47 protein-coding genes and 1 riboswitch (1 of these 48 running past the window's edge) are annotated in these 57,671 nt (G+C 63.2%); of the genes, 16 read left to right on the forward strand and 31 right to left on the reverse strand.

From position 1 onward, the window contains the following. Positions 1-198: 198 nt before the first annotated feature. The 13 genes from ACODSD_RS18960 to flgB form a co-directional block, all read right to left on the reverse strand. Positions 199-1,104, reverse strand: a complete 906-nt coding sequence (locus tag ACODSD_RS18960) for an ion channel (protein ID WP_488878045.1) — start codon at positions 1,102-1,104, stop codon at positions 199-201. A gap of 122 nt (positions 1,105-1,226) precedes the next feature. Further along, positions 1,227-2,264: a hypothetical protein gene (locus ACODSD_RS18965; protein ID WP_227107817.1), complete on the reverse strand. Its 1,038-nt coding sequence runs from the start codon at positions 2,262-2,264 to the stop codon at positions 1,227-1,229. Between the two features lie 11 nt (positions 2,265-2,275). Further along, positions 2,276-3,184, reverse strand: a complete 909-nt coding sequence (gene flgL, locus ACODSD_RS18970; RefSeq protein WP_107732399.1) for a flagellar hook-associated protein FlgL — start codon at positions 3,182-3,184, stop codon at positions 2,276-2,278. 10 nt (positions 3,185-3,194) lie between these two features. Further along, positions 3,195-4,562: a flagellar hook-associated protein FlgK gene (flgK, locus tag ACODSD_RS18975; protein ID WP_107800162.1), complete on the reverse strand. Its 1,368-nt coding sequence runs from the start codon at positions 4,560-4,562 to the stop codon at positions 3,195-3,197. Positions 4,563-4,570: 8 nt separating this feature from the next. Further along, positions 4,571-5,017: a flagellar biosynthesis protein FlgJ gene (locus ACODSD_RS18980; RefSeq protein WP_107800161.1), complete on the reverse strand. Its 447-nt coding sequence runs from the start codon at positions 5,015-5,017 to the stop codon at positions 4,571-4,573. Then, positions 5,017-6,117 (reverse strand): flagellar basal body P-ring protein FlgI, encoded by a 1,101-nt coding sequence (locus ACODSD_RS18985; protein WP_019102956.1) that lies wholly within the window; start codon positions 6,115-6,117, stop codon positions 5,017-5,019. Before ACODSD_RS18985 ends, ACODSD_RS18980 begins: the two co-directional genes overlap by 1 nt. A gap of 119 nt (positions 6,118-6,236) precedes the next feature. Continuing rightward, entirely contained in the window at positions 6,237-6,887 is a 651-nt protein-coding gene (gene flgH / locus ACODSD_RS18990) for a flagellar basal body L-ring protein FlgH (protein ID WP_227107816.1), read from the reverse strand. Continuing rightward, positions 6,884-7,672: a flagellar basal-body rod protein FlgG gene (gene flgG, locus ACODSD_RS18995; protein ID WP_082159140.1), complete on the reverse strand. Its 789-nt coding sequence runs from the start codon at positions 7,670-7,672 to the stop codon at positions 6,884-6,886. The genes flgH and flgG overlap by 4 nt, the downstream gene beginning before the upstream one ends. A 64-nt stretch (positions 7,673-7,736) precedes the next feature. Next, on the reverse strand, positions 7,737-8,468 hold the full coding sequence (locus ACODSD_RS19000; protein ID WP_048415605.1) for a flagellar basal body rod protein FlgF: 732 nt from the start codon (positions 8,466-8,468) through the stop codon (positions 7,737-7,739). Positions 8,469-8,484: 16 nt separating this feature from the next. Continuing rightward, positions 8,485-9,663, reverse strand: a complete 1,179-nt coding sequence (locus ACODSD_RS19005) for a flagellar hook protein FlgE (protein WP_227107813.1) — start codon at positions 9,661-9,663, stop codon at positions 8,485-8,487. Between the two features lie 38 nt (positions 9,664-9,701). Continuing rightward, positions 9,702-10,385, reverse strand: a complete 684-nt coding sequence (locus ACODSD_RS19010; RefSeq protein WP_107800157.1) for a flagellar hook capping FlgD N-terminal domain-containing protein — start codon at positions 10,383-10,385, stop codon at positions 9,702-9,704. Continuing rightward, positions 10,382-10,807: a flagellar basal body rod protein FlgC gene (gene flgC, locus ACODSD_RS19015; RefSeq protein WP_107800156.1), complete on the reverse strand. Its 426-nt coding sequence runs from the start codon at positions 10,805-10,807 to the stop codon at positions 10,382-10,384. Before flgC ends, ACODSD_RS19010 begins: the two co-directional genes overlap by 4 nt. A gap of 3 nt (positions 10,808-10,810) precedes the next feature. Further along, positions 10,811-11,170, reverse strand: a complete 360-nt coding sequence (flgB, locus tag ACODSD_RS19020) for a flagellar basal body rod protein FlgB (RefSeq protein ID WP_039755772.1) — start codon at positions 11,168-11,170, stop codon at positions 10,811-10,813. A 177-nt stretch (positions 11,171-11,347) separates the two neighbouring features. Here flgB and flgA point away from each other — a divergent pair, with 177 nt between their 5' ends. Then, entirely contained in the window at positions 11,348-12,022 is a 675-nt protein-coding gene (flgA, locus tag ACODSD_RS19025) for a flagellar basal body P-ring formation chaperone FlgA (RefSeq protein ID WP_253314382.1), read from the forward strand. Between the two features lie 211 nt (positions 12,023-12,233). On the opposite strand, the gene ACODSD_RS19030 is transcribed toward flgA, so the two are convergent. Continuing rightward, positions 12,234-12,938: a glutathione S-transferase N-terminal domain-containing protein gene (locus ACODSD_RS19030; protein WP_488878046.1), complete on the reverse strand. Its 705-nt coding sequence runs from the start codon at positions 12,936-12,938 to the stop codon at positions 12,234-12,236. 273 nt (positions 12,939-13,211) lie between these two features. On the opposite strand from ACODSD_RS19030, the gene ACODSD_RS19035 reads away from it, so the two are divergent. Next, entirely contained in the window at positions 13,212-14,540 is a 1,329-nt protein-coding gene (locus ACODSD_RS19035; protein WP_486635401.1) for a methyl-accepting chemotaxis protein, read from the forward strand. A gap of 98 nt (positions 14,541-14,638) precedes the next feature. Then, a complete protein-coding gene (locus ACODSD_RS19040; protein ID WP_253314385.1) occupies positions 14,639-15,838 on the forward strand; it encodes an NnrS family protein in 1,200 nt (399 codons plus the stop codon). 41 nt (positions 15,839-15,879) lie between these two features. Here ACODSD_RS19040 and ACODSD_RS19045 read toward each other — a convergent pair whose 3' ends face one another. After that, entirely contained in the window at positions 15,880-17,085 is a 1,206-nt protein-coding gene (locus ACODSD_RS19045; RefSeq protein ID WP_107800152.1) for an EAL domain-containing response regulator, read from the reverse strand. A 310-nt stretch (positions 17,086-17,395) separates the two neighbouring features. On the opposite strand from ACODSD_RS19045, the gene ACODSD_RS19050 reads away from it, so the two are divergent. From ACODSD_RS19050 to ACODSD_RS19065, 4 genes are all read left to right on the forward strand, one after another. Then, entirely contained in the window at positions 17,396-18,982 is a 1,587-nt protein-coding gene (locus ACODSD_RS19050; protein ID WP_488878047.1) for a methyl-accepting chemotaxis protein, read from the forward strand. A 551-nt stretch (positions 18,983-19,533) separates the two neighbouring features. Next, positions 19,534-19,707: riboswitch (M-box (ykoK) riboswitch) on the forward strand. 82 nt (positions 19,708-19,789) lie between these two features. Then, a complete protein-coding gene (locus ACODSD_RS19055; protein WP_227107802.1) occupies positions 19,790-20,812 on the forward strand; it encodes a magnesium transporter in 1,023 nt (340 codons plus the stop codon). A gap of 161 nt (positions 20,813-20,973) precedes the next feature. After that, a complete protein-coding gene (locus tag ACODSD_RS19060) occupies positions 20,974-21,561 on the forward strand; it encodes a hypothetical protein (RefSeq protein ID WP_488878048.1) in 588 nt (195 codons plus the stop codon). Between the two features lie 345 nt (positions 21,562-21,906). Then, a complete protein-coding gene (locus tag ACODSD_RS19065; protein WP_488878049.1) occupies positions 21,907-22,767 on the forward strand; it encodes a hypothetical protein in 861 nt (286 codons plus the stop codon). 69 nt (positions 22,768-22,836) lie between these two features. On the opposite strand, the gene ACODSD_RS19070 is transcribed toward ACODSD_RS19065, so the two are convergent. After that, positions 22,837-25,695 carry an adenosylcobalamin-dependent ribonucleoside-diphosphate reductase gene (locus tag ACODSD_RS19070; RefSeq protein ID WP_107800147.1) on the reverse strand — a complete coding sequence of 953 codons (2,859 nt, stop codon included), beginning with the start codon at positions 25,693-25,695 and terminating at the stop codon, positions 22,837-22,839. A gap of 241 nt (positions 25,696-25,936) precedes the next feature. Then, positions 25,937-29,260 carry a DUF748 domain-containing protein gene (locus tag ACODSD_RS19075; protein WP_488878050.1) on the reverse strand — a complete coding sequence of 1,108 codons (3,324 nt, stop codon included), beginning with the start codon at positions 29,258-29,260 and terminating at the stop codon, positions 25,937-25,939. A gap of 404 nt (positions 29,261-29,664) precedes the next feature. On the opposite strand from ACODSD_RS19075, the gene ACODSD_RS19080 reads away from it, so the two are divergent. Both ACODSD_RS19080 and ACODSD_RS19085 read left to right on the forward strand, forming a co-directional pair. Next, complete coding sequence (locus ACODSD_RS19080) at positions 29,665-31,005, forward strand: glutamine synthetase family protein (RefSeq protein ID WP_107800145.1); 1,341 nt, start codon at positions 29,665-29,667, stop codon at positions 31,003-31,005. 288 nt (positions 31,006-31,293) lie between these two features. Then, positions 31,294-32,025: a transglutaminase-like domain-containing protein gene (locus ACODSD_RS19085; protein ID WP_488878051.1), complete on the forward strand. Its 732-nt coding sequence runs from the start codon at positions 31,294-31,296 to the stop codon at positions 32,023-32,025. Between the two features lie 21 nt (positions 32,026-32,046). Here ACODSD_RS19085 and ACODSD_RS19090 read toward each other — a convergent pair whose 3' ends face one another. Beyond that, the gene (locus ACODSD_RS19090; protein WP_488878052.1) at positions 32,047-32,862 is read right to left on the reverse strand and encodes a class I SAM-dependent methyltransferase; all 816 of its coding nucleotides are present in this window, start codon (positions 32,860-32,862) and stop codon (positions 32,047-32,049) included. Positions 32,863-33,187: 325 nt separating this feature from the next. Here ACODSD_RS19090 and sph point away from each other — a divergent pair, with 325 nt between their 5' ends. Then, positions 33,188-34,708, forward strand: coding sequence for a sphingomyelin phosphodiesterase (gene sph / locus ACODSD_RS19095; RefSeq protein WP_488878053.1), 1,521 nt, complete (start codon positions 33,188-33,190; stop codon positions 34,706-34,708). Positions 34,709-34,893: 185 nt separating this feature from the next. On the opposite strand, the gene ACODSD_RS19100 is transcribed toward sph, so the two are convergent. Beyond that, positions 34,894-35,298, reverse strand: coding sequence for a DUF3995 domain-containing protein (locus ACODSD_RS19100; RefSeq protein WP_107800141.1), 405 nt, complete (start codon positions 35,296-35,298; stop codon positions 34,894-34,896). A 227-nt stretch (positions 35,299-35,525) separates the two neighbouring features. Here ACODSD_RS19100 and ACODSD_RS19105 point away from each other — a divergent pair, with 227 nt between their 5' ends. Beyond that, positions 35,526-36,647 carry a hypothetical protein gene (locus ACODSD_RS19105; RefSeq protein ID WP_488878054.1) on the forward strand — a complete coding sequence of 374 codons (1,122 nt, stop codon included), beginning with the start codon at positions 35,526-35,528 and terminating at the stop codon, positions 36,645-36,647. A 74-nt stretch (positions 36,648-36,721) separates the two neighbouring features. On the opposite strand, the gene pta is transcribed toward ACODSD_RS19105, so the two are convergent. The 3 genes from pta to pflA all read right to left on the reverse strand — a co-directional run bounded on the left by pta (position 36,722) and on the right by pflA (position 40,999). Next, positions 36,722-38,806 (reverse strand): phosphate acetyltransferase, encoded by a 2,085-nt coding sequence (gene pta / locus ACODSD_RS19110; RefSeq protein ID WP_107800140.1) that lies wholly within the window; start codon positions 38,804-38,806, stop codon positions 36,722-36,724. Between the two features lie 115 nt (positions 38,807-38,921). Continuing rightward, the gene (locus tag ACODSD_RS19115; protein WP_043594375.1) at positions 38,922-40,115 is read right to left on the reverse strand and encodes an acetate/propionate family kinase; all 1,194 of its coding nucleotides are present in this window, start codon (positions 40,113-40,115) and stop codon (positions 38,922-38,924) included. A gap of 92 nt (positions 40,116-40,207) precedes the next feature. Further along, complete coding sequence (gene pflA, locus ACODSD_RS19120) at positions 40,208-40,999, reverse strand: pyruvate formate-lyase-activating protein (protein WP_235087924.1); 792 nt, start codon at positions 40,997-40,999, stop codon at positions 40,208-40,210. Between the two features lie 450 nt (positions 41,000-41,449). On the opposite strand from pflA, the gene ACODSD_RS19125 reads away from it, so the two are divergent. Beyond that, the gene (locus tag ACODSD_RS19125) at positions 41,450-42,583 is read left to right on the forward strand and encodes a Vgb family protein (protein WP_488878055.1); all 1,134 of its coding nucleotides are present in this window, start codon (positions 41,450-41,452) and stop codon (positions 42,581-42,583) included. Between the two features lie 141 nt (positions 42,584-42,724). Here ACODSD_RS19125 and ACODSD_RS19130 read toward each other — a convergent pair whose 3' ends face one another. Next, the gene (locus tag ACODSD_RS19130) at positions 42,725-43,453 is read right to left on the reverse strand and encodes a FadR/GntR family transcriptional regulator (protein ID WP_107800137.1); all 729 of its coding nucleotides are present in this window, start codon (positions 43,451-43,453) and stop codon (positions 42,725-42,727) included. A gap of 221 nt (positions 43,454-43,674) precedes the next feature. Here ACODSD_RS19130 and lhpI point away from each other — a divergent pair, with 221 nt between their 5' ends. From lhpI to ACODSD_RS19145, 3 genes are all read left to right on the forward strand, one after another. Further along, entirely contained in the window at positions 43,675-44,586 is a 912-nt protein-coding gene (lhpI, locus tag ACODSD_RS19135; RefSeq protein ID WP_488878056.1) for a bifunctional Delta(1)-pyrroline-2-carboxylate/Delta(1)-piperideine-2-carboxylate reductase, read from the forward strand. 189 nt (positions 44,587-44,775) lie between these two features. Then, positions 44,776-45,792 carry a proline racemase family protein gene (locus ACODSD_RS19140; RefSeq protein ID WP_488878057.1) on the forward strand — a complete coding sequence of 339 codons (1,017 nt, stop codon included), beginning with the start codon at positions 44,776-44,778 and terminating at the stop codon, positions 45,790-45,792. 80 nt (positions 45,793-45,872) lie between these two features. Continuing rightward, positions 45,873-47,018 (forward strand): branched-chain amino acid ABC transporter substrate-binding protein, encoded by a 1,146-nt coding sequence (locus ACODSD_RS19145; RefSeq protein ID WP_488878058.1) that lies wholly within the window; start codon positions 45,873-45,875, stop codon positions 47,016-47,018. A 296-nt stretch (positions 47,019-47,314) separates the two neighbouring features. Here ACODSD_RS19145 and ACODSD_RS19150 read toward each other — a convergent pair whose 3' ends face one another. Then, positions 47,315-47,989, reverse strand: a complete 675-nt coding sequence (locus ACODSD_RS19150; RefSeq protein ID WP_227107776.1) for a M24 family metallopeptidase — start codon at positions 47,987-47,989, stop codon at positions 47,315-47,317. A gap of 547 nt (positions 47,990-48,536) precedes the next feature. Between ACODSD_RS19150 and ACODSD_RS19155 the strand changes: the two genes are divergently transcribed. Beyond that, a complete protein-coding gene (locus ACODSD_RS19155; protein ID WP_253314401.1) occupies positions 48,537-48,977 on the forward strand; it encodes a hypothetical protein in 441 nt (146 codons plus the stop codon). Positions 48,978-49,131: 154 nt separating this feature from the next. Here the strand turns inward: ACODSD_RS19155 and ACODSD_RS19160 are convergent, their stop codons facing one another. The 7 genes from ACODSD_RS19160 to ACODSD_RS19190 all read right to left on the reverse strand — a co-directional run. After that, complete coding sequence (locus tag ACODSD_RS19160) at positions 49,132-51,492, reverse strand: P-loop NTPase (protein ID WP_488878059.1); 2,361 nt, start codon at positions 51,490-51,492, stop codon at positions 49,132-49,134. A gap of 147 nt (positions 51,493-51,639) precedes the next feature. Further along, on the reverse strand, positions 51,640-52,194 hold the full coding sequence (locus ACODSD_RS19165; protein WP_488878060.1) for a VOC family protein: 555 nt from the start codon (positions 52,192-52,194) through the stop codon (positions 51,640-51,642). Positions 52,195-52,442: 248 nt separating this feature from the next. After that, positions 52,443-53,096 (reverse strand): hypothetical protein, encoded by a 654-nt coding sequence (locus ACODSD_RS19170; protein ID WP_488878061.1) that lies wholly within the window; start codon positions 53,094-53,096, stop codon positions 52,443-52,445. A 406-nt stretch (positions 53,097-53,502) separates the two neighbouring features. Next, complete coding sequence (locus tag ACODSD_RS19175; protein WP_488878062.1) at positions 53,503-53,979, reverse strand: VOC family protein; 477 nt, start codon at positions 53,977-53,979, stop codon at positions 53,503-53,505. A gap of 200 nt (positions 53,980-54,179) precedes the next feature. Next, entirely contained in the window at positions 54,180-56,438 is a 2,259-nt protein-coding gene (gene pflB, locus ACODSD_RS19180; RefSeq protein WP_107800127.1) for a formate C-acetyltransferase, read from the reverse strand. 227 nt (positions 56,439-56,665) lie between these two features. Then, complete coding sequence (locus ACODSD_RS19185; RefSeq protein WP_488878063.1) at positions 56,666-57,502, reverse strand: formate/nitrite transporter family protein; 837 nt, start codon at positions 57,500-57,502, stop codon at positions 56,666-56,668. Beyond that, on the reverse strand, positions 57,499-57,671 hold the 3' portion of the coding sequence (locus ACODSD_RS19190; RefSeq protein ID WP_107800125.1) for a hypothetical protein. The gene runs 40 nt beyond the window's last position; the window shows 173 of its 213 coding nt (coding positions 41-213); its start codon lies beyond the right edge, outside the window; its stop codon occupies positions 57,499-57,501. The genes ACODSD_RS19185 and ACODSD_RS19190 overlap by 4 nt, the downstream gene beginning before the upstream one ends.

Raw genomic sequence — 57,671 nt, forward strand, 5'->3', positions numbered from 1 at the left:
AGCACTTACACCTATCGGTTATTCGTTCTGTTAAAGATCGGTGCAGATCGCTGCGTTTCGTTTCCGTCGCTGCGTTGTCTGCTGAGGAGGCGAACTATACGTCAGACCCCTAAACCCGTCAACACCTTTCGACACAAAAAAGCGCCCTATTGCATTAAGTCATTGAATTGCAATGAAAGCACTGACGAGCGCTGGCGCTCAGCCCTCTTCGCGCCGGCCGGAATCCCTTGGCAGCGGGCTGACTTCCTGCAATCGCCGATAGTCGATATGGTCGTTTTCTTCCGCGTCGGTATAGATCAGGTCGGCAAAAGCGTGATTCCAGCGAATGTCCTGGTGCGAAAAGGTGTGACGCGCCACCATGGGCTGAATAGTGGTTTCATCGATGCCGTTGATGGACAGAATCAGTTGCGCGCGCGCAGCCGCCAACGATTCGGCGTCGCGACCATATAAGGGACTCCCCTCCTCCAGCTTGTGCACCAGCGTCCAGCCGAGCACGAACATAGGATGCTGGTCGCGCACCAGTTCCAAATCGTGAAGTTTGCGGAAACTCACGCCCTCGGCGCTGACCTCATGCTGCAGCAGCCGCAAGCGGGCGCTGGCGTCGATGATCACATTATTTCTGGCATTGGCCGCGCGCAGCATCAACGCGGGCTTGCCGTCCAGCAAGCGCACCACCGGACTATGGGTAAACACGATGCGCGCCCTGGGCCGCGAAAAGCGGGCGAAGGTGACGCCGGTGATCAGCGCGATGCTCATCATGCCGATGAAGATTTCCAGCATCGAGACCCAATGGGCGTACAGGCTTTGCGGATGCATATCGCCGTAGCCGACGGTGGCCAGCGTTTCCACGCTGAAGAAGAAGGCGCCGAGGAAACCCGGCGGATACTGGTTGGCGATGCCGCCGGCCCGCGCCTGGTAGAGCCCGGCGAACAATAGATTCAGCGCGATGAAGGCGGCGGCGATGAATAGATAGAAGCGCGGCCAGCTGATGGTCATGCAGAAATGGTAGAGGTCTTGCAGCGAGTGGCGAGGGACGCTGTGAAGGTAGACGCTGCGGCCCCCTACTTCTACGCGCCGAGCCGGCTTGTTATCGGGGGAAGTCATGAATGGCCAGCCCGTCCTTGAGGTGGGAATGGCTGATTGTGTGAAGATCGCGAACCGGCGTCAATAAACCCGAAGGCCATCGACGCCCTGGTCACCCTCCAACGTTGCCGCTGGAGCCGTTTCTAGCCCAGCGACAACAGCGACACCACCCGGTAACGGCTGACGCCGATCAGGGCCGGCACCAACTCATAGAAGTTGCGATAGCCGTCAGGCTGATTCAGACGCGCGTTGAAATCGGACACGAACTGGCTGGCCCAGCTTTGTTCGTTCATATGCGACAGCTGTTCGATGGAGTGCTGCGCCTCGGCGATCGCGCTATTGATCGCCGCGCGGGTTTGCTGCAGTTGGCCGATGGAGCGCACCACGCTTTGCAGCGCCTGGCGCACCTGGGCGTGGTCGCCCACTTTCCAGCGCTCGGGCTGAAACGCTTCGGCCTCCGGCTGCAGCTTGAGCCGCTGCGGAATGCCGCCGGGAAAACGAATGCCGCCGCCGCGCACGGTCATGCGCTCGCTGAGCGCGCCCCATTGCGATTCCGGCACGCTGAACGCCAGTTGTCCGTCTTCATTCATTTCCGCGCGCACGCCGCTGGCGGCGAGACCGCGATTGAAGCGGCGCAGGAGGTCCTCTTCTTCGGACGCTCCGCCCACTTGCACCGACGCCGGCGCCGCGCCGGATTCCCCGGTGGAGAACACCAGGGTTTCCGCCTGGCCGCCGGACAGGGCGGCCAGATCCAGGCCTTTGACGGTGAAGCCCTGGCGCGCGTCGGCGGCCAGATGGAAGCGCAGCTGGCCGTCCAGGCTGCCGCCGCTGGCGGTCTGGCGCTTGCGCCACTGCTCATTGAATTGCTCGAGCTGGCGCTGCAAATCGCCCTGATTCAACTGGCGCTGGGTCAGTTCGCGACTGAGTCCGGATTTGACGCCTTCCAGTTGACCCAGCAAACCGTCGACGAAGGACAGGGCCTGCTGCGCCGAGGTCAGTTGCTCGTTGAGTTGGGCGCTGTAGCGCCAGCCCGAGGCCGGCGCGCCGCGCACTTGCGCGGCCGGCTGCGCCTGCGGCGCCGGCGCGCGCTCGATCACGCTGGCGGCGGCGACCGCGCCGGCGTCCTTGCCCCAGCGCTTGCCGCTTTGTTTGACGTTGACGGAGGAAATCGGGGTGTTCATGCCGCGCTCGATCAAATCACGTCAAACAGGGACAGCTGACTGACGCGGCCGTACGCTTTTTGGCTGGCCTGCAGCGCCATGGTGTAGCCGTTCATCTGAATGAAGGCGTCGGCGTAGTCCAGGCTGCCCAATTTGGTCATGGTCTGCTTATTGGAAAGGCTGACGTTGTCGTGATTGAGGGCCAGCGTTTTCATGATGTTCTGCGTGCCGCCCAGTTGGGCGATCTTGCTGGAGATGCCTTCCAGCGCCTTGTCGCTGGCGTTCATCGCGCTGCGGATGTCGGCGGCGACGGTCGGATCCTTATTGTCCAGCGCCGGGTCTTCCAGCCGGCCTATGGTTTTGTCCAGCTGATTGAGGATGTCGGCCATGTTTTCCAGGGTGACGTTGGACGCTTGGGTAATGCCGTCGCCCACCACCACTTGCTGCTTGTCGGTATTGCCGGTGAAGCTGTAGCGGCTGCCCGCCGGCTGGGCGGCGTCGTAAGCGAGGGCGGCCACCGCCGGCTTGGAGCCGGAGAACATGTAGCGGCCTTCGGCGTCCTTGGTGTTGGCCGAGTAGAACAGGCTTTCGCGCAGGCTGCGCAGCGGCGTCGCCATCGCCTTGAGATCGTCCACCGGCGGGTTGTTGGCGGCCGCGGTCAGCAGGTCCTTGGCGTCGCGAATGTCCAGGCTGATGCTGTCCAGGATGGATTCGTTCTTGGACAAGGCGGAGCTGAGCGCGCCGATGTTTTGCTGGTACTGGTCCAGCGCGGCTTCTTCGCGCTGCAAGCGCAACAGGCGCACGCTGGCGATGGGGTCGTCCGACGGCGCCAGCAGCCGGTCGCCGCTGGACATGCGTTGCAGCAGCTCGGCCAGCGCGGAGTTGCTGGTCTGCATCGCCAATTGCATGGTGGACAGGTATTGATTGCTGGAAACGCGCATGCTGTCTTCCTTACAAGATGGACAAGGTGCTTTCGAACAGCTGGTTCGCCACGCTGATCACCTTCATATTGGCCTGGTACATTTTCTGGAACTCCAGCAGGTCCATCGCTTCTTCGTCGCGATTGACGCCGCTTGTGTTGTGCCAGCTCTTTTCCGCTTCGGCGCGAATCACCTTGGCGCTTTCCAAGCCGGATTTGTTCTGCTTGCTGCTGACCGCCAGCTTGCCCACCATTTGCGAGTAGGCGTCGCCTATGGTGACGGCGCCGACGCCGGGCATGGTGATTTTCTGCTGCTGCAGGCCGATCACCGCCAGCAGATTGCTATTGTCGCCGGGCTTGGCCGGATCGCCGGAGAAGCCCAGCTCGGCGGAGGTGATGCCGCTGGTTTTCAGGATGCCGTTGACGCCGGAGGCGTCGTAGACGAATAGCGGCTTGCCCGGCTGGCCGTTGCTGTCGTAGCCCAGCGCCAATTGGTCGTTGACGCGCTTCGCCATTTCGCTGGCCAGGGTTTTCACCTGCGCGCGCATCGGGCGCACGGTCTGGATTTCGTATTGATTGAGCCCGCCCAGCTGGCCGCCCAGACCGTCGCCGGCCAGGGTGTATTTGTCCTTGGAGAAGTTCAGCGTCAGCACCTGGCTGCCGTCCGGCTGGCTGGTATTGCTCAGCGTGGCCGCCTGGGTGTCCGCCACCAGCGGCAGGCCGGTCTTGAGGCTGACGTTCTTGCTGCCGTCCGGCTGCGACACCACGCGCACTTCCACCAGGGCGGACAGCGAATCGATCTGACGGTCGCGCTCGTCTTCCAGGCCGGAGGTATTGGTTCCGATTGCCTTGCCGGCCGAGATCTTGGCGTTGAGGTCGGCGATATTGGACACCGAGCTGTTGATCTGGGTGACGGTGGCGGAGCGCTGCTCGGCGATGGCGCTCAGTTGGGAGCCGAACACCTTGTCCAGGTTGTTGAAGCGCTGCGCCAGCGCTTCGGCGCTGCGGATCACCGGATCGCGCATCGCGTCGCCGGACAGGCTGGCGGCGCTGAGCGCCTGGAAGAACTGATCGAAACCGGCGGACAGGCTGCTGCCGTCGCGGCCCATCACTTGCTCCAACTGGCCGAAGTAGGGATTCTGCGCCACCAGTTCGCCCTGGCTGGACGCCGCCTGCCACAGCTGCAGGTTTTTGAAGTCGTCGTTGAAGCGGCGCACCGCGTTGACCACCACGCCGGAACCGGAGCTGTACGGGTCGCCGCTGCCGGGCATCAGCGCGGTCAGCACCACGCCCTGGCGCGAGTAGCCCGGGGTCATCTGGTTGGCGATGTTCTGGCTGACGGCGTTCAGCGCGGCCTGGGAGGCGACGGCGCCGGTCAGCGCGTTGTCTATCATGCGCATGGCGGTTCTTACCTTTTATTCAGCGGCAGCAGCGGCGGCGCGAAAGCGGCCAGACCCTGCGCGTCCGGCAGCGAGCCGGGGTTCTGTTTATCGCTTGCGACCGGCGCGCCGCCGTTCTTAAGGTGAATATTGCCACCCTCTTCCGGCAGCAGCTGGCGCAGGATGGCGTTGGCCACGCCGAACACCCGCTGCTTGGCCAGTTGGTCCGCCACCGCGCCGTCGGCGAAATCCATCATGTCGCCGTTGATGGAGTTGGCGAAGATGCTGTCCTCGCCGGCGATTTCGCGCGTGGTCTTGCGGATCTGCTTGAACATCTCGCGGACGAACTGGGCTTCGAACTGCTCCGCCGCGGCGCCGGCCTTGCGGCGGTACTCCGGCGAGGCCGGCTGCACCGCCGGCTCGTCCTTGGCGTCGGCCGGCATCGCCAGCGCGGCTTGTATCTGTTTGCTTTCCATCAGATCACCACCAGTTCGCCGTCGATCGCGCCGGCCTGATCCAGCGCCTGCAATATCGCCATGATGTCGTCCGGCGTGGCGCCGGTGCTGTTCACGGTGTCGATGATGGCGCGCAGGCTGGCGCCGGCCGGCCACTGGAACATGCGGCCGGAACCCTGGTCCACGTTGACGGTGGAATTGGGGACGGTCGTGGTCTGGCCGTTGCTGAACGGCCCGGGCTGGCTGACGCTCGGGTTTTCCGAGATCACCACGCGCAGGCTGCCATGGGACACCGCCGCCGGGCGCACGGTGACGCCCTGGCTGATCACCACGGTGCCGGTGCGCGAGTTGAACACCACGCGCGGCACTTCGCTGCCCACGCCGACATTGACCCGCTCCAGCCGCGCAACGAAGGCGACGCGCTCGGTGGGGTCCAACGGCGCGCGCACCTGGATGGTGGTGGCGTTGCGGGTGCTGGCCACGCGGCCGAAGCTGGCGTTGATGGCCTTGACGATATTGGTGGCGGTTTCGAAATTGGGCCGGCGCAGGCTGAGACGCACGCTGTCGCCCTCTTCGAAATCGCTGGGAATTTCGCGTTCGATGGACGCGCCGTTGGGCACGCGGCCGGAGGTGGGCGTGTTGACTGTGACGCTGGAACCGCTCTTGCCCTGGGCGGACACGCCGCCCACCACCACATTGCCCTGGGCCAGCGCGTAGATTTCGCCGTTGGCCGCCTTCAGCTGGGTCAGCAACAAGGTGCCGCCGCGCAGGCTCTTGGCGTCGCCCAGCGAGGACACCGTGACGTCTATGGTCTGGCCGCGGCCGTAACCGGGCGGCAAGCTGGCGCTGACCATCACCGCCGCCACGTTCTTGACCTTGGTGTCGGTGCGTTCCGGCATTTTCAGGCCGAACTGCTTGAGCATATTGGCCACCGACTGGCCGGAGAATTTCACCTGGGAGTTGTCGCCGGTGCCGTCCAGGCCCACCACGATGCCGTAGCCGATCAACTGGTTTTCGCGGATGCCCTCCACCGTCACCAGATTGCGCAAGGGCTGCGCCGTCGCCAGCGTCGCCGCCAGCAGCAGTGTCCATCCCGTTATTTGCTTGATAAAACCGTGCATGATCCGCCCTGAATGATTCTGTGATTGCGCATGCCCGCCCCAAGGGCCGCATACGCGAACGGCGGACGCCCGTCAGCGCCCGCCTGTTGTCCCGCCCGGACTCCCCGCCGCCCCGCCGCTCAGAACGGCATCAGCGGGCTGGCGAAGAACTTCATCAGCCAGCCGGGTTCGTTGGCGTCCGACAAGGCCCCGCGGCCGGAGTAGCCGATGCGGGCGTTGGCGATGCGCAGCGAGGACACGCGGTTGTCGGTGTCGATGTCTTCCACCCGCACATAGCCGGCCAGGCGCAGGAATTCCTCGCCCTGGTTCAGCACCAGCTGTTTTTCGCCCTTCACTTCCAGCAGGCCGTTGCCCAGCACCTTGTGCACCACCACGGTCAGCGCGCCGGACAGCATGTTCTGCTGGGTGGAGGTGGAGGAGCCGTTGAAGTCCCGGCCCGCGTCCACGCCCACTTGCGCGCGGAAGGTGGTGTTGCCCAACAAGGACGGCGCGATGTTGGCGCCGGATTTCTTGCCGAAGCTGGTGCCGGCCTTCTTGCTGGCCTGAGTGGTTTCTTCCAGCACCACGGTCAGCACGTCGCCGGGGCGGAAGGCGCGGCTGTCCGAAGTCAGCGATTGCGCGCCGGCGACGGTGAACACGCCGCCGCCCTTGCCGCGCTGCGGCTGCTGCAGCAATTCCGGCAAGGCGAATTCCTGCGTGGTCTGCGGCGGAATCGGCTGCGCGCAGCCGGCCAGCAGCAGCGCCAGCGCGCCCAGGGCCAGCAGCTTCATCGGGCCGACTGCGCCAGGTACTGCATCATATTGTCGGCGGCGCTCAGCACCTTGGTGTTCATCTCGTAAGTGCGCTGCGCGGCGATCATGTCCACCATTTCCTCCACCACCTGGACGTTGGAGCCCTCCAGCGCGCCCTGCTTGAGCTTGCCCAGAGAGCCGGAGCCCGGCGCGTCGGTGGTGGCATCGCCGCTGGCGGCGGTTTTCTGGAACAGATTGTCGCCCAGCGCCAGCAGGCCGGCCGGGTTGACGAAGCTGGCCAGTTCGATCTGACCGGCGGTTTCCAGCGTGCTGCCGCTGCCGCGGGTGTAGCTGACGGTGCCGGTTTCGCTGATGGTCACCGAGGAGGCGTCGGCCGGAATGGTAATGGACGGCTCCAGCGGCAGGCCCTGCGGGGTGACGATGGCGCCCTGGTCGTTGCGCTGCAGCTGGCCGGCGCGGGTGTAGCCGGTTTCGCCATTGCTCATTTTCACTTGCAAAAAGCCCTGGCCGACAATGGCCAGATCCAAGGACTGATTGGTGGTGGTCAGCGTGCCCGAGGTGAACACTTTCTGGGTGCCCACCAAGCGGGTGCCGTTGCCCAGCTGCACGCCCAGCGGCGCGGTGTTGTCCTGGTCGGTCTTGCCGCCCGGCTGGCGGTCCACTTGGTAGAACAGGTCTTCGAACACCATGCGGTCGCGCTTGAAGCCGACGGTGTTGACGTTGGCGAGGTTGTTGGCGATGGCGGTCAGGCGCGCGTCCTGCGCCTGGATGCCGGTCTTGCTCACCCACATTGCTGGATTCATGTTTCGATTCCCCGATGGTTTGCGCCGTCGGCCTTGGCCGCGGCGCTGTTATTGGAAGGCCGGATCAGGCGCGCACCAGGCGGTTGCCCGCCTCCACCATGTCGCTGGCGGAGTTGAACAAGCGCATCTGCATTTCAAAGTTGCGGTTCAGCGTCATGGTGGCCACCATTTCCTCCACCGCCGACACATTGCTGCGCTCCAGATGCTCGCCCTGCACCTTGACGGTGTCGTCGGCGGCCAGCACGCCGCCCTGACGGCTGATCACCAGGCCGTTGGGGTCCTTGGCGATGTCCTGCGGCAGCGGCTTGACCAGCTTGAGCTTGTCTATCGGCTGCATTTCGCTTTCGCCGGCGGCCAGCACCGAGATCACGCCATCGCTGCCGATGTGCAGCTTGACGTAGTCCGGCGGCAAGGTGATCTGGCCGCCGTCGCCCAGCACCGGATGGCCGTTGACGCTCAACTTGCCGTCCACGTCCGCCACCATGGCGCCGGCCCGGGTATAGGCCTCGTTGCCGTCCGGCCCCTGCACCGCGAAAAAGCCCTCGCCCTTCACCGCCACGTCCAGGTCGCGGCCAGTTTCCACCACCGCGCCGCTGCGCACGTCCACCGCGTTGGCGCCGTTCTGGCTCAGGTGGCGCGCGTCGTAGCCGTAGCCGGGCACGGTCTGGCTGGTGCTGACGCCGATGTCGGCGCGAAAGCCGCCGGTTTCGGCGTTGGCGATGTTGTTGGCGTGAATCTGCTGCGCCTTGAGCATGCGGTCGGCGCCGCTCATCGCGGTGTAGATCAGTGCGTCCATTTATCCTTGCCCCGCCTTAGACCGCCTGCATCAACGCCTGGATGGTCTGGTTCTCGGTGGAAATCACCTTGGTGTTGGCCTGGTAATTACGCTGCGCGGTCATCAGGTCCACCAGTTCGGAGGTCATGTCCACATTGGACTGTTCCAGGGTGAAGGCCAGCAGATTGCCGGACAGGCCGGCGCCCGGACGCGAGTAGACCGCGGTGCCGGAGCCGGCGGTTTCCACCCAGCTGGTCTGCGAGGTGGCTTGCAGCGCGGATTCATTGGGGAAATTGGCGATGGCCAAGGTGCCCACCACTTGCTTCTGGCCGTTGCTGTAGGCCGCCACCACGTCGCCGTTGTCGTTCAGGCTGGTGCCGGTCATCGAGCCGGACGGGTAACCGTTGCTGGCGTTCAGGGTCTGGCTGCTTTCGCCGGCGAACTGAGTGGTGCCGGTGTAGTCCAGTTTCACCGCCAGCGGGGACGCGCCGGCGGGGGTGCCCAGGTTCAGCGCCACCGGCGCGGTGGGGCTGGTCAGCTTGCCGTCGGTGTCGAAATTCAGGGTGGCGGTGGTGGGCAGGTCGACGCCGTCCAGCGTGTAGTGCACGGTGACGGTGCTGGGACCGGTCTTGCAGAAGTACTGGGTCAGGTTGAGCTTATTGCCCAGGGAATCGTAAACCGTGGACACCGCCGAGCTGTTGAAGGTGTTCTGCGCCTTGTCGAACGGCACGGTCTGCACGCTCCAGCCCGCCGACATATTGCCGACGTATTGCAGCTTGTCGCTGGCCTTGGCCGGGATGTTGCCGTTGGGGATCTTGATGTCGCCGAAGGCGCCCAGCGCATTGCCGTCCGCCTTGCCGTAGCCTTGCACGCGGCGGTTGAAGCCGTCCACCAGGTAGCCGTCCTTGTCCGCATTGAAGATGCCGACGCGCGAATAGGCCATGCCGCCGTTCAGATCGCGGCTGACGAAGAAGCCGCGGCCGTCGATGGCGGCGTCCAGCGGACGACCGGTGCGCACGGTATTGCCGTTGCGCGCCATGTTCTGACTGTGGCCGACCACTTCCACCCCCATCGGCTGCGCGCCGGCGTAGGCGGCGGAAAAACTGGTGCGGCTGGACTTGAAGCCGTAAGTGCCGGTGTTGGCGATGTTGTTACTGATATTGCCCAGTTGGTTGTTGACGGCGTTAATGCCGGACAAAGCAATGTCGAAACTCATGGTCGCTCCAAAGTTCGTAGGTGTCTTGAATCGGCGCTTCAGGCCTGGGTCTTGCCCAGCAGGCGGGTAATGGCGGAAGCGGGGAATTCGCCCAGGCCGGCCAGCGTCAGCGTAGGCTCGCCGCCGTTGATGGGCAGGCGCACGCCGGATACGGTGGCCTGCATTTCCAGCCCGGCCTTGGATTTGGACGCGGTGCGCACTTCCAGCTTGTAATCGCCTTCCACCAGGCCGTGCTTGCTCGGGTCCACGTTGAAATCGAACTCGCCGGCCGGGCGCTTGCCCAGGTCGATCACGGTTTGCTGGCCGCCGGAGTCGGTCAGCACCAGGGACACCTGCTGCTCTTCACCGGACAGGGTCACGCGGCCGGACAAGGGGTCCTTGCCGCTCAGATGCGCCTGGTCGGCCTGCACCAGCACTTGGCGTCCCACTTGCGAACCCAGCGACACGCCCTGCAGCTCGCGCAGCATCAAAGCGTTGCCCTGCAACTGCTTGAGCATGTCGGCGGAGCTCTTCATCTGGCTCATCTGCGCCAGCTGGCTGACGAACTGCGAGGCGTCGGTGGGGTCCAGCGGGTTCTGGTTCTGGATCTGAGCCAGCAGCAGCTTCATGAACATATCGTCCATGCCCGGGTTTTGTCCGGCGGCCGGCGCCACCGCCGGATTGGCGCCGTTGGAGGCGGCGGACGGGCTCTGCTGCCCGTTTTGCGCGGCGTTCACGCTCATGCGTTGTCTCCCAGTTTCAGCAGGTCCTGCTGCATGCCCTTGACCCGGGCCAGCACTTCCACATTGGTCTGGAACGCGCGCGAGGCCGACAGCATGTCGGTCATCTCCTCCACCGCGTTCACATTGGAATAGAAAACATTGCCCTCGGCGTCGGCCAGCGGATTGCCCGGCTCGTGCGCCTTGCGCACCGGCTCCTGGTTCTGCACCACGTCCAGCACGCCCACGCTGGCGCCGCGCCAGCCGTCGAAGCCGTCGCCGCCCCGGTATTGGGTGGCGAACACCGGCTTGCGGGAGCGGTAGGCCGCCTGTTCGCTGCCGGCGGCGGTGTCGGCGTTGGCCAGATTGCTGGCCACGGTATTGAGACGCACCGTCTGCGCCGTCATGGCGGAGCCGGCAATGCGGGAAATATCGCGAAAGGACATGGCTTACTGACCTGCTATCACTTTGGCCAGCCCGCGGAACTTCATGTTCAGGAAGGCGAGGCTGGTCTGGAATTCGGAAACGTTCTGCGCGAACTCGGCCTGCTCCACACCCAGCTCCACGGTGTTGCCGTCGCGCGCCGGGTGATTGGGCAACCGGTATTGCAATTCGCCGGACGGCGAATCCAGCGGAAACGCGGCGTCGTCCGCCGAAGCGGCCAAAGCCGTTTTGAAATCGATGTCCCGCGCCTGATAACCGGGCGTGTTCTCGTTGGCGATGTTGGACGCCAGAATACGGGTGCGCTCCGCCCTCAACTGCAAGGCAGCCGGGTGGACGCTCAATGCTTTATCAAGGTGCAAACCCATTGCCTAGACCCATGCGGTTCTCTACCATATTTAAACATCGGCTATCTAATTCACATTAAATGGCCGGTCGATTGAAAAGCGATACTAATAACCGCACCCCCTCACGTATACGGGATAATTACCAAGTCATCTGTAATGGGAATTTTCACATCCTCTCGGCATCAAACCGCGCCGCTATTGGCTGCGCTGCTCATTCTGCCCTGCGTTCCGGCGCTGGCGGCCCCCTATCCGGCCGCCGCCGCGGTGGAACAGACCGCGCGTTCTCTGCTGCTGCAAAAACTGGAAAAAGCCGGCCTGGCGGCGGCCCGCGTCAACCTCAAGGCCTTGCCGCCGCGCGGCTTCAACGCCCCGCCCTGCCCGGAGCCGGTGCGCGTCGCCGCGCTGGACGAGCGCTCCCCCAGCCGCATGCGGCTGCAAGCCCGCTGCGACGCCGCCGGCTGGGACGCTGAATTCATCGTCCGCGCCGAAATCAGCGCCCGCGTGGCGGTGGCGGCGCGCGACATTCCAGCGCGCAGCCTGCTGGACGCCGGCGACATCGAATGGCAGGAACGCCCGGTGCTGGACCCGGCCGACATGGTGGGCGCCAAGACCAAGCTGGAAGGCCTGAGCAACCGCACCGCGCTGCGCCAGGGCCAGCCGCTGCGGCTCAAGGCGCTGGAAGCCAGCCTGCTGGTCAAGCGCGGCGAGGAGGTGCGCATCGTGGCGCGCAACAGCGGCATCGAGGTGGTCGCCGCCGGCGAGGCGCTGGGCAACGGCCGCCAGGGCGAAATCATCCGCGTGCGCAACAGCGCCACCGGCAAGGTGATACGCGCCCGCGCCAGCCTGCCGGGCGAGGTCAATCCGGTGGACTAAGAATCTGTTCAAGGTCTGCTGCGCGTCGTGAAATGTGACACGGCGAGTACAGCTTCGAAATGCTCATGCACCACGTGTACATTCCGCTTTCTCAGCGGTTTTCGCCTTGTCTCGCCCTAGCTCTCGAGACTTTGAACAGGCTCTAAGCAAATGAAAAGCCCCCGTTTGGGGGCTTTTGCTTGCGCGGGCAAGGCCGCCTGGAACAAGCGGTTTACGATCTCGCCGGAATCGTCAGCCCGCGCTGCACCGCCGGTCGCGCCAGGAAGGCGTCCAAGGCGCGCGTCACCTGCGGGCAGTCCGCAATCGACACCAGCTCGCCGGCCTCGTAAAAACCGATCAGATTGCGCACCCAGGGGAAGATGGCGATGTCGGCGATGCCGTACTCGTCCCCCATCACCCATTGGCGGCCAGTCAGTCTTTGCTCCAGCACCGCCAGCAGGCGGCGCGATTCGTTCACATAACGATCGCGCGGACGTTTGTCCTCGTAGTCCTTGCCGGCGAACTTGTGGAAGAAACCCACCTGGCCGAACATCGGGCCGATGCCGCCCATCTGGAACATCAGCCACTGTATGGCCTCGTAGCGCGCGGCGGGATCGGCGGGCAGCAATTGGCCGCTCTTCTCCGCCAGATACAGCAGGATGGCGCCGGATTCGAACAAGGCCAGCGGCTTGCCGCCCGGGCCGGCCGGATCGAGAATGGCGGGAATCTTGTTATTGGGGTTCAGCGACAGGAATTCCGGCGATAGCTGATCGTTGCTGTCGAAGCTGACCAGGTGCGCTTCATACGGCAGGCCGGTTTCTTCCAGCATGATGGACGCCTTGACCCCGTTGGGCGTGGTCAGCGAATACAGCTGGATGCGTTCCGGATATTTCGCAGGCCATTTGCGGGTGATGGGAAAGGCGGATAAATCGCTCATACGCGCTCCATTGAGTTTGGACGGGTGGGTTGCGCGCCCATGATAAGCCCGGCTTTTGCATTTGTCTTAAATCAGCAGCTCGTCAATGGCGAGATGTTATTGACGCAATAGCTGGATACACTGTTAATCCGTGCCTATGGTCAACGCCGCCCACCAATAAGCAATTCATTCAAAAATAAATTTCCCTTCTAAATCATGTGGAATGTATTAGTTTGAAATGAGGTTGGCGTGCTCCAATGGCACTCCTGGATGGCAATTACAATGGAGGCAGCCATGCCCTTTTTTTCCGGAAAACTCAAGGAGCAGCTCAACGAGCTGACCGGCCAACTGGACGGCCTGCGCGGCATGCTGTCCGCCATCGACCGTTCCATGGCGATGATACAATTCACTCCCGACGGCATCGTCACCAACGTCAATGAAAACTTCCTGCGCACCATGGGCTACCGGCGCGAAGAAGTCATCGGCAAGCATCACCGCATCTTCTGCGATAAAAACCATGTTTCCAGCCCCGCCTACGCCGAGTTCTGGCAAAAGCTGAAACGCGGCGAGCCGGTCAACGGCCGCTTCAGCCGCTACGCCAAGAACGGCGAGGAAATCTGGCTGGAAGCCAGCTACACCCCGGTGCTGTCCAGCGACGGCCAGGTGTGCGGCGTGGTCAAAGTGGCGTCCGACATCTCCGACCAAGTGCATCAGGAACAGAACGACCAGGCCATCCGCCTGGCGATCAGCCGCTCCATGGCCCAGATCGAGTTTGATCTGGACGGCAATATCCAGGACGCCAACGAAAACTTCCTCAACACCTTCGGCTATACCTTGGCCGAAATCCGCGGCAAGCATCACCGCATGCTCTGCGACGCCGACTACGCCGCCAGCCCGGACTACGCGGAGTTCTGGCGCCAGCTGCGCCAGGGCAAGTTTTTCCAGGGCCAGTTCAAGCGCCTGAGCAAAAACGGGCAGATCATCTGGCTGGAAGCCACGTACAACCCGGTCTACGACCTCAACGGCAAGCCGGTGCGGGTGGTCAAGTTCGCCCAGGACATCAGCCGCCGGGTGCAGCAATTGCAGGCCCAGGCGGAGAACGCCCAGTCCGCGGTGGAAGTCTCGGTCAATACCGAGCAACTGTCGGTCAAGGGCAGCGCGGTGCTGGAACAGGCCGCCAGCGAAATCACCAAGGTGGCGTCCAGCGTGGAAAGCTCCTCCATCATCATCACCAAGCTGGGCGACAGCTCCGGTCAGATCGGCACCATCATCAGCACCATCAGCGAGATTGCGGACCAGACCAATCTCCTGGCCTTGAACGCGGCGATCGAGGCGGCGCGCGCCGGCGAGATGGGCCGCGGCTTCGCCGTGGTGGCGGACGAGGTGCGCAAGCTGGCCGAGCGCACCAGCCAATCCACCGGCGAGATCTCCGGCATCGTGCGCAGCATCCAGGAGGACTCCAAGTCCGCCATCACCTCCATGCAACAGGTGCGCGGCCTGGCCGACACCAGCTTGCAGCTGTCCGAACAGGCGCGCGACTCCATCGCCGAGATCCGCGCCGGCGCCAAGGAGGTGGTGCAAGTGGTGCGCGACGTGTCGGAGCTGCTGCAGCAGCGCGCCTGAGCCTGGAAGGCAGGCTCGGAAAGCCTTGATCCAAATCATGTCCGCGTCCGCCAGGACGCGGCGATACTGAGGCGCCCACACCTTATCCCGAGCCCGCGATGAAACACCCCCACCCCGCGGCGATGCTGGCCCAGGCGCCGCATCGCGCCGCCTTTCTGCCCGGCATGCTGTTCGCCATCCTGCTGCTGGCCGCCTGGAGCGCCGAGTTGGCCAGCCGCCTGCTCGGCGTCCACGCCGCGCTGGCAGTGCCCTCCTCGCTGGCCCACGGCTTCCTGATGCTGTTCGGCTTCTTCCCGCTGTTCATGACCGGCTTTCTGTTCACCGCCGGCCCGCGCTGGCTGGGCGTGGAGCCGCCCGGCCGTCTTATCTTCGTCGGCGTGCCGGCGCTGATGGTGGGCGGGCTGCTGCTGTGGCTGGCCGGGCTGTGGCTGGGCATCTCCTGGACGCTGATCGGCCACGCGCTGTACACGCTGGGCTTCAGCGGCCTCACGCTGACTTTCGCCTGCCTGCTGCTGGCCAGCCCGCAAGCGGACCGCCGCCACGCCTGCGCAGTGCTGGCCGCGCTGTTCTGCGGCGCGCTGGCGCTGCTGGCCGGCGCTTACTGGCTGATCTTCCAGGACGGCCAGGCCTGGCTGTGGATGCGCAATCTGGCCTTGTGGGGCTTTCTGCTGCCGGTGTTTCTGACCGTCTGCCATCGCATGCTGCCCTTCTTCTCCGCCAACGCGCTGCCGGAGTACCAGCCCTGGCGGCCGGGCTGGCTGCTGGCCGCGCTGCTGGCCGGCTCCTTGGGTCATGGCCTGCTGGACGGCTTCGGCCTGCCCGCTTGGCCGCTGGACGCGGCGATGGCCGCGCTGCTGGCTTACGTCAGCTGGCGCTGGCGGCTGGTCGCGGCGTTGCGGGTCAGGCTGCTGGGCATGCTGCACCTGGCTTTCGCCTGGCTGCCGGTCGGCTTCGGGCTATACGCGCTCAATGGCTGGCTGGCTTCGCCGCGCCTGGCGCTGGCGGCGCTGCACGCGGTCACCGTCGGCTTTTTCCTGACCATGATGATCGCCTTCGTGTCGCGGGTGACGCTGGGCCACTCCGGCCAGCCGCTGCAGGCCGGCCCCGGCTTGTGGCGGCTCTACCTGGCCGCGCACTGGCTGGCGCTGACCCGGGTGGCCACCGAAATGCTGCCCGGCGTCTGGTCCGGCTGGTTGTACGGCGCGGCGGCCCTGGGTTGGCTATTGACGCTGGCGGCCTGGGGCCGCGCCTTCATGCCCAGCTACTGGCGGCGGCGCGCGGACGGCAAGCCGGGCTGAGAACCTGTTCACGGTCCGCGGGCCGGCCTTGAGCCCTGCGCTCAAGCCTGCCCGCGCCGGCGCAGATAATCGGGCACTTCCTCGGCCGGCATCGGCCAGCCCAGCAGATAGCCCTGCACATAGTCCACGCCCAGCCGCAGCATCAATTGCAAATCCGCCTCTTCGCCTATGCCTTCGGCCACCACCTGGATATTGCGGTCCTTGGCCAGCCGGATGGTGGATTCCAGAATCTCCCGCGCCACGCTGTCGTCAGCGGCCCCGGCCACCAGCGAGCGGTCTATCTTGATCGCGCTCACCGGCAGTTCGCGCAGATACTCCAGCCCGCTGTAGCCGCAGCCCACATCGTCCAAGGACACGCGGAAACCGGCCATGCGCAGCCGTATCACGTTTTCCAGCGCCTGATAGATGTTTTTCAGCCGCTGGGTTTCGGTCAGCTCCAGCGTCAACAGGGCCGGCGCCATGCCCAGTTCCTCCGCCGCCTCGGCCAGGCTGGACGGCAAATCCGGGTTGCAGAACTGGCTGGCGGTGAGATTGATCGAGACCCTCAGGCCGGACAGCGCCACTTGTCCGCTCCAACGGCGATAGTCCTCCACCGCCGCGCGGAAAATGACGAAGAACAAGTCTTCGTCCAGGCCGTAATGCTCCAGACCGGGCAAGAACGCCGAGGGCTCCAGCACACCCCGCTCCGGGTGACGCCAGCGCGCCAGCGCCTCCACCCCCGCCACCCTCAGCCGGGCGGAATCGGCCTGCGGCTGATACCAGGGCAGGATTTCGCCGCACCGCAATGCCCGCTCCAGCTCCTGACGGTCGAAATCCGAAGACGCGCCGTCCCATGCCGGCCTGCGCGCCACCGTTTCCCATAGCTTGCATAGCTGTTCCATGGACAAGGGCGTGTTCAGGCTGCCTATCACAGGCAGATTGTGAAACGCGGCCACGCGGTAAGCGCCCATCAGCATGTCCTTGGACAGCGAGCTGTTGAACACGATGGGCGGCACCGCCGGCAGGCCGGACAGATGCCGCAACAGCAGGATGCCGTCCATCCCCGGCATATTGAGATCGCTGATCATCAAGTCGTAGCGATGTCGCTGCAAACGCTCGAGCGCGTCGGCGCCGTCGCGCGCCTCGTCGATGCGGTCGATACCCACTTGGCGCAAAGCCTGGCTCAGCGCGCAACGCTGCAAATCGTGATCGTCCACGATCAAAACCCGCATCGGCGCCGGGCCGGGTTTGGCGGTTATCGGTTCCATGGCATGTTCTCTGTTCCTTTCAGAGCGCTATTTTCCTTAGCCGGCCCAAGTGTAAGGAATAGGAAGATGCTGAATTTGCCGGTGAATTTCCGGATATGGTTTTTCCGCTCTTATCAAAATCGCATCAAACTTTGCCGTATGAGAGCGCGTTTTTGTTCTATATCACCATTGGAGACCGCCAAGATGAAATCCCATTCCAATCAAGCAAATAGCGCGAAAAACGACGGCCACAGCCCGGATTGACCCAAATTGAATGAGCGCGTCCGGCGCCCGCGTCGTATACCGGCAACGTCAAGCAGGAGGCCCGGCAATGAGAAGCAATCTTCCCGTGGATGGCACCGAGGTGTTTTTGCTGCCCCACCGCCCCATCGTCACCAAGACCAACCTGAAAGGCCAGATCACTTACGCCAACCGCGCCTTCATCGATATCAGCGGTTTCAGCGAAGAAGAATTGATCGGGCAGCCGCACAATATCGTCCGCCATCCGGACATGCCTCAGGCCGCCTTCGACGACCTCTGGAGCACCATCAAGACCGGCCGCCCCTGGAAGGGCCTGGTCAAGAACCGCACCAAGCAAGGACATTTCTATTGGGTGGAGGCCTATGTCACGCCCATCTGCGAGGGCGGCCAGCCAGTGGGTTATATGTCGGTGCGCAGCGCGCCGTCCAAACAGCAGACCGCCGACGCCGAGCAGCTTTACGCCCGCGTCCGCGAACGGAGTCAGGCGTTTCCAGAAACCCGCCACGCCGCCCCGCCGACGACGGCCTCGCTGTTACTGTGCGCGCAATTGCCCGCCGCGGCGCTGATCCTGGCCGGCGCCGCCGCGGACGGCGCCTTGCGCCTGACGCTGCTGACGCTGGCGGCGGTCTGTGCCTTGGCGGCCTCCTATCTGGCCGGGCGTTGGCTGGCGCGGCCGATAGACGCGGCGCGGCGCGCGCTGATGCGGCTGGCCGAAGGCGATTTCAGCGCCCAGATTCCCCCCTCCGGCCCGCGCGAGCCGCGCGCGGTGCTGGAGGAGATGGAAACCCTGCGCATCCACCTGCGCGCCATCCTGGCCGACGTGGTCGCCGGCGCAGAGGACGTCAGCGAAGCCGCCACCGCCACCCACGCCGAAGCCGAATCGCTGAACGCCCGCGGCGAATCCACGCTGGAAGGCATCACCCGGGTGGCGGCCGCCTTGCAGCAGCTGTCGGTGTCGGTGAACGAGATTTCGCAATCCACCCGCACCGGGGCCGAGTTCGCCGACCAGGCCACCGAACTGGCCAGCCAGGGCGAGGCTCAGATGAGCGACACCCGCCAGGCGGCCCAGGCCGTGGTCAGCGAGGTGTCCTGCACCCGCGACATCATCATCAAGCTGGAGCAATCGGTGGAATCGATCAACACCGTCACCGGCGTGATCAAGGACATCGCCAACCAGACCAATCTATTGGCGCTGAACGCGGCGATAGAAGCCGCGCGCGCCGGCGAACAGGGCCGCGGCTTCGCCGTGGTGGCGGACGAAGTGCGCAAGCTGGCGGAACGCACCGCCGGCAACACGCTGGAGATAGAACAATCGGTGTCCTTCCTGCGCGAACGCTCGCAAGAGGCGCTGGAGGAAGTGAAGGCCGCGGTGAACAAGGTCCATACCGCCGAGGAAACCATACAAGCGGCGGCCGAGGGCCTGGAGGCGATCCGCAACGCCAACGAGAAAGTGGCGGAGTCCTCCTCCAGCGTGGCCAATATGCTGCAGCAGCAATCGTCCGCCTCCACCGAAGTGGCCCAGAGCATGGAAACCATGAGCACGCTGACCGAACAGAACAGCCACAGCATCGCCGCCACCCTGCAAGTGGCGCAGAAGCTGCACACCACCGCCAGCGATCTGCGCCGCCTGGTCAGCCAATTCGAAAAACATATGTGAGCGGCATCCATCCTGCGGCCGTATGGCATGTTTGCGAAAAATATTCATGCAAACGAGTTTTATTACACAAACTGTGAAAAATTACGGAACTACTTGATAACCATTCTTTCATAACCGTTATTCGTCGCGGCTCTACTGCACTGCACCATGACACCGGTCGCGACGAAGACGGCGCAGGCAGGCGGCGCATGCCGCCCGCCCGCGCTCCCGAAACCCTAATCGCAAGCCAAGCTTAAGGAGGTCGCCGTCCAATAACATCGCGCCCAACGCGACGCACCGCCGCTAGAGCGGCGTCGAGTCCGGCGCCGGAATCGCCCGGCCACGCGCCCGGCCTTCCATTCAGAGCCGTGAACATGATCTCGCCCAAGCCGCACGCGGCTCCCGGGCAAGGAATCACGCGGTTCTCAGAGTCCGTTCACAGTCCGTCGAGCAAAGCGAGACAAGGCGAGGAGAGTTGAAGATGCGAATGCGCCTACGGCGCGCGAGCATTCTGAACACCCAGTCACCGCGTCCCGCCTTACAAACGCGGACAATTGAATAGGCTCTCAGATGCAGTGTCTCGTTCGGCGAGGCTCCTATGCAAACACAGGTCACTGATCTGACGACGTCGAGAGACGCCCAAGGTTAGGACAGGCTTTATCGGATTAAGGTATAGCCCAAAGTGACTTCCCGCATGCAGTCGGGATACGTTGCATAGTGCCAAAACTTAGACGCGGAGATAGCTTTTCTGCACTCTCTCTTCTGGTTTACGCCCCCATTGTGACAACTGTTTGTGGTTATAAAACAGCTAACGGGGAATACCTCAAAATGTCTTTTGCAAGCATCACCCTGCCTACCGCTCAGGCAAACGAAGTCAATCTGAAAGAAACCGTCGCCTCCTACATGAGCGACTCGCTGATCACCCTCAGCCGCGACATGAAAGTCAGCGAAGCGCGCGAGCACATGCTCAAACAGCTGCGCGACGAAGACATTCCCGCCCAGATTTTCGTCATCGACGGCAGCCGCTTCCTGCACGGTCAACTCTCGGTCAAGCGCCTGCTGACCGAAACCGACCTGACGCTGCCGGTTTCCGCATTGATGGGCCCCACCGCTTTTGTCGTCGAGCCTAACCAACAGCGCCGCGATATCGTGCCGGAGCTGATAGACAAGGGCGTGGACCTCGCGCCCGTGGTCAGCGGCGGCAAGCTGCTGGGCGCTCTGTACGAAAAGGAAATCGCCGCGCTGATCCGCGACGAAGGCACCGACGACGCGCAACGCCAGGGCGCCAGCCTGCCGCTGGAGACCTCCTACCTGGAAAGCTCCCCGTGGAGCTTGTGGAAAAAGCGCCTGCCCTGGCTGCTGCTGCTGTTCTTCGCGGAAGCCTACACCAGCACCATCCTGCAAGTGTTCGAAGAGCAGCTGGAAGCCGCCATCGCCTTGGCCTTCTTCATCCCCCTGCTGATCGGCACCGGCGGCAACAGCGGCACCCAGATCACCTCCACCCTGGTGCGCGCGATGGCGATGGGCGAAGTCAGCCTGCGCAATATCGGCACGGTGCTGCGCAAAGAGGTGACCACTTCCTTCATGATTGCGCTGGCCATCGGCGTGGTGGCCTGGATACGGGCCTGGATGCTGGGCGTGGGCGACGAAGTGGCCTTGGTGGTGTGTCTGACCCTGATCGCCATCACCATCTGGAGCGCCATCGTGTCCTCCATCATCCCGATGCTGCTAAAGAAAATGCGCATCGACCCGGCCGTGGTGTCGGCGCCTTTCATCGCCACCTTCATCGACGGCACCGGTCTGGTGATTTACTTCAATATCGCCATGCTGGTGATTTCCGACCTGGCCTAAAGCCCGCTCAAGGTCTCGCGGACCTCCGCGAGACCGAACAGCATCCCGCAAACGACTCAAGTCCGGGGACAGCCTACGCCTGTCCCTGCCATCGGCTTGATCGCAAGGCAGAGGACGCCTGCAGGCGCGCCGCCACCGGCAATATTGCAAGGAGTTACCCGATGAAAAACCATACGGTAACGAATCATCAGGATGGCCTCAGCCCCGCCGCCGCTAGCTGCCACACGCTGCTTGGCAACTTGAGCAAGCAGACCGCGCCGAAGCTGAAATCGGACAAGGCGACCCGCCCGGCCGACGAGTGGCAATCCGCCAGCGTGCTTCTGGACCTCCCTCAAACCAATGCCGCCCTATTCCACACGCTGTTGATGGGCATGCTGGCGATGGATGACGCGCAGGCGCTGCAAACCGTGTATCCCTCCCTCAAATGCCTAGGGCCGCAGCCTTGCCCCAGTCCCGCAATGAGCTGTATCAGCCCCATCCAAACCGAACACCCCATGACAGCCGACAAAGACTACCCCTTGGGCTTTGCGGTGCGTGCCCATGACGGTCATGGAGCAGCCATCGCCTATGCCGCGCATGAAATGCGCGACATTCATGGCGGCATGCGCTTGAAATCGACTATCGCGCTGCCTGGAGCCCTTCCCTGTTCGCGGCTGCAAGGACACCTGGATCACTTTGTCGCTGAATTTGGCCATTGGCACGCGGCGGCGATGTCCGGCGGCAGCACCTGGGCGGGTTTGCTCTTATAAGCGCCGATTCACAACACAACCGATGCTGCCTTGCCCGACGCGCCGCGCCGCCTGCGCTGGCGCGTCGGCGCGCCTGGCCTTGGGGCAGCCCTCGCCGCGCAAGCCAAAAGCGAAAGAGGCCATGCGCGCGCACGGCGATAGACACTCCGCTTCCCGCCCCATGTTTTCACGAAACGCAAGCACCTTTGAACAGGCGCTAAGGCCAGTCCTCCTCCCTTGGTTTTTATCACATCATCGCCACATTGTTTTTGCCCAGAAGTCATGCTAATGTCCTGATAAATTTAAATAATCAAGACATACGCCGGCACCTCATTTCATCGCAACGCCACTTAAACGGCCTCTTTCATGACCCATTCAAACCGTAAACGCTTCGCCGCCGCGCTGGCGCTGGCCGCGGCGCTGCCGCTGGCGGCCCACGCCGAAACCTTCGACCTGGGCGCCATTCTCAAGGACGGCATCAAGAAGGCGCTGCAAAAAGATCCCGCCGCGGACGGCGCCGCCGCCCCGATGGCTCCCGGCGTCTACGACGGCTCCGACAAACAGTTCGAGCGCACGCTGACCATCCGTCCCAACGGCAAGTTCGAACTGGAAGTCATGCAAAAAGGCAAACCCGGCCAACTGCGCTCCGGCTCCGGCAGCGGACAGTTGCAGGCCAACGGCGGACAGTGGCGCTATAGCGAAGGCATCTGCACGATGAACGTCCTGCCCCAGACCTCCGCGGTGCAAGTGCAGGTGGAGCGGTGCGCCAGCGCCTTCGGCGACGTGCCCTTCGACGGCGTTTATCGTCTGAGCAAAGCGGCCGGCGGCGCTCAGGCCGGCGGCGGCAAGAACAAGGCCTTGGCGGCGCAGCTGAGCTGCCACAATCTCAACCTCAGCGAAAACGGCGTCGCCAAACTGCTGGCCGCCGCCACCGGCACCACGCCTAATCAGGTATGGGAACACGAGCTGGCCTTGCCGGGAGGCTATGACTACGGCGGCCTGCCTATCCGCTCCGTGCAGCTGTCCGAAGTGGACGGCGGTTTCCTGGCGCTGTTCGTGGACGGCGACGCCGCCGCCATCAAGAGCGCGATCAAGAAAGCCCAGCGCAAGAGCAGCAGCGCGGCGATGTTGAGCAAGGTGGGGGAAAGCTATCCCTTCCCGGGCAAACCCAACGGCCTGCCCTATGTGCAGTGCCGCAGCAAGGCGGTTCAAAACGGGCTGTATTGACGCTGGCCCCAAACGACAATGGCCCCGGCAAACGCCGGGGCCATTGCATTTAGTCGACCCGTTTAAAGCTCAACCGCAAGCGCCGACATGGCCGCAGGCGGTGCAGAACTCGCAGCCGTCTTTCTTGATCAGCGCGTGGTTGCCGCATTCCGGGCAGGGTTTGCCCGGCACCTGTTTCAAGGCGGCGCTGGCTTCCGGGCTGAACAGATCGCTCTGCTCCGGCACCATCACCCCCATCTCCTCCAGCGGCACGCCTTCCTCGGTCAGCACGCCCAGCATCGCGTAGCGGTGGATGATCAGCTGCGCCAGATAGGCGACGGTGGACGGCCAGCTCTGCGATTTTTCCACGCCGGGGATGCGGGCGAAGAAATCGCCCTGCGGCTCGGCGTAGCTCAGCAGCTTGCGCAGCTTGAGGCCGATCCAGGCCGGGTCTATCACCCGCATGTCCAGGCTCAGCATTTTGCACAGGCCGTCCAGCTCGCGCGGGTAGGCGCCGGCCAGCCACATCGAATACGGCCGGCGCTGGCCGTTGGGCAGCACCAGTTCCTTGATGAAGAGCACGAAGTCGTCGCCGGTTTGCGGGTTGCTGACGTCCACCGACCAGCTCATGGTGCCGTCGGTGCCCGATTTGGGCTCCTTGCGCGCGAACAGCGCGTCCATCACCGGCGTCGGCTCGTTCTGGTCCGCCGGCAGCGCGCCCAGTTGCTCGACGCGGTGGCGCACCACCTGGCCCAAGGCCGCCGAGGCCGAGGTGGCGTAAACGGTGCGCTCGCCCAGATCAAACACATAGCGCTTGTCGCCGTTGGTGTGCGACAGCGCGTCCAGCTTGGCCGCCAGCCAACCGTGATCGCGGCAGCGCATGTCCATGGACAGAGTCTTGGCCACCGCGCCCAGGCCGCGCTGTTCTTCCGTGGCGTTGACCCAGCATTCGAACGGCGACACCCGGCCGTTCTCCACATGGCCCACCACCACGGCGAAATCGCCGGCGTCGCCTTCCACCATGAAGGTCCACGACGGGTTGCCTTCCTTCAGCTTGGGCCGGTTCGGCCATTTCAGGCTGGACAGCGCCGGCGTCGGCGCGGTATTGAGCACCACGCGGCGGTCCGGGTCGCCGTCGCCGCTGCCGGACAGGTCCTGCGGCGTGGCGGCGCTGGGCTTGGCCGGCTCCACCGACAGCACCGAACCCAGCACATTATTGGGCCGGTAGGTGGTGATGCCCTTCAGGCCGGCGCGCCAGGCTTCCAGGTAGAGGCTTTCGAAATCGTCGAAGGGGTAATCGCCGGGCACGTTCACCGTCTTGGAAATGGCGGTGTCGATATAGGGCGCCACCGCCGCCACCATGCGCATATGGTCCAGCGCGCTCATTTCCAGCGCGGAAACGAAGTAGTCCGGCAAGGCGTTGGTGTCGCCGCCCTGCATCCGGTAAACGCGGTAGGCGTGGTCTTCCACCAGGTATTCCTGCTGGCTGCCGTCGGCCATGCGCTTCTTGCGGGTGTAGAACCAGGAGAACGGCGGCTCGATGCCGTTGGAGGCGTTGTCGGCGAAGGCCAGCGAAATGGTGCCGGTGGGCGCGATGGACAACAGGTGCGAGTTGCGGATGCCGTGCTTGCGGATGCGCGCCTTGATCGCCTCCGGCAGCCGGCTGGCGCAATGCGGCGCGGCCAGGTAGGCGTCGGCGTCGAACAGCGGGAAGCCGCCCTTCTCGATGGCGAGATCCACCGAGGCGTCGTAGGCGGCGTCGCGCATCGCCTCGGAAATGCGGCTGGCGAAGCGGCGGCCCTCCTCGCTGTCATAGCGTATTTTCAGCATGATCAGCGCGTCGCCCAGGCCGGTGAAGCCCAGACCGACGCGGCGCTTGGCCTGCGCCTCGCGCTGCTGCTCTTCCAGCGGCCACACCGTCAGGTCCAGCACATTGTCCAGCATGCGCACCGACATGCGCACCACTTTCTCGAAGCTCTTGAAGTCGAAGCTGGGCTTGTCGCCAAACGGCTGACGCACGTGGCGGCACAGATTGATGGAGCCCAGATCGCAGCAGCCGTAATCCGGCAGCGGCTGCTCGCCGCAGGGGTTGGTGGACTCGATCACCTCGCAATAGGACAGATTGTTGTCCTGATTGATGCGGGTCATGAACAGCACGCCCGGCTCCGCGTGATCGTAGGTGGAGGCCATGATCTGCCGCCACAGCTCGCGCGCCGGCACCGCGCGGTAGACCCACAGGCCGTCCGCGCGCTGATAACTGTCGGGGAAAGCGTTGGACGACGGCTCCACCGCGTGGGTCAGCTCCCAGGCGGCATCCGCCTCCACCGCGCGCATGAAGTCGTCGGAGACGCCCACCGAGATATTGAAATTGCGCAGATCGCCCTGGTCCTTGGCGTGGATGAAGTCCTCCACGTCCGGGTGGGAAATGTCCAGCACCCCCATCTGCGCGCCGCGGCGCGCGCCGGCGGACTCCACCGTTTCGCAGCTGCGGTCGAACACCCGCATATAGGACACCGGGCCGGACGCGCGGCTATTGGTGCCCTTGACCCGCGCGCCCTTGGGACGGATGCGCGAGAAGTTGTAGCCGACGCCGCCGCCGCGGCGCATGGTTTCCGCCGCCTGCAGCAAGGCCTCGTAAATGCCCACCTTGCCGTTTTCGGTTTCGGACACCGAATCGCCCACCGGCTGCACAAAGCAATTGATCAAGGTGGCGCGCAGATCGGTGCCGGCGGCGGAATTGATGCGGCCGCCGGGAATAAAGCCGTTTTCCAGCGCCTGATAGAACAACGGCTCGAAACGAGCCGGCTCGCTTTCCAGCGCCGCCAGCGCCTTGGCCACGCGCAGGCGCACTTCGCTCACGCTGTGTTCGCCGTTCTTGGCGTATTTTTCCAACAGCACCTCGCGGGAGATGTCCTGCTCGGTCATGGCGGCGATGTTTTCCTGCTTCATGGTTCCCGGTTCCTCTTGAATTGCGGCCTGCGGCGGCCAGGGCGGCCCCCTTCCAGCATGCAATGGACCGTGTGGGCCGCAAAAGGTTTCAACACGTCCGATACGCAATATCTGGAAAAGAAAAACGGCGTATTACACTATATGTAGTTACGCCGTTCGTTGACACATATCAAGCGCTATTCCACGCCGCCGCCGCTTTTCCCGCTTGTCATGGGTAAAAACACGACGCGCGGCCGCCGCCTCACGGCGTCTTCAGCTTCACCTCCAGCGGCACACCGTCGCGGCCGGCGGAGACCTTGACCGGCTCGCCCAGCTGGATGCGCTCCTGCAAGGCCGGATCGGTCTTGAGCATGGCCGCGCGCGCGTTGGCGGCGCGTTGCTTGGCCAGTTGCTGCAGGCTGGCGTCGGTGATGCTCTGCGCGGCGATCAACTCGTCCCGCAGCAGCTTGCCCAGGGCCGCGCCGGACGGCCCGCCCGGCTTCAGCGTGTGGCCCAGCAGCTTGAAGCGGCCGATCTGCTTGCCGTACACCGATTTGACCGCGGACAGGATTTCCTCGTCCTGCATGTCCGGCAGCGGCAGCGGCTCGCCGGCGCCCAGCTGATGGCCGGCGGCGGCGAAGATCGCCAGATCGGTTTGCGCGCGCGCCATTTCCTTGCGGTCCGCGTCGGCGTTGTAACCGCCGCTGATGGACAGCATCAGCTTGGGCCGCTTGACCATCAGCCCGGCCACCTTGACCAGCTTCTCCCGCTCCGGCGGCGTCACATTGGCCTCGCCGGCCACGAAGCGGATATCGTCGAAGCCCTCGCCGCCCAGCAAGGCGCCCAGCGCGCGGAACGGCGCGGTCACCACCTTGGTCACCACGTTGACGATGGCTTTCCAGATGATCTTGCCGTAGCTGAACTGCGGATCGTCCAGACTGCCGGCCACCGGCAAGTCCAGGTCGATGCGCTTGTCGCTGTCCTCCAGAATGGCCACCGCCAGCCGCAGCGGCAGCCGCGGGCCCTTGTATTCGCTGTCCGGCAGCTCGTCGCCCAGTTGCAGGGAATCGATCACCACCCGGTTCTCGCCCTTGAGCTGGCGCTGCTCCAGCAGATAGCGCAGGTCCACCGACAAGCGTCCGTCCTTGACCTGCCAGCCGGCGAAGTTCATCGAATACGGGTTCAAGGTGCCCATGGAGATATTGCGGAAGGCCAGGGTGATGTCGGTGTTGTCCGTGGGCGCCAGCGGCGACAGCGCGCCGCGCACCTTGACGTCGCCGAACTGGTCCACGTCGCCGTCCAGCGTGATGTTGCCGCGCTGCTTGGCGCGGGTGGACAGGTTCTGGATGGAGCCGCGCAGATTATGCATGTCGGACGCGAAGTCCGGCTTCATGCCGTGGTCGGCGAACTGCACCCGCCCGCCCTGCACATGGATGGACCGGACCTCCACCAAGGGCAGCGGCGCCGCCTTGGCCGCCGGCGCCGGCGTCGCCGGCTTGCCGCCCTGGCCGGCGAACAGCCGGGTCAAATTGAGTTCGCGCTTTTCGTCCAGCACCAGCCGCGCCGCCGGCCCTTGCAGCCGCACATCGTTGATCGTCGCTTTCAGCGGCATGCCCTGAGCGCTGAGGCCGCGCACTTGCAGATCGCGCCACCCCAGCAAGGGCAGCTTCTCGCCCGGCTCGTACACCGCCAGCCGCGCCACGCCGGCGGAGCCGCCGACGCGCCAGCCGCGCGCGCCGACATCCAGATTCAGATCCGCGGACAACGCGCCGCCGCCGAAACGCAGCGAGGTTCCGCTCAAGGCGTACGGCGCCAGCGGCGCCAGCTGCACCCCGTCGGCGCGCAGCCTGCCCTTGAGCGCGCCGGCCGCGGCGTCGATATCGGCTTTGACCGCCAGCTTGCCGCCGTTGAGCCCGCCGGCCAGATCCAGCGCCAATTGCCGGCCGTCGTCCACCGCCACCGTGCCGCCCAGGCCGGACAGCGTCATGCTGGCCGGCTTGGACAGGCTGCGGTCGGTCCAGCGCAGCTGGCTGTCCTGCAAAGCCATTTCCGGGTAATCGAACTTCCAGGCCGGCGCGGCCTCGCCTTGCGCGCGCGCCGGGGCGGCGGCCGGTTTGGAACCGCCGGCCGGCTCGAACAAGCGGGCCAGATTGATCTGGCCGGCGCGGTCGCGCTCCACCTGCGCATCCAGGCCGCTCAAGCTCAGCTTGCCCGGCTCGATGCGACGGCCTTTTTGCGACAGCTGGCTGGACGCCAGCTCGGCGCTGGCCAGGCTCAAGACCGGCGCCGCGCCCTGCGCGCCCAGCTTCAGCTCGTCCAGCCGCGCCAGCAGGCCTGTCAGCGCGAAGCCGTTGTCCGGCGACAAGGAAAAACGGCCGGACAGCAAAGGCAGCTTGGCCTCCAGCGCCAAGGGCTGGCGGAAACCCTGATCCGCGTAGCTCACGCGCCAATTGCGCAGCTTGATCGCCTCGATGTTCACCAGCCACGGCAGCGGCGCGGCCGCCGGCTGCGGCTTGGCGGCGGCCGGCGCGGCCGGAATCGCCTTCTGCCAGTCCACCGTTCCGTCGCGGTCGCGCCCGGCCATCGCCAGACCCTGATCCAGCTCGATGGACTGCACTTTCAGCATTGAACGCGCCAGGTCCAGCGCGCCGCCTTCGACGCGGACTTCCGGAATCGTCAGTTCGCTGCGGCCGCCCGGCGCCTTCAGCGCGAAGCGCAGCAGGCTGGCGCGGAACGGCGACACCGTCAGCTCCGGCGTCTTGCCGGACATTTCAAAATGGTAGCGCGCGGACACGGACAGCCGCCCTTCCGGCGCGGCGGTGTTGAAATGCGGCTGCACATAGGGCCAGACCGAGGCCAGCGGCAACTCCGCCATCTGCGCCTCGCCGTCCGACTTCAGCGGTTGCAGATTGATGCTGCCCTTCCAGTTGAAGCGGGTGCCGTCGGTCATGGCCGCCTGCATCGTATAACTGCCGTTTTCCGGCAGCGTGGACAGGTCCAGCAGCGACAGATTCAACGGCACCAGGGTGAAGCGCTCGTCGCCGCCCAGTTGATCGGACAACTGCGCCTGGCCCTTGCGGATGTTCAAGGCCTTGATCATCAGCCGCGGCAGCTTGTCCGAGCCCCCTTCGGGCTTGGCCGGGCCGGCGGCGTCGGCGACGAAGCTGGCCCAGTTCCACTGCCCGGCGCGGTTGCGCGCCAGGGCCAGCCGCGGCTCTTCCAGGGAAAACTCCTGCGCCTGCCAGCGGCCGATCAAGAGCATGGACGGATCCAGGTTCAGATACGCCCGCTTCACCGCGAACAGCGGCCGGCCGTCGCCCTCGCTCAGCTTGAGATCCCTGACCTCCAGCGACATGTCCCAAGGCGTGATCCTCACCTCGCCCATGCTCAGCGTGCGGCCTATGCTCTTTGCCCACTTGGCCGCGGCGTCGCTGATCATGCCCGGCGCCAGCCAGCCCAGGAAGCCCCACAGCAGGGCCAGCAAGACGATGGGAACCGCCAGCCAGCGCAGCCAACGACGGCGCGGTTTAGACGCTGGCGGCTTGGAATCTGAAGCGGGAGTGATCTGTTCGGTATCGTTTTCCATATCGTCTAATTCTAATACTCATAAAGAGGTCTTAACAGTCCCCTGGGCAGATTTCCCTGTTGCCGCAAACCAACAACTGACCGGCATCCAATCAATAATCATTGCGAATGTCCACGCGCCGGGACTAGCATGCATTCGTTCAAAATATTGAACATTTCGAACCAAAAACGATCAATGCCATTCAAAGCGGCATTGTGCCGTATTACCAAATCTGAGAGGAGCACCCGGATTGCCGATCCATCATTGGGCCCGATTCCAGCCCCGTCCCGCCTGCCCGCGCAGCCCCGGCTGCCGCACACTGGACCGTAGATTATTTTTAGTACAAGCGCAGCGGCCGCATACGCTGAGGCACGACGCCCGGCGCGACAGCAGCTCGGGCGCGCACACATGACAACAGAGGCTTTATGAATAACGCAGAACAAATCAACAAATGGTTGGACGACAATCGCATCACCGAAGTGGAATGCCTGATCCCGGACATGACCGGGCTCGCCCGCGGCAAGATCGTGCCGCGCCATAAATACAATCCGGCCGAAGGCCTGCGCCTGCCGGAAGCCGTGCTGTCCATGACCGTGACCGGGGACTACCCGGACCAGGACTTCACCTCCCTCGCCGATCCCGACATGCGGCTGATTCCCGACGCCAGCACCCTGCGTCCGGTGCCGTGGAACCTGGAGCCCACCGCCCAGATCATCCACGACTGCGCCTTTTTCGACGGCCGCCCGGTGGACCTGGCGCCGCGCAATGTGCTCAAGCGCATCCTCAAGCTGTACGAAGACGAAGGCCTCAAGGCCGTGGTGGCGCCGGAAATGGAGTTCTACCTGGTGGAAATCCAGCCGGACGAAGACATCCCGCTGCGCCCGCCGGTTGGCCGCACCAAACGCACCGAAGCCGGCATGCAGAGCTTCTCCATCGACGCCGTCAACGAATACGACGGTATCTTCGACGTGATGTACGACTGGTGCGAAGCCCAGGGCCTGGCGCTGGACACCCTGATCCACGAAATGGGCACCGCCCAGATGGAAATCAATCTGGACCACGGCGACCCGCTGGCGCTGGCGGACCAGGTCTTCCTGTTCAAACGCACCGTGCGCGAAGTGGCGATCCGCAACAATATGTACGCCACCTTCATGGCCAAGCCGATGCAGGGCCAGCCCGGCAGCGCCATGCACTTGCATCAGAGCGTGGTGGACAGGGAGAGCGGCAAGAACATCTTCAGCCTGAAGGACGGCCAGCCCTCGCAGAAATTCTTCCATTTCATCGGCGGCCTGCAAAACTATCTGCCGCCGGCGATGCCCTTTTTCGCGCCCTATGTGAACTCCTACCGCCGGCTGAGCCGCTACACCTCGGCGCCGATCAATCTGTCCTGGGGCTACGACAACCGCACCTGCGGCCTGCGCGTGCCGCACTCGGACCCGCAGGCGCGGCGAGTGGAAAACCGCCTGGCCGGCGTGGACGTCAACCCCTATCTGGCCATCGCCGCCAGCCTGGCCTGCGGTTATCTGGGCATGAAACAGGGCCTGATGCCGTCCGAACCGCTAAGCGGCAGCGCCTACGAGCAACCGCACCAGCTGCCCCGCCACCTGGACGACGCCATCGACATGCTGCTCAAGTGCGAACCGCTGACCAATCTCTTCGGCGAACACTTCATCCGCACCTATAGCGCGATCAAGGAAGCCGAGTACCGCGAATACTTCGACGTGATCAGCCCGTGGGAGCGGCGCTTCCTGCTGCTGCACGTTTGATCGGCGCTTAGAGCGTGTTCACCGTTTCGCGAGCCAAGCTGAAACAAGGCGAAAACTGCTGAGAAAACGGAGCGCGCACACGGTAGACGTGCGTTTCGAAGTGGTACTCGCCGTGCAACGCTTCACAATGCGCTGCGGACTTTGAACCGCGTCTTAAGGCGCGGACCGCTCGCCGCCGGCTCCTGTTCCGGGCCGGCGGCTTTTCCGCCCCACCGTCATCAAACTGTGCATTGACAATCCCCGGCTCAGAATATTCAATATGCTTAACACTTGCCGCCAGAGCATTCCATGCACCCAAGCCCCCAGCCCGACCCCGTCCGCCCAGCGCCCTGCGCCGGGCTGAGCCTGAGCCAAGTCCTGCGCCAGGTGCAAAGCGACGCCTCCCCGGACAACGACCGCGACTACTGCCGCGCGCTGCACGACTTCGTGCGCGACCGCGTACGCTTCGGCTTCACCAGCCAGTTTGAAACCGTCACGCCGGAACGCACGCTGGCGCTGGGCCGCGGCCATTGCAACGCCCAGGGCGATCTGCTGCGCGCGCTGCTGACCACCGCCGGCATTCCGGCGCGGCTGCGCTTCGTGCGGCTGGACAAGCGCGTGCTGCGCCACGCTGTGCCGGCCCCGATCTACCTCTGCCTGCCGGAACACCTGTTCCACGGCCTGGTGCAAGCGCGGCTGGACGGCCGCTGGCTGCACTGCGACAGCTATCTGTTCGACCCCGACGGCTTCGAGCGCCAGTACGCGCGCCTGCTCGCCTCCGGCCTGCCCCGCGGCTACGGCCTGCGCCTGGGCGCGAACTGCCGCTGGAGCGCGGACGCCGACAGCTTCTGCCAAGCCGGCGCCGACGACCTCCACGACGAAGACCCGGTCTACGACAACCTGGCCATCGCCCTGCAGGAAAAAGCCGGCAACAACACCTTGCTGGGCCTGCACTTCAACCAATGGCTGAAGCTGGCGCCGTCGCCGCTGCGCCGGCGCGGCGAACGCTATCTGAACAGCCGGCTGCATCCCGCCCGCTGACGCGGCCGGCCGGCGCGGCCGCTATGACGGCAAGCCGCCGGCTCCCGGCTTGCACGCCCAGGTGGCGATGAAGGCCGGCAGATAGCCGTCGATGACAAAGCGCGGCGTCGGCTGCATCTCCTCGTGAAACCCCGCCAGCAAGAAGCCGGCCTCCAGCTGGCCGCCTATCTGCTCCGCCAGGCTGTGGCCGAACACCAGCGCCTCGCCGCCGGCCCGCTTGGCCGCCAACGCCTCCGGCGCCAGATCGCGCAGATCGGAATACGGCGCCGGATAGCGCGGCCGGATCAGGCCCTGGCGCGCGTATTCCGGATCGCGGTCGCAGATGAAGGCCGCCGGATTGAAAAAACTGCTGAGCAGGCGGCCGCCCGGACGCAGCACCCTGAAGCACTCGCGCCACACCGGACGCACGTCCGGCACGTAAAGATTGGAAATCGGGTGGAATACGCAATCGAAGCTGGCGTCGGCGAAACGGGACAGCTCGCGCATATCGCCCAGCTCCGTCGCCAGGCTCAGCCCTTCGCGCCGCGCCACCAGGCGGTCGCGCTCCAACTGCTGCTCGGAGGCGTCCAATACCGTGACCTCGGCGCCGGCCGCCGCCAAGAGCGGACCCTGCTGGCCGCCGCCGCTGGCCAGGCACAGAATGCGCCAGCCGGCCACCTGATCCAGCCAGCCGGCCGGCAACGGCCCCGGCGTCAGCCGCGCCCGGTGATCGCCCGCGCGCGCGGCGGCGACGGCGGCGGCGTCCACCGGCTGCGACCACGGGCCGGCCTGCTCGGCCTGGCGGTCCCAGGCGGCCTGATTATGCGAAAAAATATCGAGAGAAACGTGTTCCGACATGGGGAGTCCTGTTCCATTCAGAAAATTGGGGACACCCAGCCAAAAGCGCATCCATAGCGAAATGGACAGCCCCCGCGAAGGGGTAAAGACGAAGCGGAAGACCAAACGAAACGGCAATGCGGCAAACGGCCCTGGCTGGGCAAACGAGTGACGGGCATTACAGCTTCATTCCGGCGCGCTCCTATCGGGACAACACTGAAGAGATTCAAACCGCGCAAGCATGCGGCGCAGGCGCTCATTCTACGCCAGATCAAATTTAAATGACATAACAATTCCGTAAACCACGCCATTCAAGCTTTGCGCTCCCCCACCCCTCGGAGACATGATGAAAGCTTGCCTGGCACTGTGCGCCGCGCTGCTGGCCGCCCCCGCCCTCGCCGCCTATCCCGACGACCTCAGGCTGACCACCTGGAACGCGATGCTGCTGCCGCAGTCGCTCTATCCCAATTACGGCCAGGAACAGCGCGCCCGGCTGATCGCCGCCGCCCCCATCCTGCAACACCAGGACGTGGCGGTGTTTCAGGAACTGCAGGACAACAGCAGCTCCGAAGCGCTGCTGCAAGGCCTGAAAGCCCGCTTCCCGCACCAGACCCCGGTGATAGGCCGCAGCCAGAGCGGCTGGGACGGCACCGATGGCTGGAACGGCGCCAAGCCGGAAGACGGCGGCGTCGCCATCGTCAGCCGCTGGCCGATTGTGGAAAAACGGCAATATCTGTTCCGCACCGCCGGCTGCAGCTGGGAACAATACGCGCTCAAGGGCTTCGCCTACGCCAAGCTGCAAGCGGGCGGCCGCTACTATCACGTGCTGGGCGCCCATCTGCAGTCGGAAGACAGCGGCTGCAAGGAGCACGCCGCGGTGCGCCAGGCCCAGCTGCGCGAAATCGCCGACTGGCTGCGCGCGCGGCAACTGCCCAAGGACGAAATGGTGCTGATTGCCGGCGACATGAACGTGGACCGCCGCAAGCCGGCGGAATACCGCGCGATGCTGGACATCCTGCAAGCCAGCGAGCCGCGCTACGCCGGCGTCGCCGACAGCTTCGACACCGCGCGCAACGGCCTGGCGCTGGAGCGCTACGGCGCGCGCGGCGGCGACGTCCCGGAATACCTGGACTACATCCTGACGCTGAAAGCCCACCGCCAGCCGTCCGCCTGGCACAATCTGGCGCTGGACGCGCCGTCCCCGCAGTGGACGGTGCAATCCGTCGGCAAGCACACTTACGCCTACACCGACTACAGCGACCACTACCCGGTGCAGGCCTTCGCCTGGGCCGACGCCGCCACGCCCACGCAATCCTATACCGACCAGGCCGGCAGCTACCGCCAGGTAAGCCTGCAAAACCTGGGCAACGGCCAATGGCTGCAAAGCGCCGCCGCCAACGACGGCTGGCTGAAGACCGGCCCCGGCAACGGCCCCGCCGCCCGCTTCAATCTGTCCAACAACTTCGCCATGCGCGACAACGGCTGCCTGCGCTCAGGCGACTATCTGCGGGTGGAGCGCGCCGACCGCCCCGGCTGGTTCTGGACCTGGTGGGGCGGCCTGGACGCCAATCAATACGCCTACTACACCAAGCAAGGCCCGCTCAACGCCTCCACGGAACTGCGGCTGCAGATTCAGGACCGGCCGGACGGCTGCCTGCGGGACGGCGACATCGTCAGTTTCAAGGATTGGGCGCGGCAGAGCGATTACTATCTGACCGCCTGGAACGGCGGCGCTCACGATGGCCAGCTCTATCTATGGCAGCCCGGCGTCGGCCCGCGCGAACGCTTCCGCGTCGGCATCGCGCGCCAGCCGCAGCGGCAGGATTGGAAAGCGCAATTGATTTACGCGCAGAACAAGAAGCGCTAAGAACGTGTTTACGATCTCGCGAGCTAAGGCGAGACAAGGCGAAAACAGCTGAAAAAACGGAGTGCACACACGGTATATGAGCATTTCGAAGCGGTACTCGCCGTGTCACGTCTCACGACGCGCAGCAGATCGTAAACAGATTCCAACGAGAACAGCGGGCGGCTAGCCGCCCGCTTTCAGGAGCGTTACCAGGCGAGGATCAGCAACAAACTGCCCAGCAACAAACACAAGGGAGAATAGAAACGGGTGTCGTTGCGGGCGAAGCGGCTGTCGCGCACGCTCTTGAACAAGCCGACGTAGCGGAATTCGCCGATGCCGCGCAGCAGCAACGCCGCCGCCAGCGCCAGCAAGCCCCAGCGCACGGTCTCCATTTGCCAGAAACGCGTCAGATGGCCATGCAGCGCAACCGCCAGCGCCGACAAGGCCAACACGCCGGCCACGGCGAACGTGCCGCCGCGGGTGGGCTGGAACAAGGGCTTGCCGTCCACCTCGGGCACGGCGGCGCCCATGCCCACGGTGCCGCCCAGCGCCCAATAGCAATGGACCAGACTGATAATCAGAAAAACAGTAATCAAAAACAGGCTCAGCATAAGCAGGTTCCCTTTCTAATTAAGTGTTTATCGGAAGTTCAACCTCGCCTTGATTATAACACAATCCCATCTGCATTGATTTTCGGCAAAAAAACGGCAACGCCGGGCAAACTCGCGCCCATCGCCGCGGATGGCGCGCTGAGTGAATTCTGCAAGCCGCCCTCCGGCTTTTTGACGACAGTAGCGGGGTCGAATCACTCCATGTCTTCCACTTGAAAGCCGACCCCATGCCAAACATCACCGCCCACAGCGCCACTCGCCCCCTCGCCGCTCCCGCGGCCTTGCCGACTGCCCGCGCCGCCGCCGCTCAGCCACAACTGGGCCTGGGCCGGCAGCTGGCCAGCGCCTCGAATCGCTGCGCCGCCGCGCCGGACCGCCCGCAAACCACGCAAGGACCCGTTCCGCAGCAAGCCCGTTTCCAGTCGCTGTTGTTCCGGGTGGCCAACGGCGAGGTCAACGCCTCCCCTGCGCGTCAGGACCAAGCGGTGGCGCTGTACGGCCTGAGTCACGCGCAACTGCAGCTGTCCCGTTTCGTGCGCGGCGAACTGGACATGCAAAACGTCGCCACCATCGCCAATTACAATAAGCAGCTGAACATCGTCCATTACAGCCGCGACGACGCCATGTATAGCATCTCGCCTCGCAAGCTGATCCAGGAATTCAGCCGCCACATCAGCGACGCCGCCGCCGGCAAGCTGGTCAAGCGCGCGCCGCAGCCGGCCGCCCCCATCCTCCAGGCCTGGGCCGATTACCTGGGCGCCCATCACACGCGGCTGGACCCGTTTGTCCGGCTCAACGCGCTGCTGGCCGACGTGCCGCCGGCGGAGCGCTCCGCCGTGGCCACCCGCTTTGTGCTGAAGAACACCAGCGGCGGCTGCCGCACGGAAACCACGGTCAACACCTTGCTCTATCTGGTGCACGCCTGCGGCTGCAAAAACGCCGACGACGTCGCCGCCGCGCTCGGCAAGCGCACGCTGGAACAGCGCGACCTGCTGGACCTGTCCGAGCTGTTCATCAAGCACTTCTTCCGCAACTCCAGCAAACTGGGCCTGGAATTCTTCGCCCAGCAAGGCGCGGAAATCGCCTTTGCCTGGAACGACGCCGGCCGCGGCAAGATGGACCTTGAAGCGATACGGCAAAAACCCTGGCAAGAACAGCAGCGCCGCTTCCAGCACAGCTACGAGCCGATCACCTACTCCGAAGTCCGCTCCGTGCTGCGTCAGCCCGAGCTGTTCGACGGCAAAGTCTCCAAAGTGTATTTCGCCGACAACGGCGTGGAACTGGCCGGCTCTCCCGCCTCCGAACAATGGGTGGCGCTGACGCGCCCCATCGCCGCGCAGCGCCACTAAACAAGGCCGCATAAGACAACAGCCCCCGGCGCTTTCGCACCGGGGGCTGTTTTCAGATCAAGCGCTCTCGCCGCTTACTGCGCGTCCGCCTGGATAGCGGTCAGGGCGATGGTGTAGACGATGTCGTCCACCAGCGCGCCGCGCGACAGATCGTTGACCGGCTTGCGCAGGCCTTGCAGCATCGGACCCACCGACACCACGCCGGCGGAGCGCTGCACCGCCTTGTAAGTGGTGTTGCCGGTGTTCAGGTCCGGGAACACGAAGACATTGGCGCGGCCGGCCACTTCGCTGTCCGGCGCCTTTTGGCGGCCTACGGATTCCACGCTGGCGGCGTCGTACTGCATCGGGCCGTCAATCATCAGATCCGGGCGCTTTTCTTTGGCGATGCGGGTGGCTTCGCGCACTTTCTCCACGTCCGAACCGCTGCCGGAAGTGCCGGTGGAGTAAGAGATCATCGCCACGCGCGGGCTCAGGCCGAAGGCGCTGGCGGAATCCGCGGACTGGATGGCGATGTCGGCCAGCTGCTCCGCGTTCGGGTCCGGGTTCACCGCGCAGTCGCCGTACACCAGCACCTGATCCGGCATCAGCATGAAGAAGATGCTGGACACGATGCTCGCGCCCGGCGCGGTCTTGATCAGCTGCAGCGCCGGACGGATGGTGTTGGCGGTGGTGTGCACCGCGCCGGACACCAGGCCGTCCACCTCGTTCAGGGCCAGCATCATGGTGCCGATCACCACGCTGTCCTCCAGCTGCTCCGCCGCCTGCGGCGCGGTCAGGCCCTTGCTCTTGCGCATTTCCATCATCGGCGCCACATAGCGGCCGGCGGCCTCTTTCGGGGCCAGGATTTCAATATCGGCCGGCAGGGTCACGCCCTGGGCTTCCGCCACTTGGCGGATGCGCTCCGGTTCGCCGATCAGCACGCAGCGGGCGATGCCCTTCTCGTGGCAGATGGCGGCGGCCTGGATGGTGCGCGGCTCGTCGCCTTCCGGCAGCACGATGCGCTTTTGCGAGCGGCGCGCGCTCTCGATCAGACGATGGCGGAAGGCCGGCGGCGGCAGGCGTACTTCGCGCGGCTCGCCTATCTTCTGCACCAGCACCGCGGTGTCGATGCGCTCGGCCACGAAGTCGATCATCGCCTGCATGCGCTCGGCGTCTTCCATCGCCACGTGACGGTCCAGATTGGCCAGCATGGTGCTGGTCTCATAGGTGTCGCGCTCGGTGGACAGAATGGTCAGGCCGGCTTGGCGCGCGGACTGGATCAGCGGCAGGATGCTGCCGGACACCGGTTCGCCGCAGGTCAGCAGCAGGCCGGCCAGCGGCACGCCGCGCAGCATGGCCAGCGAGGTGGCCAACACCACGTCGCTGCGGTCGCCCGGCGTCACCACCAGGGTGCCCGGCAGCAGGCGTTCGGCCATCTTCTCCACGGTGCGGGCCGCCACCACGGTTTCGCGCATGCGCGCTTGCTCGATCTGGCCGGCGTGTTCGATCTTCAAACCCAGCGCGCTGACCACGTCCAGCACGCGCGGCGCGTCCAGCTTGGCGTCGTAAGGCACGCAGCCCAGCAGCGGCGTGGCGCAGCCCTGCTCCGCCAGCTCCGCGCGCAGGCCGGCCAGATTGCCGCACTCCGCGCCGCGGTTCAGCAGCAGACCGGCCAGTTTGCCGTTGCCGTCGGCGCCGAACTGGCGCTGCACCAGCTGCACGCATTCGGCGATGTCGCGCGCGCCGCGGCCGGCGCCGGACAGCACCAGCAACAGTTCCGCGGACAGGCTGCCGGCCATTTCCGCGTTCAGGCGGATGGCGGTTTGCGCGTCGCTGTCCGGCACCAGGCCTTCAACGATCAGCACATCGTGATTGTCCCGCGCCTGTTCCGCCAGGCGCACCACGTCTTCCATCAAGGTGGCCAGCTCGCCTTCGCGCAGCATGGCTTGAGCGCGGGCAAACGGGATGGACGCCGGCGCGTCGATATTGCACAGCTGACGGGCGAAGTGGCTGGACAGCTCGGCGCCCACGCTGGCGGGCTGCGCGATGGGCTTGACGAAGCCCACCTTGATGCCGTCGCGCTCCAGCGCGTGCACCAGGCCCAGGGTCATGGAGGTCAGCCCGGCGTCCGAACCATAGGAAGCCAGGAAAAACACTCGTTTCGGTTGTTGCGATGTCATGAGTTTTACTTTCGACGCGCGCGCCGCCGCAAAGCGGCCCGGCGTTCAGAATCAGGCGGCGGCCGACGGAGCGCCGGCCGCGCGATACGGACGCGGCTTGCGCCGCGAAGTCCTATCAGATACCGGCCAGGTCGGCGGTATCCTTGGCGATCATCCACTCTTCATTGGTGGCCATCACCAGCGCGGTGGTGCTGCCCGGCTGGCTGATCACGCCGGTGTTGCCGCGCACGGCGCGCTCGTTGGCGGCCGCGTCCACGGCGAAGCCCAGCACCTTCATGTGGTTCAGGGTCTTCTCACGCAGCAGGCTGGAGTTCTCGCCGATGCCGCCGGTGAACACCAGCGCGTCGATGCGGTCCAGCGAGGTGGCCAGGCCGCCCAGCAGGCGGGCCAGACGGTGGGCGAACATGTCCAGCGCCAGTTGCGCGTCCACATTGCCTTCCGCCGCCGCTTCTTCCAGAGCGCGACAGTCGCTGGACACGCCGGAAATGCCCAGCAGGCCGCTCTGCTTGTTCAGCAGATTGTCGATGCCGTCCAGATCCAGGCCTTCCTTGCGGGCGATGAAGGTCACCGCGGCCGGGTCGATATCGCCGGAACGGGTGCCCATGATCAGGCCTTCCAGCGGGGTCATGCCCATGGTGGTGTCCATGCACTTGCCGTTTTTCACTGCGGAAGCGGACGCGCCGTTGCCCAGGTGGGCGATCAGGATGCCGTGATTAGCCGGGTCCAGCTTCAGCTCGGCCACGGTTTCGCCGGCGATGAAGCGGTGGCTGGTGCCGTGCATGCCGTAGCGGCGCACGCCGTATTCTTTGTAGAAGCGCTGCGGCACGGCGTACATATAGGCCGGCTTGGGCATGGTCTGATGGAAGGCGGTGTCGAACACCACCACCTGCGGCAGCTTGGGGAAGGCTTTCTGCGCGGCGCGGATGCCCACCAAGTGGCCCGGGTTGTGCAGCGGCGCCAGCGCGCAGCATTCTTCGATGCCGGCCAGCACTTCGTCGGTGATCAGCGCGGACGCCTGGAAGCGCTCGCCGCCGTGAACGATGCGGTGGCCGATGGCGACCACGCTGTCCAGCCACTCATGCTCGCCCATGAAACGGGTCAGCGCTTCCATCGCCTCGGCGTGGCTGCCGCCGTTCAGCGACTCCGTCTTCTTGCCTTCCGCGGTTTTGAAAATGATGCGCGAATCCGCCAGGCCCAGGCACTCGGCCAGACCGGACAGCAGCGGCTCGCTGGAGCCCTTGGGCAGCAGCGCGAATTTCAGCGAGGAACTGCCGCAGTTGATCACCAGAATTTCAGAAGATGTCGTCATAATATATCAGCGATTCATGATAGATAATTCGATAAACAAGCAGCGCCGCTCCGGGCGACGCTGCCAGCCAAAAACCACCGGCCGGAAGGCGTTCAAGTCACCTTCAAGCCTTTACAGGAAAACAACTCGCGGGCACGTTTGACTTGCTCCGGCGTGGGAATCGGCGTATCCGCCAACTGGTATTCCATGCCCAGCTTCTGCCACTTGTCCATGCCCAACTGATGGAAGGGCAACACCTCCACCCGCTCCACCACACTGCCCAGGCCGGCGACGAAATCCGCCAGCCTGCTGATGTCCTCGTCGCCGTCGGTCAAACCCGGCACCAGCACGTAACGCACCCACATCTTCTTGCCCAGGCGTTGCAGCCGGCGGGCAAAGTCCAGCGTCGGCTGCAAGGGCTGGCCGGTCAGCGCGTGATAGCGCTCCGGGTCCGAATGCTTGATGTCCAGCATCACCAGGTCCACCGCGTCGAACCACTCGTCGCTCACCCGCTCGTGCAAAAAGCCCTGGGTATCCAGCGCCGTGTGCAGGCCGAAGCGGCGCTTGGCCTCGCGGAACAGCGCGCCCACGAAAGCGTCCTGCATCAGCGGCTCGCCGCCGGACACCGTCACGCCGCCGGCGAACTTCAAAAAACGCGCGTACGGCTCCAACTCCGCCATCGCCTGCTCCACCGTGGCCTGGCGGCCGTTGTGCAGCTTCCAGGTATCCGGGTTATGGCAGTATAGGCAGCGGAACTGGCAGCCCGAGGTGAAGAAGACAAAGCGCATGCCAGGCCCATCCACCCCGGCCCCGCTCTCCGTGGAGTGCAGGTAACCCACCACGGATTCGGGAGACATGGCGTGTTCTTGCGGGACCGTGTCCACGGCGGTTTGGGTATCTGGCATGCGTTTGTGCTCCTATGGCCGACAGAGGCCGGCCCTTAACAGGCCGCCTTTTAAAGCATAGTGCGCGGTTCCGAACGGGGGCGAGCCCAAAACGCCAGAGCCGAACACAAATGTTATTTTACGAACACATTTTATATTCTAAAACGAAAATATGTGTTTGATACAGGTCAAAAGCGTACATTGTGATGTGCGCACGCCACATCCTCCCACACCCCCCACCAGGCAAACCCTTGATTTACGTGGAGTTCTAGTTAAAACAGTCGTTAGTTTTACCTTGCACTGCAATATTTCCGCTCGTTCACGAACATCGTCATAACACGCCGGGGGCATAAACCCGGCCCCGCAAGCGCCGGACCGCGGCTGAGCTGGATCAAGGCAAGCCCCATTTTTGCAAACGTCATGGCCGCCGCCTATTATGCCAAAGGGATTCCACACCTTCGGTAAACCGCCATGAACGCACTGCGCCTCGCCCTCAAAAGCGTGATCGAATATCCACTGCCCGCCTCCAGCCAAACCCATGAAGTGGCCGCCATCGGGGCGGACCTGCTGCTGATCTCCCAACAGCCGTCCGGCGCCCTGGTCAAAATGCGCGTGGACCCGCACAGCGGCCAGCCGCGCGCCGCCGTGTCCCACGTCATCGACAATCCGTTTTCCGGCCTGCACGGGCTGACCGTTTCCAAAACCCACCCCGGCTGCCTGTGGGTGACGCTGCAATTCCAGTCCGAGCTGCTGCTGATAGACCCGATAGCGTCTGACCTCACCACGCCGCCAAAAATCCTCAAGCGGGTGCCGCTGCCGCCGCCGGCGCGCGGCCCGCACGTGGTGGCGGAAGACGGCGACATCCTGTGGACCTCCTGCAAGGACAGCCATCACATCGTGCGCATCAACAGCCTCATGCCCGCGGACGCCACCCTCTATCCCTGCCCGCCGCGGCCCATCTTCGTCCAGCTCCACCCTGACAGCGGCGACGTGTACGCCACCCTGGACCAATCCAGCCAGCTCTACCGCATCCCGGCCAACGGCGACGCGCCGGCCGCCATTGAAATCCCCGCCGAACACGGCAACACCCCGGTGGGCATGGTGCCGGGGCCGGACGGCAATCTGTGGTTCGCGCTGCTGGGCAACGCCTCCGGCGGCAACGGCGGCTTCGGCCGCGTGCTGGCCGGCGGCGACATCGACTGGTTCCAGCTCACCACCGCCCCGGCCGCCGGCGCCGGCTTCATCCACCTGGGCTTTCCGCCCGCCGCCGGCCCGGAGCCGCGGCTGTATCTGCTGGCCTCGTCCATGGCCAGCGCCAACGCCCTCAACGGCGTGGTGCAAGTGAAGATGAGCGCGGACTACAGCCGCGTGGAAGCGCAACAAACCATCGCCTTCCCCTCGCAGCACAGCATGAGCCACCGCGTGCTCAGCACAGTACATGGGCTCTACGCCACCGAACTGGGCGCCTGCTGCCTGGCGCACCTACGCCCGGCGGAGAATCGTTACGGCGAAGGCGTCAATGAAATGGCCGACCCCTATTCGCTGTGGGGCTGCGGCATACCGGAGGGAGAAGTGCGCTATCCGGGAGCGCACCGGGAGGAATAGCGCCTGGCCATGCCCGGTCTGGCGAGGCCTTGACGGCAGGATACGAATGAACGGCTCCGGCCCCGCAAGCAGCCCTGTCCAGTGACGGGCGCGCCTGCGGGGCCGGAGCCGTTCAGCCATGCGAATCCATGCGCTGGCGGCTTAGCCGGAGATATCCCGCCTTACCCGTCGCAAATGCTGCTCAACGTAAAAGGCCGCGGCATCCTCATCGCCGATGATGATGGATTCGTAAATCAGCTGATGTTCCGCAACGTACAAGCCAATACGCTCCTCGTCATAGATGCCATCGTCGCGCAAGCGCTGCCAGAGAGGCTGCGCCATGGCTTTAGCCACCTCATCCGCGATGCGCACCATCAGCGCATCGCCGGTCATCACGGCAAGTTGCCGGTGGAACAAGCGGTCACTTTCGCTCCAGAGCACTTGCTGCGCCGGAATGTCTATGTTTTTGACCCCCTTCATTTGCGCCAGGTAATACTCCGCCCTTTCATCGCGCTGGCCTTTTCTGGCCGCCATGCGGGCAATGGCCGGCTCTAGTATCAGCCTAACTTCCAGCGTCGATATCGGACTGTCGTCCGCCTGCCCGCGCTCGTTTGCGGGCACGGCTTGCCGCAGCCGTTGCAAAGCATCCGGGCAGACATAGGTGCCCGATCCGCGGCGCGTCATCACCAGTTGCTGATTCTGCAAAGCGCCAATCGCCTCCCGTACGGCAGGCCGGCTCACGCGGTAACGGGCGGCGAGCTCTCTTTCCGAGGGCAGGCGCGATTCAGGAGGAAACTCCCCTCCAACAATGCCGTTGCGGATCTGTTCAGCAAGCTGCTCATAGATGGGAAGCGGCTGAAAGTGGCTCTGTTCCAGAGTACTGGCATCCATTCTGGTTACCCCAAAACCAATTTGTTGTGAATTGGTGACAATTACGACCATGCCGCCGCAGCAGAAGCCCTTGTGACGCCACCCCTAAATTGGTAACTTACAAAACAAGTTAACGATATAACAAGGTAATTTTAAGACCAATTTTATGGATTCCGGCAAAAACCCCAAGGGTAAACCGCGGATTTGGTCTGAATTTTGCCACTTATCGATGAGGGAGCACCATGTCCATCCCCGTACTGCCCGCCTCCGCAACCAAGAGCTTGTTGCCGATTGCCGATCTTTGTCAGGCCCTGTCCCTTGCCGCCGCCGAATACACGGCAGGGCGGATCGTCAGCCCGGAGCGGCAGGTGCTGCCCTTGCGGGGCGACGCCGTGCTGCTGTCCATGCCGGCCAGCGCCAGCGATATCGGCATTCACAAACTGGTCAACGTGTGCCCGGACAACCTCAAGCAGGGCCTCCCCACCATCCATGGCATCGTCAGCGTGTACGACGCCCTCACCGGCCAGCCGCTGCTGATTCTTGACGGCCCCACGGTGACCGCCCAGCGCACCGCCGCCATTTCCATGTTGGCGATCAACAGCCTATACGCCGGCAGGCCGGCCGCCATCGCGCTGATAGGCACCGGCAAGCAGGCCTCCGGCCATCTGGAAGCCATTGCCGCCCTGTTCCCGGACATCCGCGTGGATGTGCATGGCCGGGAAATGGCGGACAGCGCCGAGTTCTGCCGCCGGCACGCTCCCCTTCCCTTAGCGCTACGGCCATGCCGCGGCCGCGTAGCGGACGATGTCGGCGTGGTGATCACACTGACCACCAGCAAAGCGCCGATCTACCACGAGGACGCCCGCAGCAACCGGCTATTGGTGGGAGTGGGAGCGTTTCGTCCGGACATGGCCGAAATCGGGCCGGCCGCCATCGCCGGCAGCCAGCTGTTCTCTGACGACCCTGTCGGAGCGCGGCATGAAGCCGGAGACCTGATCCAGGCGGGCGTGGACTGGGACGCCGTGCGGCCCTTGGCTGAGGCGATAGCAGGACGCTACGACGCCAAGCGCCCGCGGCTGTTCAAGAGCGTGGGCACGGCGGCCTGGGATTTGGCGGCGGCGCGCTGCGCGCTGGCGCATTGGAAAGCCGGTTAGCCGGGCGGCAACGTCCAGTTAGCCAAGAGCCGCTAACAAAACCGCGCAGCGTACCTGAGCCAAGGCGCGCCGACGCAGGCAGTACAAGCCGTACGACAAGGAGGCGCAACGCTGGATCAGGGGTTTTGTTAGCGGGTCTAAACGAACGGTGCGCCAACGCACCCGACGATAACTAGGAGGAGTGAACACATGAATCCATTGCCTGCGGATTTTGTCATCGAGACCGTGGAAATGCACACCGGCGGCGAACCGGTGCGCATTGTGCTCAACCTGAGCGACAGGATTCAAGGAGCGGACATCCTGGCAAAGCGCTGTTTCATGAGCGAGCGCCTGGACCCCGTGCGCCGCCTGCTCATGCATGAACCACGCGGCCATTACGATATGTATGGCGCGGTGCTGGTGCAGCCCTCCATGCCAAACGCGGACCTCGCCGTGCTGTTCACCCACAACGAAGGCTATAGCACCATGTGCGGGCATGCCGTGATCGCCCTGGCCCGCTTTGCGGTGGATAGCGGCAAAGTGCCCGCCGTGGCGCCGCTGACGCGGGTGGGCATCGAATGCCCATGCGGCCTGGTGGAAGCCTTGGTGGAAATCCAGAACGGCAAGGCCGGCGCCGTGCAATTCGAGAGCGTGCCCGCCTTCGCTTTTGCCCTGGACCTGCCCGTCACCGTGCCGGGCATCGGCGAAGTGGTCGTGGATATCGGCTACGGCGGCGCCTTCTACGCGGTCGTCGCCGCTGAAAAACTGGGCGTGTCGCTGGATGGCCGCCTGCGCGAGCTGGTGGACGCCGCCTCCGCCCTCACCCAGGCGGTGCGCGACGCCATCGCGGTGCGCCACCCCATTGCCGACGACCTGAGCTTCTTGTACGGCAGCATCCTCACCGATGGCCGCGAGCGGGCCGCCGATGGCGGCAGCCGCAATGTCTGCGTCTTTGCCGACGCCGAAGTCGATCGCAGCCCCACCGGCTCCGGCGTCACCGCGCGCATGGCCATCCGACACGCCAAGGGGCTGGTCGCGCCTGGGGAAACCTGCGAATTTCAAAGCCTGACCGGAGCGCTGTTCAGCGGCACAGTGACCCGCCAAGCCCAACTGCCGGGCCATGACGCGGTGACGGTACGCGTGGCCGGGCGCGCCCACTACAGCGGCAAAGCCAGTTGGTCATTGGAGCCTGACGACTTGATTGGCCGGGGCTTTCTACTGCATTGAACGCTTGCGTGGCGGCCCCCGGCCGCGCAAGGCGATGGCGCGGCCAGCCATCAAAACAGAGCAGCGCAAAGGAGACACGCATGAAACAGCAGCATCCTCGCAGCCTGACCGTCCTATTGGCTCTTGGCGGCACGATGACCCTCTTCGCCCTCAGCCCCGCCCATGCCGACACCGTGGTGAAAATAGGTTTCTCCTCGCCCTTGTCCGGCCCGCAATCCCACTACGGCAAGGACAATGAGAACGGAGCCAGGCTGGCGATCAACGAGCTGAACGCCAAGCCCATCACCCTCGGCGGCCAAAAAGTGAAGTTCGAACTGCGGTCCGAAGACGACCAGGCGGACCCGCGAGCCGGCACGCAAGCCGCTCAACGCCTGATGGATGCCGGCGTCAAAGCAGTGATCGGCCACTTCAACTCCGGCGTGACCATTCCCGCCTCGCGCATCTACGCCAAGGCCGGCGTCCCGCAGCTGTCGGTCTCCACCAACCCCGCCTACACCGCCGCCGGCTACAAAACCGCCTTCCGTCTGGTGGGCAGCGACAGCCAGGTGGGCGGCGCGCTGGGACGCTATGCGGTACAGCAGCTCAAGGCGCAGCGCATCGCGGTCATCGACGATCGCACCGCTTACGGCCAGGGCATTGCCGACGAATTCATCCAATCCATCACCGGCCTGGGCAAGCCGCCGATCAAGCGTGAGTACACCCATGACAAGGCCGCCGATTTCAGCGCCATCCTGACCGCGCTGAAGGCGCAGAAACCGGACATCGTGTTCTACGGCGGCGCGGACGCCCAAGCCGCGCCGATGGCGCGCCAGATGAAGCGCCTGGGCATGAGCGCCACCTTGATGGGCGGCGACATGCTGAGCACCGAGACCTTTATCAAACTGGCCGGCGCCAATGCGCTTGGCCACATCTCCGCCGTACCCGGCGGGCCGCTGGAAGCGCGGCCGGCAGGCAAGGCATTTCAAGCGCGCTACCAGGCCAGTTACCAACAAAACGTCGTCCTGTTCGCCCCGCACTTCTACGACGCGGTCATGATGGTGGCCGACGCCATGAAGCGCGCCAACTCGCCGGAACCGGCCAAATACCTGCCGCTGCTGGCCCAAACCCGCTATCAGGGCGTCAGCGCCGACTTCAGCTTCGACACCAAGGGCAATCTGAAGCAAGCGCCGGTGACGATCTCCGCGGTGGAAGGCAATGCCTGGAAGGTGCGGTCCGTGGTGCAGTAAGAACCGGTTTACGATCTGCTGCGCGTCGGCGATACGGCGTTGAAAACCGCTTCGAAATGCTCATGTACCACGCGTACATTCCGCTTTCTCAGCCGCAACGCCTTGTCTCGCCTTAGCTCGCGAGATCGTAAACACGTTCTAAGAACCAGTTCATAATCTGCTGCGTGTCGGCGATACCGCCTTGCCTCAGGTGCTCTGCGGGGTTTTGTTCGCCGTTCTCAATTCGCCCGCGTCGCGGACGCAAACCCCAGCCAAGCGCCAAAGCGGGCGGGCGGCTCGCCGCCGCCCGTCCCGGATCAGCCCTCGATCACCAACAGGTCTTCATAGAAAGCGCCAAATTCGCCGGACGGATCGGCAATCTGGATTTCCAGAATCCACAAACCGGTGTCCGGGCATTGGGCGAAATCGCCCAGGCTGCCGGCCTTGTAGATGGCGTGCGGAAAGTCCGACACCCGGTGGCCCTTGATGTCCAGGTTCAGCCGCCAGCCCATTGCCTCGGCGCGCTCCGCCGCGTACTGGTACAAAGCCGGGCCGGCCAGGCGCTCGCGCCGCCATTTGTCCGCCACCTCCTGCCACAGCTGGCGCGCCGCCTCCGCACAGGCCTGCTTGCGCGCGTTGTCGCCGACCACGAAGGTATCGCCGGCGTCGCCCTCGTGGCCGTCCCAGACAATGCCCAGATCAATGAAAAAGATATCGTCGTCCAGCAGCACATTGTCCGGGTCGATCTGCTGCTTGAAGATTTTCAGCGTGCTGCGGCCAAAGCGGATGATGATGCCGTGCCAGATGCGGTCCATGCCCATGCTTTCCAGCTCCGCCTTGGCCAAATCCTTGGCCTGCTGTTCGGTCATGCCGGGGCGGATCTGCGCGGCGATGCGCCGCACCGCCGCCATGGTTTTGTCGCGGGCGACGATCATTTTGTCCAGGGAGAAAGCGCTGCCCACCGCTTCCGGTGGGAGAGAGACTGTGGTCATAAGAAATGCCCTGTCTTAAGAACCTGTTTGCGATCTGCTGCGCTGCATGAGAAGTGACACGGCGAGTACCGCTTTGGAATGCTCATGTACCACAAGTACATTCCGCTTCCTCAGCCGGTTTCGCCTGGTCTCGCTCTTGCTCGCGAGAACGTAAACAGGTTCAAAAAATAAAGTGATGAAATGGGCAGTGAAGTATACCGCAACGCAGCAGAATCATGACATTCAAATCACGGACAAATCCTCCTGCCAGCCCCTGCCCTCGCGCCCCCGCTGGCTTGACCCTGCCCGCCCACTCGGTAACAATCGCCGGGTGCTGTTATTCACGGCACCGGGATTGGCATCCCGCCCAGTAACCAACGGACATTGCGCTTACCGCGCATGCCCGTATTTCTCCATGGCTGCGCCAAAATCGGCAGGCTCGTGGTGGGGGAGCGCCCCGCGCTCGCCGGTTGGTTACTCCGGTTATGCCAATCCTGCCACGCGCCTGCCAACTCCCGTCTGAATACCTGGCAGGTGGTTTATCTTGTGTCAGCGCAGGAGAAACACCATGTCGAAAACCTTTCCCACTCGCCGCCGCTATCGCCAAGCCTCGCTGGAAGCGCGCGAAACCCTGCTCCCCTTCGTGTCCCGACGCCCAGGACGGCCGCAAGCCGATTACTGGCAGATGCCGGCCGCCCACCCGGACTACGCCGCCGACTGCGCCTATGGCCGCGAATGCGGCGCGCACTTCGTCCAATGGCTGAAGGACAACCCCGGCTATTGCGGCCAAAGCCTGCTGGCGCGCATCACCCGCGACATCGACTTCCGCAAGCCGGAGCAGCGCGGCTACCGAGTGGGCTTCTTCAACTATCTGGAAGCCATGCTCACGCTGGCCGCGCGCAAGGTGGACGTGTTCGAGCACGTTGACGAACTACACCGCCAGCAACAGGCGCAGATCAAACGCAAGAATATGGAAAACCGCTCGGTGCGGAAGATAGAGAAGAAGTAAGGAAGAACGAACCCCGGCTTTGGCCGGGGTTTGGTTTGGGGGTGCTATTAGGGTCAATGAGTGGTTAGCTTATGACTGTTTACGAGCAATTGCTGTCGGATAACACATGAAAAACCTAGCGCCTGATTTATCCCCTAGCTAGCCAAACTGAATCTCATCGTCCTGCCGTGCGGCGTGTAGCACGCACACGCCGAAGCAGTTGAGTTATAGCACGATCTTCCCTTCTACTCTTAAGCTCGTTCTCCAACCAAGTAGTCGCTTGGTCGAGATACTCGGCACTCTTCTTAGAGCTCCTCACCTTGTCAAAATATCGAATGGCCTGATCTGAATAAACCTTCGCGTGATAAGCCTTCCGGAGGTCATCCGTATAACACTTTCGCAGTGTATCCATGCTTTCATCAAGGCTTGAGAGAACCCCATCCACTGAAAGAGGTTTGTCGTAATTCGCATTAAATAAAATCACCGCATATGTATTTCGTACCGATGCGGCTCGCTTACCAGCCAGCGAGAGAGCTTCATCAATCCACTTAAATGCTAGTGGATACTGCTTTTTCCGAGAAAGAAAAATCGCACATTGCTGCTTGAATGAGTGTGTACCGTCACGTGCGAACGTATTCTCATAGAAATGCAAACCATCTTCCCATTTCGGAAATGCACGGGTTGTGAGATTCGCGTCATATGCCATTCTGCGAAAAATGTCGTACCGACTAATTTTGGAAGGAGATACCTCACAATGAAATTTCTCAAGAAGCTTCCGAAGATCTAATGCGTGGACCCTCCGCATTACAGCTTCGGCAACTGCGCGGGATCTAGGGACAAAGTGTGCTTGGAGTGAGTCCGCTTGTGCTCCCTCATACGGAGATAGAAGGGATGACATAGCCTTGAGAAGCTCAAACGTTTCATTTGGATCAGAAGTCAACCCAGAAAAAGAACTAAGGTATGAATGAGCCACATCGACCGAAAGCGGAACACGGCAAGAGTACAGATAGCAGGCGACTAAGAGCAGATGATGCTTGGCAGGAGCCTCCTGCTTGAGCTCCTTGAGCGCGTCGACAAATCTATCTGCTAAGAAGTGGCCAGAAATTGAGGCATCAAACACCTCAAAAAACGTGGGATCCAGATCTGAAGCAAGCGGATCAGCAAATTGTCTAAATGCAGCCCGTTGCACACCTGCTGGAATTAGATCAAGGACTGCTTGGACATCAGTTTTCGCGAGCCCTGACACATCCAAAACATGAAACTTGTGTGGTGCGAAACGATGCGAAACGCTATCGTAGATGTAGTCTCGCTCTGCAGCAACTATACGAATATTGGGGCTCTTCGCGAGCTTGTCGATTGCTTCCCACGAATCAGCAGCATTATCGATAAAGAGCAGCGCTTGGGCACCTTCAGCATCAATATCCCGCACAAGCAATGCTGCCTTTTCAGGTGTAATTTCCTCAATATAGAGCGACTGTGCCGGCCCCTTGTTTGACACAGCCAGCTGCCGAAGCAGCGTCGACTTGCCTGTCAACGGCGTCCCGATCAGGAAGCAGTTCTTGCCGCCCGCTAGTACGTTGGACGCTGCAGCAAAGTGCTTAGTCTTATGCAAACTCCCTATGCAAACATCGTACCAAGTAGGTTCAGCCCCAAGATAAAACTCCGTGAGGCTTCTAACTGGCACTGAATCTACAGGTGGGGGGAAATACTCCGCAAACCTTTTATCAAGCAGACGCCTAGCTCCTCCAGTAACTTTCGGAGCCTTCAGCTGTCCAAAGTAATTAAGTAAGTCGCGGGTTTCTGCTATTACTATTTGGAACCCTAAGGAAGAGTAGTACTCAATAGCCTCTTGGTCCTCTGATCTGAGAGTAACCCAAGCAGGAGCTTTATTCCGCTCCGGAGTAGACTGGCGCGCAAGCGACTGGAGCACTCCGGCATCAGCGACGGTATAACCCCAATAAAGCGTCGGCACCTGCTGGACACGTCCAATATACCCAAACCACTTGTCCTTGTCTCGATCAAAACTGGAAGATATTTCCACGGGAGAAAAATCCATCCCCTGTTCTAATGGATGGACAATGGACCCATGCAAAGGAATAAAATCTATCGCAGAGGCTCCAATAGTAGATGGCCCTCTCAGAGTAATATCATTAAGGTAATACTTCGTACTCTCGGCGAAAATAGCATGCAATAGATTATCAATATTTGTCGTGAATATAGCCTTGACTGCAAGCCTCTCAATATTTAGATACGCTTTATCATAGTGCACGACAGCGAAGCGTTGTCTAAGAAATTCTTTGAGAGCATCTCGCTGGGTGCTCGAAATGACTTGACATAGTTGCGGCAACAACAGCGTGGAATTAGGATCCCTATTAAAATGCTGAAGTAGCTCTTTCCGCAGCGTATCACCTACAGGCATAGCTTTCGATTGCCCAGCAAATGCCCCCATCGCTTCAACAGAAAAACCCGCGCCAACAAAGAGATTAATACCTTGCTGCAAACAGTCTTTAAAAATATTCTCGTTTTCGATTTTCATTAAGCACCTAGACTATAGCCATACGTTGCGATCAATTAATTTGAGATGCGGTCAAGCTTGATATACCGAGGCAAGCCATAACCACTCAGACATAGAACTGTGCATATTATTTCCAACAAAATGGGAGCATGTAATGCAAGACTCCTTTTACCAAAAACCAACTACATCGATTCGTGGAGAACTCGAGGTTTCTAGTTCAGAGCCTAGCCCCCCCTCCCAGCCAAATTCCAACTCCCACCTAAACTCCCCCCTCCTCGCCTTCTCAATCCCCGCAATATCAATCTTCACCATCCCCATCATCGCGTCGAACACCCGTTTGGCGGCGGCGCGGTCCGGATCGGCCAGCGCCTCAGTCAACACACGCGGAGTGATTTGCCAGCTTAGGCCCCACCAGCCACAGGCGCTGGCCTGGCCGCCGTTGCCGACGATGGCCTGCCACAAGCGGTCGGTTTCGGCCTGGTCTTCGGTGGCCACCGGACCAGAAGTAATGACGTATAAATTAGACCACTTTATAGCACATGGGCATTTTTTGCGGCATTGATCCAAAACAGCCGCGCATAAAAAAGCCTCCTGAGCCGCGACATCGAATTCCGCAAACCGGAACAACGCGGCTACCGAGTTAGCTTCTTCAACACTCTGGAAGCCATGCTCACGCAGACCGCGCGCAAGGTGGACGTGTTTGATGACGTTGACGAACGGCATCGCCAGCAGCGGGCGCCGCTCAAACGCAAGAGTATGGAAAACCGCTCAGTGCGGCGGATAGAGAAGAAGTAAGGAAGAATGAACCCCGGCTTTGGCCGGGGCTTGGTTTGGGGCGTGACGCTTTCTGAAAGAATAATTGCTTAGCTTACGGCCTCTTACGCCCCTTAGCTGTCCCTCGTGGAGGGCCGCAAGCGGCCAGTTTGCCCATCAAATGGAACTGTCCCCAACCGTTCACAGGGAAGCTCGTTTCAGTGGTTCAGCTTGAACATATTGACGTGAACGCAGGAGGGGACGGCATAGTAGGTCATCAGGTGGTTCTCCAGTTCCGTCGCTGCCGTGGCGAGGTTCGTCAATGTGTGAACGCCAGAATTGGGATCGAAGAAATAGAGATCGCTACCGTCATAGGCAAGCGCCACAGAGTGGGGCGTAGCGCTTTGCATGGCGATCAGGGCCGCGCCGCGCCCGCTGCTCACCAACAGCTCGATGGTGTGCGTCAGCAACTGGACGAAGCCTCCCTCGAAGAAGGAAGACAAGGTTCCAATCGACTTGCAGCCCAGGGTCTGCGCCTCCTGTGAGTACAAGTTATGAAACGCCTGGATGGCCTTGCCCTGGTTGCGAATACCGGGAAGGTTACCCCCTCTGGGGTCGCTGATCGGTTGGTCGTCAATGTCGGTTTCATAGGCGCCGGATGTCATGAGGCCATCACAGATCTGGTCCTGCAAAGCCATAATGCGCTCAACCTTCCGACTGATATTCCGCTGTTCCAACATGTCGGCAAGTCCTGGCACCGGACCCAAGTCGAGCGCGCGCATGCAGAAATAAAAGGAAATGCCTTCGCAGGAGCCACTATGCCGTGCATTGAAGTCACTTTGTTTGCAAGCCAAAACGAGGGTGATAGCCACAACATACTCCTTGCTTATTCTCGGTTTTCATAACCAGCTTCGACTGACCGAGCCGGATATTCGAAGTGAGTCCTGCTCGAAGAACGACCGGCGAAAGGCATGCAACTGCAATCTGGCCCCTTTAAATTTCCTGTAGCAGGCGCCTGACGCTTCTAAGAACCTGTTTACGATCTGCTGCGCTGCGTGGAGCGTTACACGATGAGTACGCCTTCGAAATGCTCATGTACCACTTGTACATTCCGCTTCCTCAGCCGTTTTCGCCTTGTCTCGCTCTTGCTCGCAAGAGCGTAAACACGTTCTACGCAATTGAAACAAGAAAAGCATTGGCCTCAGAGGTAAGCCGATGGCGTGTTGCTGCCCGAAATCAGCCACTTTTGGCCATCAACAGCCACCTGAAAAATAACAACTATCCCCTCCTCGCCTTCTCAATCCCGGCAATATCAATCTTCACCATCCCCATCATCGCGTCGAACACCCGCTTGGCGGCGGCCCGGTCTGGATCGGCCAGCGCCTCGGTCAACACGCGTGGGGTGATTTGCCAGCTCAGGCCCCATTTATCCTTGCACCAGCCGCAGGCGCTGGCCTGGCCGCCGTTGCCGACAATGGCTTGCCACAGGCGGTCGGTTTCGGCCTGGTCTTCGGTGGCCACCTGAAAGGAGAAGGCTTCGCTATGTTTGAAGGCTGGGCCGCCGTTGATACCCAGACAGGGAATGCCCAGCACGGTGAATGCCACGGTGAGCGCATCGCCTTCTTTGCCGGCCGGGTAATCGCCAGGCGCGCGCAGCACCGCGCCGACGCGGCTGTCCGGGAAGGTGGCGGCGTAGAAGCGCGCGGCGTCTTCGGCGTCGCCGTCGTACCACAGGCAGATGGTGTTTTTGCCCATTCCCCTTCCCTTTGCTGGCTCATATCGCTCAAAGACAAGCCATTGCCATGCGCAAGAATAAGCAATGGCCGCATGCCCAAAACATACATTTGTCATGGTAGACAATTTTGGCGATCTCGCCGCGCGCATAAAAAAAGCCTCCCCTAAGGGAGGCTTGGCGCTTTGCCGGCTGACCGTCGCGGTGGCCAGTGGCGTTGGACTTACATGCTGCCGTGGAAGGTGCGGTTGATCACGTCCAGCTGTTGCTCGCGCGTCAGCTTGACGAAGTTCACCGCATAACCGGACACGCGGATGGTCAGTTGCGGGTACAGCTCCGGGTGTTCCATCGCGTCCATCAGGGTTTCGCGCTTGAACACGTTGACGTTGACGTGGAAACCGCCGGCGTCGGAGAAGCCGTCCAGGCAGTTGGCCAGGTTGGCAACGCGTTCTTCTTCGCTATGGCCCAGCGCGTCCGGGGTGGCGGAGGCGGTCCAGCTGATGCCGTCCAGCGCGGCTTCATACGGCAGCTTGGCTACCGATGCGCCCGCGGCGACAAAGCCTTTCACGTCGCGGCCGTTCATCGGGTTGGCGCCCGGGGCGAACGGTTCGCCGGCGCGGCGGCCGCACGGGGTGTTGCCGGTTTTCTTGCCGTACACCACGTTGGAGGTGATGGTGAGCACGGACTGAGTCGGCATCGCATTGCGGTAGAAGTGCGGCTGGGCCTTGATCTTGTCCATGAAGGTTTCGGTCAGCCATACCGCGATGCTGTCGGCGCGGTCGTCGTTGTTGCCGTAAGCCGGGTAGTCGCCTTCGATCTTGTAGTCCACCGCCAGGCCCGCTTCGTTGCGGATGATGTGCACTTTGGCGTGCTTGATGGCGGACAGGGAGTCGGCGGCCACGGACAGGCCGGCGATGCCGCAAGCCATGGTGCGCAGGATGTCGCGGTCGTGCAGCGCCATTTCGATGCGTTCGTAGGCGTATTTGTCGTGCATGTAGTGGATGCAGTTCAGCGCCTTGACGTAAGTGGCGGCCAGCCAGTCCATCAGCAGGTCGAACTTGGGCATCAGTTCGTCGTAGGTCAGCACGTCGCTCTTGATCGGCTCAAAGCCCTTGGCCACTTGCACGCCGGATTTTTCATCCACGCCGCCGTTGATGGCGTAGAGCATGGCTTTGGCCAGGTTGGCGCGGGCGCCGAAGAACTGCATTTGCTTGCCGATGCGCATCGCGGACACGCAGCAGGCGATGCCGTAGTCGTCGCCCCAGTGCGGACGCATCAGGTCGTCGTTTTCGTACTGGATGGAGCTGGTGTCGATGGACACTTTGGCGCAGAAGTCTTTGAAACCGCGCGGCAGCTGGGTGGACCACAGCACGGTCAGGTTGGGTTCCGGCGCCGGGCCCAGGTTGTACAGGGTGTTGAGGAAGCGGAAGCTGCTCTTGCTCACCAGGGTGCGGCCGTCTTCGCCCATGCCGCCGATGGATTCGGTCACCCAGGTCGGGTCGCCGGAGAACAGTTGATCGTATTCCGGGGTGCGCAGGAAGCGCACGATGCGCAGCTTGATCACCAGGTCGTCGATCATTTCCTGGGCTTGTTCTTCAGTCAGCGCGCCGGAGGCCAGATCGCGCTCGATGTAGACGTCCAGGAAGGTGGCGACGCGGCCGAAGGACATGGCGGCGCCGTTTTGTTCTTTCACGGCGGCCAGGTAGGCGAAGTAGGTCCACTGCACCGCTTCGCGGGCGTTGACGGCCGGGCGGCTGATGTCGAAGCCGTACTTGGCGGCCATCTGCTTCAGTTCGTCCAGCGCGCGGAATTGTTCGGACAGTTCTTCGCGCAGACGCAGCACGTCTTCGTTGAAAACGGCGTCGTCCAGCTCATGGAATACTTTTTGGCGTTCGGCGCGCAGGAAGTCGGTGCCGTACAGGGCCACGCGGCGGTAGTCGCCGATGATGCGGCCGCGGCCGTAGGCGTCCGGCAGGCCGGTGATCACGCCGGATTTGCGCGCGGCCATGATGTCCGGGGTGTAGGTGTCGAACACGCCCTGGTTGTGGCTCTTGCGATAGTGGGTCCACACGTCCTTGATGACCGGGTCCAGCTTGAAGCCGAAGGCTTCCAGGCCGTTCTCAACCATGCGCAGGCCGCCGTTGGGCATGATGGCGCGCTTGAGCGGCGCATCGGTTTGCAGGCCGACGATGACTTCGCTGGCTTGATCGATGTAGCCGGCGTCATGCGCGGTGATGGAGCTGCCGCGGTCAGCGGCTACGTCCAGCACGCCACGGGCGCGTTCTTCTTTCAGCAACTCGCTCAGGGTGTCCCACAGCTTTTGGGTGCGCGCGGTAGCGGGCGCCAAGAAGCTGGCGTCGCCTTCAAACGGCTTGTAGTTCAGCTGGATGAAGTTGCGGACATCCACCTTGCTTTGCCATTCACCGCCGGTGAAATCGCGCCAGGGGTTGGCTTGAGTCGCGTCACGATTCAGAGCATCCATGTGTGCCTCCTAGTAACTATCAGTAAATGTTGAGTACTGAACATATTGTACATTCGGTTTCGAAAAAAATCGTTTGATAAAGATCAACTGCCGCAGACTAAAACGCGCGTGCGGCCCCGCCCGAGGCGGCGGCAAAATCTCTTAAAAAATGCTTTATTTTCAATGCCATGAAAAACCACATCAACATGCCGTCATTGTAGCCGGCGCATTACATTCGAAAACGAACATCAAACACTCGTTCCAAGCGCCGCCGCGGCCGGTTTTGCGGCTTCGCGCCGCGCCGGCAGGGTGTGGCGCTCCAGCAGGTAAACCACCAGGCCCACGCCCAGCGCGCCGCCGGCGATATTGCCCAGGGTGGCCGGAATCATATTGTGCAGGATGGCGGCGGCGTCCAGGCCTTGCATGCCGTGCAGCAGGGCCAGCGAGAAGAAGGCCATATTGGCGATGCTGTGCTCAAAGCCGGAGAAGAAGAACACGAAGACCAGCAGCAGGATCATCAGCATCTTGGCGGCGTCGCCGGCCATGCGCAGCGGCACCCATACCGCCAGACAGATCACCCAGTTGCACAGCGCGCCCTTCCAGAAGATTTCCCAGCCGCCGGCGTGCACTTTGTGCGCGGCCACATTGAACAGCAGATGATCGGCCGGCAGGCTGCCCATGCCGCCGGCGCCGGCGAACACGGCGGTAAACAGCAACACGCCCAGCAGATTGCCCAGGTAGACCAGGGTCCAGCTGCGCAGCAGGTTGCAGACGCGGCAGTCGCCGCTGAGCACGCCCACGCTGAAGTACATCACATTGCTGGTGAACAGTTCCAGCTTGCAGACGATGATGCTGACCAGGGCCACGCCGAAGAAGCCGGCCACGGCGATGTAGTAGCCGGGGGAGCCGACGGCGAAGAAGACCTGGCCCAGCTTGAGGCTGACGCTGAGCACCACGGCGATCAGCGCGCCGGCCATGCCGGCGCTCAATAGATAGCGGCCGGGGTGCTGACGCAGCACGGTCTGTTTGGCGGCGGCTTCTGCCGCGACGTAGGCGAGTGTGGAGGCGTGATTCATGTTTTTCATTTCGCGAGCTTGGGCAACGCCGCCAGCCGCGGGTCCATCTTGATGCAATGCCTATCAACTGCTGATGCCGTTTTCAGGTTTTGCCGGATTTTGCCCGGCCCGGCCTGCTTCCGGCATTGGCTTGGTTGGCTGTCATCCTTGATTGGTTCCCGCGTCTGCGCTTGCCCTG

It is taken from the genome of Chromobacterium sp. FG22, assembly GCF_057809415.1.

Bases quoted from the DNA above. Each gene is read 5' to 3' on its own strand.
- ACODSD_RS18960 (WP_488878045.1), bottom strand. From the start codon at position 1,104: ATGACTTCCCCCGATAACAAGCCGGCTCGGCGCGTAGAAGTAGGGGGC.
- ACODSD_RS18965 (WP_227107817.1), bottom strand. From the start codon at position 2,264: ATGAACACCCCGATTTCCTCCGTCAACGTCAAACAAAGCGGCAAGCGC.
- flgL (WP_107732399.1), bottom strand. From the start codon at position 3,184: ATGCGCGTTTCCAGCAATCAATACCTGTCCACCATGCAATTGGCGATG.
- flgK (WP_107800162.1), bottom strand. From the start codon at position 4,562: ATGCGCATGATAGACAACGCGCTGACCGGCGCCGTCGCCTCCCAGGCC.
- ACODSD_RS18980 (WP_107800161.1), bottom strand. From the start codon at position 5,017: ATGGAAAGCAAACAGATACAAGCCGCGCTGGCGATGCCGGCCGACGCC.
- ACODSD_RS18985 (WP_019102956.1), bottom strand. From the start codon at position 6,117: ATGCACGGTTTTATCAAGCAAATAACGGGATGGACACTGCTGCTGGCG.
- flgH (WP_227107816.1), bottom strand. From the start codon at position 6,887: ATGAAGCTGCTGGCCCTGGGCGCGCTGGCGCTGCTGCTGGCCGGCTGC.
- flgG (WP_082159140.1), bottom strand. From the start codon at position 7,672: ATGAATCCAGCAATGTGGGTGAGCAAGACCGGCATCCAGGCGCAGGAC.
- ACODSD_RS19000 (WP_048415605.1), bottom strand. From the start codon at position 8,468: ATGGACGCACTGATCTACACCGCGATGAGCGGCGCCGACCGCATGCTC.
- ACODSD_RS19005 (WP_227107813.1), bottom strand. From the start codon at position 9,663: ATGAGTTTCGACATTGCTTTGTCCGGCATTAACGCCGTCAACAACCAA.
- ACODSD_RS19010 (WP_107800157.1), bottom strand. From the start codon at position 10,385: ATGAGCGTGAACGCCGCGCAAAACGGGCAGCAGAGCCCGTCCGCCGCC.
- flgC (WP_107800156.1), bottom strand. From the start codon at position 10,807: ATGTCCTTTCGCGATATTTCCCGCATTGCCGGCTCCGCCATGACGGCG.
- flgB (WP_039755772.1), bottom strand. From the start codon at position 11,170: ATGGGTTTGCACCTTGATAAAGCATTGAGCGTCCACCCGGCTGCCTTG.
- ACODSD_RS19030 (WP_488878046.1), bottom strand. From the start codon at position 12,938: ATGAGCGATTTATCCGCCTTTCCCATCACCCGCAAATGGCCTGCGAAA.
- ACODSD_RS19035 (WP_486635401.1), top strand. From the start codon at position 13,212: ATGCCCTTTTTTTCCGGAAAACTCAAGGAGCAGCTCAACGAGCTGACC.
- ACODSD_RS19040 (WP_253314385.1), top strand. From the start codon at position 14,639: ATGAAACACCCCCACCCCGCGGCGATGCTGGCCCAGGCGCCGCATCGC.
- ACODSD_RS19045 (WP_107800152.1), bottom strand. From the start codon at position 17,085: ATGGAACCGATAACCGCCAAACCCGGCCCGGCGCCGATGCGGGTTTTG.
- ACODSD_RS19050 (WP_488878047.1), top strand. From the start codon at position 17,396: ATGAGAAGCAATCTTCCCGTGGATGGCACCGAGGTGTTTTTGCTGCCC.
- ACODSD_RS19055 (WP_227107802.1), top strand. From the start codon at position 19,790: ATGTCTTTTGCAAGCATCACCCTGCCTACCGCTCAGGCAAACGAAGTC.
- ACODSD_RS19060 (WP_488878048.1), top strand. From the start codon at position 20,974: ATGAAAAACCATACGGTAACGAATCATCAGGATGGCCTCAGCCCCGCC.
- ACODSD_RS19065 (WP_488878049.1), top strand. From the start codon at position 21,907: ATGACCCATTCAAACCGTAAACGCTTCGCCGCCGCGCTGGCGCTGGCC.
- ACODSD_RS19070 (WP_107800147.1), bottom strand. From the start codon at position 25,695: ATGAAGCAGGAAAACATCGCCGCCATGACCGAGCAGGACATCTCCCGC.
- ACODSD_RS19075 (WP_488878050.1), bottom strand. From the start codon at position 29,260: ATGGAAAACGATACCGAACAGATCACTCCCGCTTCAGATTCCAAGCCG.
- ACODSD_RS19080 (WP_107800145.1), top strand. From the start codon at position 29,665: ATGAATAACGCAGAACAAATCAACAAATGGTTGGACGACAATCGCATC.
- ACODSD_RS19085 (WP_488878051.1), top strand. From the start codon at position 31,294: ATGCACCCAAGCCCCCAGCCCGACCCCGTCCGCCCAGCGCCCTGCGCC.
- ACODSD_RS19090 (WP_488878052.1), bottom strand. From the start codon at position 32,862: ATGTCGGAACACGTTTCTCTCGATATTTTTTCGCATAATCAGGCCGCC.
- sph (WP_488878053.1), top strand. From the start codon at position 33,188: ATGAAAGCTTGCCTGGCACTGTGCGCCGCGCTGCTGGCCGCCCCCGCC.
- ACODSD_RS19100 (WP_107800141.1), bottom strand. From the start codon at position 35,298: ATGCTGAGCCTGTTTTTGATTACTGTTTTTCTGATTATCAGTCTGGTC.
- ACODSD_RS19105 (WP_488878054.1), top strand. From the start codon at position 35,526: ATGCCAAACATCACCGCCCACAGCGCCACTCGCCCCCTCGCCGCTCCC.
- pta (WP_107800140.1), bottom strand. From the start codon at position 38,806: ATGACATCGCAACAACCGAAACGAGTGTTTTTCCTGGCTTCCTATGGT.
- ACODSD_RS19115 (WP_043594375.1), bottom strand. From the start codon at position 40,115: ATGACGACATCTTCTGAAATTCTGGTGATCAACTGCGGCAGTTCCTCG.
- pflA (WP_235087924.1), bottom strand. From the start codon at position 40,999: ATGCCAGATACCCAAACCGCCGTGGACACGGTCCCGCAAGAACACGCC.
- ACODSD_RS19125 (WP_488878055.1), top strand. From the start codon at position 41,450: ATGAACGCACTGCGCCTCGCCCTCAAAAGCGTGATCGAATATCCACTG.
- ACODSD_RS19130 (WP_107800137.1), bottom strand. From the start codon at position 43,453: ATGGATGCCAGTACTCTGGAACAGAGCCACTTTCAGCCGCTTCCCATC.
- lhpI (WP_488878056.1), top strand. From the start codon at position 43,675: ATGTCCATCCCCGTACTGCCCGCCTCCGCAACCAAGAGCTTGTTGCCG.
- ACODSD_RS19140 (WP_488878057.1), top strand. From the start codon at position 44,776: ATGAATCCATTGCCTGCGGATTTTGTCATCGAGACCGTGGAAATGCAC.
- ACODSD_RS19145 (WP_488878058.1), top strand. From the start codon at position 45,873: ATGAAACAGCAGCATCCTCGCAGCCTGACCGTCCTATTGGCTCTTGGC.
- ACODSD_RS19150 (WP_227107776.1), bottom strand. From the start codon at position 47,989: ATGACCACAGTCTCTCTCCCACCGGAAGCGGTGGGCAGCGCTTTCTCC.
- ACODSD_RS19155 (WP_253314401.1), top strand. From the start codon at position 48,537: ATGTCGAAAACCTTTCCCACTCGCCGCCGCTATCGCCAAGCCTCGCTG.
- ACODSD_RS19160 (WP_488878059.1), bottom strand. From the start codon at position 51,492: ATGAAAATCGAAAACGAGAATATTTTTAAAGACTGTTTGCAGCAAGGT.
- ACODSD_RS19165 (WP_488878060.1), bottom strand. From the start codon at position 52,194: ATGCCGTTCGTCAACGTCATCAAACACGTCCACCTTGCGCGCGGTCTG.
- ACODSD_RS19175 (WP_488878062.1), bottom strand. From the start codon at position 53,979: ATGGGCAAAAACACCATCTGCCTGTGGTACGACGGCGACGCCGAAGAC.
- pflB (WP_107800127.1), bottom strand. From the start codon at position 56,438: ATGGATGCTCTGAATCGTGACGCGACTCAAGCCAACCCCTGGCGCGAT.
- ACODSD_RS19185 (WP_488878063.1), bottom strand. From the start codon at position 57,502: ATGAAAAACATGAATCACGCCTCCACACTCGCCTACGTCGCGGCAGAA.